At 38.4% G+C, this 57,671-nt stretch carries 57 protein-coding genes and 2 other annotated features (2 of these 59 running past the window's edge); of the genes, 7 read left to right on the forward strand and 50 right to left on the reverse strand.

Annotated features, from left to right (window positions below):
• The 30 genes from fusA to MKY76_RS22865 all read right to left on the reverse strand — a co-directional run.
• Positions 1 to 1,769: the 5' portion of an elongation factor G gene (gene fusA / locus MKY76_RS22720; protein WP_048395562.1), read on the reverse strand. The gene continues 310 nt to the left of window position 1, outside the view; only the first 1,769 of its 2,079 coding nucleotides appear in the window; it begins with the start codon at positions 1,767 to 1,769; its stop codon lies off the left edge, out of view.
• Positions 1,770 to 1,811: 42 nt separating this feature from the next.
• Positions 1,812 to 2,282, reverse strand: a complete 471-nt coding sequence (rpsG, locus tag MKY76_RS22725; protein ID WP_004233610.1) for a 30S ribosomal protein S7 — start codon at positions 2,280 to 2,282, stop codon at positions 1,812 to 1,814.
• 44 nt (positions 2,283 to 2,326) lie between these two features.
• Positions 2,327 to 2,746 (reverse strand): 30S ribosomal protein S12, encoded by a 420-nt coding sequence (gene rpsL, locus MKY76_RS22730; RefSeq protein ID WP_004233609.1) that lies wholly within the window; start codon positions 2,744 to 2,746, stop codon positions 2,327 to 2,329.
• Between the two features lie 99 nt (positions 2,747 to 2,845).
• Positions 2,846 to 3,094 carry a ribosomal L7Ae/L30e/S12e/Gadd45 family protein gene (locus MKY76_RS22735; RefSeq protein ID WP_004233607.1) on the reverse strand — a complete coding sequence of 83 codons (249 nt, stop codon included), beginning with the start codon at positions 3,092 to 3,094 and terminating at the stop codon, positions 2,846 to 2,848.
• Positions 3,095 to 3,232: 138 nt separating this feature from the next.
• Positions 3,233 to 6,916, reverse strand: a complete 3,684-nt coding sequence (gene rpoC / locus MKY76_RS22740) for a DNA-directed RNA polymerase subunit beta' (RefSeq protein WP_048395560.1) — start codon at positions 6,914 to 6,916, stop codon at positions 3,233 to 3,235.
• Between the two features lie 202 nt (positions 6,917 to 7,118).
• Positions 7,119 to 10,694, reverse strand: coding sequence for a DNA-directed RNA polymerase subunit beta (gene rpoB, locus MKY76_RS22745; RefSeq protein ID WP_175400790.1), 3,576 nt, complete (start codon positions 10,692 to 10,694; stop codon positions 7,119 to 7,121).
• A gap of 242 nt (positions 10,695 to 10,936) precedes the next feature.
• Positions 10,937 to 11,539 (reverse strand): class I SAM-dependent methyltransferase, encoded by a 603-nt coding sequence (locus MKY76_RS22750; RefSeq protein ID WP_036077767.1) that lies wholly within the window; start codon positions 11,537 to 11,539, stop codon positions 10,937 to 10,939.
• A gap of 76 nt (positions 11,540 to 11,615) precedes the next feature.
• On the reverse strand, positions 11,616 to 11,975 hold the full coding sequence (gene rplL, locus MKY76_RS22755) for a 50S ribosomal protein L7/L12 (RefSeq protein WP_004233598.1): 360 nt from the start codon (positions 11,973 to 11,975) through the stop codon (positions 11,616 to 11,618).
• A 73-nt stretch (positions 11,976 to 12,048) separates the two neighbouring features.
• Positions 12,049 to 12,549: a 50S ribosomal protein L10 gene (rplJ, locus tag MKY76_RS22760; protein ID WP_004233596.1), complete on the reverse strand. Its 501-nt coding sequence runs from the start codon at positions 12,547 to 12,549 to the stop codon at positions 12,049 to 12,051.
• A 32-nt stretch (positions 12,550 to 12,581) separates the two neighbouring features.
• Positions 12,582 to 12,727: a sequence feature (ribosomal protein L10 leader region), on the reverse strand.
• 53 nt (positions 12,728 to 12,780) lie between these two features.
• A complete protein-coding gene (rplA, locus tag MKY76_RS22765; RefSeq protein WP_004233594.1) occupies positions 12,781 to 13,479 on the reverse strand; it encodes a 50S ribosomal protein L1 in 699 nt (232 codons plus the stop codon).
• Positions 13,480 to 13,595: 116 nt separating this feature from the next.
• The gene (gene rplK, locus MKY76_RS22770; protein ID WP_004233593.1) at positions 13,596 to 14,021 is read right to left on the reverse strand and encodes a 50S ribosomal protein L11; all 426 of its coding nucleotides are present in this window, start codon (positions 14,019 to 14,021) and stop codon (positions 13,596 to 13,598) included.
• Between the two features lie 229 nt (positions 14,022 to 14,250).
• On the reverse strand, positions 14,251 to 14,784 hold the full coding sequence (gene nusG, locus MKY76_RS22775) for a transcription termination/antitermination protein NusG (RefSeq protein ID WP_004233590.1): 534 nt from the start codon (positions 14,782 to 14,784) through the stop codon (positions 14,251 to 14,253).
• 354 nt (positions 14,785 to 15,138) lie between these two features.
• Positions 15,139 to 15,324, reverse strand: a complete 186-nt coding sequence (gene secE / locus MKY76_RS22780) for a preprotein translocase subunit SecE (RefSeq protein ID WP_004233589.1) — start codon at positions 15,322 to 15,324, stop codon at positions 15,139 to 15,141.
• A 48-nt stretch (positions 15,325 to 15,372) separates the two neighbouring features.
• Complete coding sequence (gene rpmG / locus MKY76_RS22785; protein WP_004233588.1) at positions 15,373 to 15,519, reverse strand: 50S ribosomal protein L33; 147 nt, start codon at positions 15,517 to 15,519, stop codon at positions 15,373 to 15,375.
• Positions 15,520 to 15,596: 77 nt separating this feature from the next.
• On the reverse strand, positions 15,597 to 16,244 hold the full coding sequence (gene sigH, locus MKY76_RS22790; RefSeq protein WP_004233587.1) for an RNA polymerase sporulation sigma factor SigH: 648 nt from the start codon (positions 16,242 to 16,244) through the stop codon (positions 15,597 to 15,599).
• 68 nt (positions 16,245 to 16,312) lie between these two features.
• Positions 16,313 to 16,825 carry an NYN domain-containing protein gene (locus MKY76_RS22795; protein ID WP_054548958.1) on the reverse strand — a complete coding sequence of 171 codons (513 nt, stop codon included), beginning with the start codon at positions 16,823 to 16,825 and terminating at the stop codon, positions 16,313 to 16,315.
• A gap of 2 nt (positions 16,826 to 16,827) precedes the next feature.
• Positions 16,828 to 17,580 (reverse strand): 23S rRNA (guanosine(2251)-2'-O)-methyltransferase RlmB, encoded by a 753-nt coding sequence (gene rlmB / locus MKY76_RS22800; protein WP_054548957.1) that lies wholly within the window; start codon positions 17,578 to 17,580, stop codon positions 16,828 to 16,830.
• Positions 17,580 to 17,999 (reverse strand): Mini-ribonuclease 3, encoded by a 420-nt coding sequence (locus MKY76_RS22805; RefSeq protein WP_048395554.1) that lies wholly within the window; start codon positions 17,997 to 17,999, stop codon positions 17,580 to 17,582. The genes rlmB and MKY76_RS22805 overlap by 1 nt, the downstream gene beginning before the upstream one ends.
• Positions 18,000 to 18,004: 5 nt before the next feature.
• Positions 18,005 to 19,405: a cysteine--tRNA ligase gene (gene cysS / locus MKY76_RS22810; RefSeq protein ID WP_048395551.1), complete on the reverse strand. Its 1,401-nt coding sequence runs from the start codon at positions 19,403 to 19,405 to the stop codon at positions 18,005 to 18,007.
• A 61-nt stretch (positions 19,406 to 19,466) separates the two neighbouring features.
• Positions 19,467 to 19,685 (reverse strand) — a binding site (T-box leader).
• Between the two features lie 50 nt (positions 19,686 to 19,735).
• Complete coding sequence (gene gltX / locus MKY76_RS22815; protein ID WP_048395543.1) at positions 19,736 to 21,196, reverse strand: glutamate--tRNA ligase; 1,461 nt, start codon at positions 21,194 to 21,196, stop codon at positions 19,736 to 19,738.
• Positions 21,197 to 21,285: 89 nt separating this feature from the next.
• Positions 21,286 to 21,762, reverse strand: a complete 477-nt coding sequence (gene ispF, locus MKY76_RS22820) for a 2-C-methyl-D-erythritol 2,4-cyclodiphosphate synthase (RefSeq protein ID WP_004233581.1) — start codon at positions 21,760 to 21,762, stop codon at positions 21,286 to 21,288.
• A 141-nt stretch (positions 21,763 to 21,903) separates the two neighbouring features.
• Positions 21,904 to 22,845 (reverse strand): serine O-acetyltransferase EpsC, encoded by a 942-nt coding sequence (epsC, locus tag MKY76_RS22825; RefSeq protein ID WP_004233580.1) that lies wholly within the window; start codon positions 22,843 to 22,845, stop codon positions 21,904 to 21,906.
• A 314-nt stretch (positions 22,846 to 23,159) separates the two neighbouring features.
• Positions 23,160 to 23,855, reverse strand: coding sequence for a 2-C-methyl-D-erythritol 4-phosphate cytidylyltransferase (ispD, locus tag MKY76_RS22830; RefSeq protein WP_048395541.1), 696 nt, complete (start codon positions 23,853 to 23,855; stop codon positions 23,160 to 23,162).
• Positions 23,856 to 23,866: 11 nt separating this feature from the next.
• Positions 23,867 to 24,952 (reverse strand): PIN/TRAM domain-containing protein, encoded by a 1,086-nt coding sequence (locus MKY76_RS22835; RefSeq protein ID WP_004233578.1) that lies wholly within the window; start codon positions 24,950 to 24,952, stop codon positions 23,867 to 23,869.
• 282 nt (positions 24,953 to 25,234) lie between these two features.
• Positions 25,235 to 26,611 (reverse strand): DNA repair protein RadA, encoded by a 1,377-nt coding sequence (gene radA, locus MKY76_RS22840; RefSeq protein ID WP_004233577.1) that lies wholly within the window; start codon positions 26,609 to 26,611, stop codon positions 25,235 to 25,237.
• Between the two features lie 91 nt (positions 26,612 to 26,702).
• Positions 26,703 to 29,147, reverse strand: a complete 2,445-nt coding sequence (locus MKY76_RS22845; protein WP_048395540.1) for an ATP-dependent Clp protease ATP-binding subunit — start codon at positions 29,145 to 29,147, stop codon at positions 26,703 to 26,705.
• Positions 29,137 to 30,246, reverse strand: a complete 1,110-nt coding sequence (locus MKY76_RS22850; protein WP_048395539.1) for a protein arginine kinase — start codon at positions 30,244 to 30,246, stop codon at positions 29,137 to 29,139. The genes MKY76_RS22845 and MKY76_RS22850 overlap by 11 nt, the downstream gene beginning before the upstream one ends.
• Positions 30,243 to 30,785: a UvrB/UvrC motif-containing protein gene (locus MKY76_RS22855; protein WP_004233574.1), complete on the reverse strand. Its 543-nt coding sequence runs from the start codon at positions 30,783 to 30,785 to the stop codon at positions 30,243 to 30,245. The genes MKY76_RS22850 and MKY76_RS22855 overlap by 4 nt, the downstream gene beginning before the upstream one ends.
• A 14-nt stretch (positions 30,786 to 30,799) precedes the next feature.
• On the reverse strand, positions 30,800 to 31,270 hold the full coding sequence (locus tag MKY76_RS22860) for a CtsR family transcriptional regulator (RefSeq protein WP_004233573.1): 471 nt from the start codon (positions 31,268 to 31,270) through the stop codon (positions 30,800 to 30,802).
• A gap of 268 nt (positions 31,271 to 31,538) precedes the next feature.
• Positions 31,539 to 31,844: a DUF4870 domain-containing protein gene (locus tag MKY76_RS22865; RefSeq protein WP_048395538.1), complete on the reverse strand. Its 306-nt coding sequence runs from the start codon at positions 31,842 to 31,844 to the stop codon at positions 31,539 to 31,541.
• 125 nt (positions 31,845 to 31,969) lie between these two features.
• On the opposite strand from MKY76_RS22865, the gene MKY76_RS22870 reads away from it, so the two are divergent.
• Positions 31,970 to 32,653: a class I SAM-dependent methyltransferase gene (locus MKY76_RS22870; RefSeq protein ID WP_054548954.1), complete on the forward strand. Its 684-nt coding sequence runs from the start codon at positions 31,970 to 31,972 to the stop codon at positions 32,651 to 32,653.
• Between the two features lie 33 nt (positions 32,654 to 32,686).
• On the forward strand, positions 32,687 to 33,649 hold the full coding sequence (corA, locus tag MKY76_RS22875) for a magnesium/cobalt transporter CorA (RefSeq protein WP_342557193.1): 963 nt from the start codon (positions 32,687 to 32,689) through the stop codon (positions 33,647 to 33,649).
• Between the two features lie 44 nt (positions 33,650 to 33,693).
• Here corA and MKY76_RS22880 read toward each other — a convergent pair whose 3' ends face one another.
• Positions 33,694 to 33,903, reverse strand: a complete 210-nt coding sequence (locus MKY76_RS22880) for a hypothetical protein (protein ID WP_048395528.1) — start codon at positions 33,901 to 33,903, stop codon at positions 33,694 to 33,696.
• Positions 33,904 to 34,188: 285 nt separating this feature from the next.
• Here MKY76_RS22880 and MKY76_RS22885 point away from each other — a divergent pair, with 285 nt between their 5' ends.
• A complete protein-coding gene (locus tag MKY76_RS22885) occupies positions 34,189 to 35,499 on the forward strand; it encodes a globin-coupled sensor protein (protein WP_054548953.1) in 1,311 nt (436 codons plus the stop codon).
• Between the two features lie 37 nt (positions 35,500 to 35,536).
• On the opposite strand, the gene MKY76_RS22890 is transcribed toward MKY76_RS22885, so the two are convergent.
• From MKY76_RS22890 to adh, 5 genes are all read right to left on the reverse strand, one after another.
• Entirely contained in the window at positions 35,537 to 36,016 is a 480-nt protein-coding gene (locus MKY76_RS22890) for an acyl-CoA thioesterase (RefSeq protein ID WP_004233566.1), read from the reverse strand.
• A 69-nt stretch (positions 36,017 to 36,085) separates the two neighbouring features.
• Positions 36,086 to 37,513: an aldehyde dehydrogenase family protein gene (locus tag MKY76_RS22895; protein WP_342557194.1), complete on the reverse strand. Its 1,428-nt coding sequence runs from the start codon at positions 37,511 to 37,513 to the stop codon at positions 36,086 to 36,088.
• A 43-nt stretch (positions 37,514 to 37,556) separates the two neighbouring features.
• A complete protein-coding gene (locus MKY76_RS22900) occupies positions 37,557 to 38,525 on the reverse strand; it encodes a DUF4003 family protein (protein WP_112116894.1) in 969 nt (322 codons plus the stop codon).
• A gap of 437 nt (positions 38,526 to 38,962) precedes the next feature.
• On the reverse strand, positions 38,963 to 39,322 hold the full coding sequence (locus MKY76_RS22905; RefSeq protein WP_342557195.1) for a DUF779 domain-containing protein: 360 nt from the start codon (positions 39,320 to 39,322) through the stop codon (positions 38,963 to 38,965).
• 21 nt (positions 39,323 to 39,343) lie between these two features.
• Entirely contained in the window at positions 39,344 to 40,864 is a 1,521-nt protein-coding gene (adh, locus tag MKY76_RS22910) for an aldehyde dehydrogenase (protein WP_257962050.1), read from the reverse strand.
• A gap of 241 nt (positions 40,865 to 41,105) precedes the next feature.
• On the opposite strand from adh, the gene rluF reads away from it, so the two are divergent.
• Entirely contained in the window at positions 41,106 to 41,807 is a 702-nt protein-coding gene (gene rluF / locus MKY76_RS22915) for a 23S rRNA pseudouridine(2604) synthase RluF (protein ID WP_342557196.1), read from the forward strand.
• Positions 41,808 to 41,834: 27 nt separating this feature from the next.
• Positions 41,835 to 42,554 (forward strand): hypothetical protein, encoded by a 720-nt coding sequence (locus MKY76_RS22920; RefSeq protein ID WP_342557197.1) that lies wholly within the window; start codon positions 41,835 to 41,837, stop codon positions 42,552 to 42,554.
• 41 nt (positions 42,555 to 42,595) lie between these two features.
• On the opposite strand, the gene MKY76_RS22925 is transcribed toward MKY76_RS22920, so the two are convergent.
• The 12 genes from MKY76_RS22925 to MKY76_RS22980 form a co-directional block, all read right to left on the reverse strand.
• Entirely contained in the window at positions 42,596 to 43,093 is a 498-nt protein-coding gene (locus MKY76_RS22925) for a cupin domain-containing protein (RefSeq protein ID WP_048395517.1), read from the reverse strand.
• 115 nt (positions 43,094 to 43,208) lie between these two features.
• The gene (locus MKY76_RS22930) at positions 43,209 to 43,916 is read right to left on the reverse strand and encodes an ABC transporter ATP-binding protein (protein WP_048395515.1); all 708 of its coding nucleotides are present in this window, start codon (positions 43,914 to 43,916) and stop codon (positions 43,209 to 43,211) included.
• Positions 43,916 to 44,695, reverse strand: coding sequence for an ABC transporter ATP-binding protein (locus MKY76_RS22935; RefSeq protein WP_048395513.1), 780 nt, complete (start codon positions 44,693 to 44,695; stop codon positions 43,916 to 43,918). Before MKY76_RS22935 ends, MKY76_RS22930 begins: the two co-directional genes overlap by 1 nt.
• Complete coding sequence (locus MKY76_RS22940; RefSeq protein ID WP_048395511.1) at positions 44,695 to 45,630, reverse strand: branched-chain amino acid ABC transporter permease; 936 nt, start codon at positions 45,628 to 45,630, stop codon at positions 44,695 to 44,697. Before MKY76_RS22940 ends, MKY76_RS22935 begins: the two co-directional genes overlap by 1 nt.
• A gap of 12 nt (positions 45,631 to 45,642) precedes the next feature.
• Positions 45,643 to 46,518: a branched-chain amino acid ABC transporter permease gene (locus MKY76_RS22945; protein WP_016992164.1), complete on the reverse strand. Its 876-nt coding sequence runs from the start codon at positions 46,516 to 46,518 to the stop codon at positions 45,643 to 45,645.
• Positions 46,519 to 46,664: 146 nt separating this feature from the next.
• Positions 46,665 to 47,885, reverse strand: a complete 1,221-nt coding sequence (locus MKY76_RS22950) for an ABC transporter substrate-binding protein (RefSeq protein ID WP_016992165.1) — start codon at positions 47,883 to 47,885, stop codon at positions 46,665 to 46,667.
• 402 nt (positions 47,886 to 48,287) lie between these two features.
• A complete protein-coding gene (locus MKY76_RS22955; RefSeq protein ID WP_257962052.1) occupies positions 48,288 to 48,890 on the reverse strand; it encodes a class I SAM-dependent methyltransferase in 603 nt (200 codons plus the stop codon).
• Positions 48,891 to 48,977: 87 nt separating this feature from the next.
• Complete coding sequence (locus tag MKY76_RS22960) at positions 48,978 to 50,762, reverse strand: CotH kinase family protein (protein WP_342557198.1); 1,785 nt, start codon at positions 50,760 to 50,762, stop codon at positions 48,978 to 48,980.
• Between the two features lie 42 nt (positions 50,763 to 50,804).
• Entirely contained in the window at positions 50,805 to 51,488 is a 684-nt protein-coding gene (locus MKY76_RS22965; RefSeq protein WP_342557199.1) for a DUF4956 domain-containing protein, read from the reverse strand.
• Positions 51,489 to 51,507: 19 nt separating this feature from the next.
• Positions 51,508 to 52,209, reverse strand: coding sequence for a polyphosphate polymerase domain-containing protein (locus tag MKY76_RS22970; protein WP_342557200.1), 702 nt, complete (start codon positions 52,207 to 52,209; stop codon positions 51,508 to 51,510).
• A 209-nt stretch (positions 52,210 to 52,418) separates the two neighbouring features.
• Positions 52,419 to 53,834: a HAMP domain-containing sensor histidine kinase gene (locus MKY76_RS22975; RefSeq protein WP_259950961.1), complete on the reverse strand. Its 1,416-nt coding sequence runs from the start codon at positions 53,832 to 53,834 to the stop codon at positions 52,419 to 52,421.
• Positions 53,818 to 54,504 carry a response regulator transcription factor gene (locus MKY76_RS22980; RefSeq protein WP_342557201.1) on the reverse strand — a complete coding sequence of 229 codons (687 nt, stop codon included), beginning with the start codon at positions 54,502 to 54,504 and terminating at the stop codon, positions 53,818 to 53,820. The genes MKY76_RS22975 and MKY76_RS22980 overlap by 17 nt, the downstream gene beginning before the upstream one ends.
• A 219-nt stretch (positions 54,505 to 54,723) precedes the next feature.
• Between MKY76_RS22980 and MKY76_RS22985 the strand changes: the two genes are divergently transcribed.
• Entirely contained in the window at positions 54,724 to 55,056 is a 333-nt protein-coding gene (locus MKY76_RS22985; protein ID WP_048395499.1) for a heme oxygenase, read from the forward strand.
• A gap of 111 nt (positions 55,057 to 55,167) precedes the next feature.
• Here MKY76_RS22985 and MKY76_RS22990 read toward each other — a convergent pair whose 3' ends face one another.
• Complete coding sequence (locus MKY76_RS22990; protein ID WP_257962093.1) at positions 55,168 to 56,187, reverse strand: YeiH family protein; 1,020 nt, start codon at positions 56,185 to 56,187, stop codon at positions 55,168 to 55,170.
• Positions 56,188 to 56,300: 113 nt separating this feature from the next.
• Here MKY76_RS22990 and MKY76_RS22995 point away from each other — a divergent pair, with 113 nt between their 5' ends.
• Positions 56,301 to 57,182, forward strand: coding sequence for a LysR family transcriptional regulator (locus MKY76_RS22995; protein WP_054548523.1), 882 nt, complete (start codon positions 56,301 to 56,303; stop codon positions 57,180 to 57,182).
• A 17-nt stretch (positions 57,183 to 57,199) separates the two neighbouring features.
• Here MKY76_RS22995 and MKY76_RS23000 read toward each other — a convergent pair whose 3' ends face one another.
• Positions 57,200 to 57,671, reverse strand: the 3' portion of a protein-coding gene (locus tag MKY76_RS23000) for a LysR family transcriptional regulator (RefSeq protein WP_048395493.1). It continues 446 nt past the right edge of the window; the window shows 472 of its 918 coding nt (coding positions 447-918); its start codon lies beyond the right edge, outside the window; it ends in the stop codon at positions 57,200 to 57,202.

The raw sequence follows: 57,671 nt of genomic DNA on the forward strand, positions 1-57,671 counted from the left end.
GCTTTAAGTGCCATAGATGCAGCGATTTTAAATGCCATTTCGTTTGAGTCAACATCATGGTATGAACCATCGAATAATTTCGCTTTGATGTCGATTAATGGGTAACCAGCGATTACACCGCGGTCAAGCGAGTCACGAAGACCTGCTTCTACAGCTGGAATATATTCACGTGGTACTACACCACCAACGATAGCATTTTCGAATTCAAAGCCTTTACCCTCTTCATTTGGAGAGAACTCGATCCATACGTCACCGTATTGACCACGACCACCTGATTGACGAGTGAATTTACCTTGAACTTGAGCAGAGCCACGGAATGTTTCACGGTAAGATACCATTGGAGCACCTACGTTAGCTTCTACTTTAAATTCACGGCGCATACGATCAACTAAGATATCAAGGTGAAGCTCACCCATACCTGAGATAATTGTTTGACCAGTTTCTTGGTCTGTATGTGCACGGAATGTTGGATCTTCTTCTTGTAGTTTTTGTAAAGCTTGACCCATTTTATCTTGGTCAGCTTTTGATTTTGGTTCTACAGAAAGAGAGATAACTGGTTCTGGGAACTCCATAGACTCAAGGATAACAAGGTTTTTCTCTTCACAAAGAGTGTCACCAGTTGTTGTATCTTTAAGACCTACAGCAGCTGCGATATCACCAGCAAATACTTTTGAAATCTCTTCACGGCTGTTAGCGTGCATTTGTAGGATACGACCTACACGTTCACGTTTACCTTTTGAAGAGTTTTGTACGTATGAACCTGATTCAAGAACACCAGAGTACACACGGAAGAACGTTAATTTACCTACGAATGGGTCAGTCATAACTTTAAATGCTAAAGCTGAGAATGGCGCTTCGTCTGATGATGGACGTTCAGTTTCATCACCATCTGGAGTTGTACCTTTAATAGCTGGTACATCAACTGGTGATGGTAAGTAATCGATAACTGCGTCAAGCATTTTACGAACACCTTTGTGTTTGAATGCTGTACCACAGATTACTGGGTAGAATTCTACAGCGATTGTCGCTTTACGGATAGCCGCTTTAAGCTCTTCTTTTGTAATTTCTTCACCAGCAAAGTATTTTTCCATGATTTCTTCGTTAACTTCAGCGATTGCTTCGATTAACTTCTCACGGTATTCTTCAGCTTGCGCTTGGAATTCTTCAGGAATTGGTTGACCTTCACGTAATGCTGTACCTTCTTCGTTATCGTAGTAAGTTACATCCATTTCAACTAGGTCAATAATTGCTTTGAACTCATCTTCCGCACCAATTGGTAATTGGATTGGATGAGCATTTGCTTGTAAACGCTCGTGTAAAGTACCTACAGAATATAGGAAGTCTGCACCCATTTTATCCATTTTGTTAATGAATACGATACGTGGTACACCGTAAGTTGTAGCTTGACGCCATACAGTTTCTGTTTGAGGTTCAACACCAGATTGAGCATCAAGTACAGTTACTGCGCCGTCAAGTACACGTAAAGAACGTTCTACTTCTACAGTGAAGTCTACGTGTCCAGGAGTATCGATGATGTTTACGCGGTTGCCTTTCCATTGAGCTGTTGTCGCAGCAGAAGTGATTGTGATACCACGTTCTTGCTCTTGCTCCATCCAGTCCATTTGAGAAGCGCCTTCATGAGTTTCACCGATTTTGTGAATCTTACCTGTGTAATAAAGGATACGCTCAGTTGTTGTTGTTTTACCAGCATCAATGTGAGCCATGATCCCAATATTACGAGTATTCTCTAGTGAGAATTCGCGTTTCATTAGGTATTTCTCCTTCCATATTGGGCTTATGCTATGTTTAGATTACCAACGGTAGTGAGCGAATGCTTTGTTCGCTTCTGCCATTTTGTGCATATCTTCACGTTTCTTAACTGATGCACCAGTGTTGTTAGAAGCATCAAGGATTTCGTTAGCTAAACGCTCTTCCATAGTTTTTTCACCACGAAGACGAGAATAGTTAACTAGGTAACGAAGACCTAAAGTTGTACGACGTTCTGGGCGTACTTCAACTGGTACTTGGTAGTTAGAACCACCAACACGGCGAGCACGTACTTCAAGAACTGGCATTACGTTATTTAGAGCAGCTTCGAATACTTCGATTGGATCTTGACCAGAACGTTCTTTAACTAGTTCGAACGCACCGTATAAAATCTTTTGAGAAGTACCTCTTTTACCATCAATCATCATTTTATTGATTAAACGAGTTACTAGTTTTGAATTATAAATTGGATCTGGTAACACGTCACGTTTGGAAACAGGACCTTTACGAGGCATGTGTTTTCCTCCTTTCATTGAGTAAATATATAGTGGGATTTAAATTATTTTTTTTCTTTAGGGCGTTTTGTACCGTATAAAGAACGTGATTGCATACGACCGTTTACACCAGCAGTATCAAGAGCACCACGAACGATATGGTAACGAACACCCGGTAAGTCTTTTACACGACCGCCACGGATAAGAACAACACTGTGCTCTTGTAAGTTGTGGCCTTCACCAGGAATGTACGCTGTAACCTCGATTTGGTTAGTTAAACGTACACGAGCGTATTTACGTAACGCTGAGTTTGGTTTTTTAGGCGTCATTGTACCTACACGAGTACAAACACCACGTTTTTGTGGAGATTTAACATCAGTTAAAGATTTTTTAAATGAGTTATATCCTTTGTTTAACGCTGGTGAATTTGATTTCGTGATTTTAGATTTACGAGGCTTACGTACCAATTGGTTAATTGTAGGCATCGATTTTTCCTCCCTTCATTCCTTCTTTTTTTAATACCACACATCCAGGTGGTTCATTTTTTGGGTAAAAACAAAGTCTTTGTGCATTTTACACAAAAACTACTCTACAGTAATCGCAACTACCGCAGCTCCAACATGGATTCCACAGGCTTTGCCCAGTTCCTTTTTGGACTCAACAAGAATAACTGGTATACCGATTTCTCTCGCGAAAGATATGGCCGAATCGGTTACCCAATTGTCTGCATCAAGTGCCACAAAAAGTTCTTTCACTGAACCAGCTCGCATTGCTTTTACTGCTTGCTTTGTACCTATGATTGTTTGACTAGCCCTTACTTTATCATAAGACATTTACATATCCTCCGAAGTACAGACAGTTAACTATCAACCTTCAATATATTATCATTACTCATTTACACTGTCAACTAATATCTTGAAAAAGTCCGAAGAGATGATGAAAATATGCATCTCTTCGGCCTAATTTAATGTTTATTCAGCAGAAACGACTTCTGTGTCAAGCTCATCTTTTTCGATGCGGATTTGACGATAACGTTGCATACCAGTACCTGCAGGAACAAGTTTACCGATAATTACGTTCTCTTTTAATCCAAGAAGTTCGTCACGTTTACCCTTAATTGCTGCATCTGTTAACACACGTGTTGTTTCTTGGAACGATGCTGCAGATAAGAATGATTCTGTTTCAAGAGAAGCTTTTGTAATACCAAGGATAACAGGGCGACAAGTTGCAGGGTTTTTGCCATTCATAACAGCGTCTACGTTTGCCTCTGAGAATTGGTGGATATCTAGTAATGAGCCAGGTAGTAATTCTGTATCTCCAGCTTCAATTACACGCACTTTACGAAGCATTTGGCGAACCATTACCTCAATGTGTTTATCCCCAATTTCTACCCCTTGCATACGGTATACTTTTTGAACTTCTTTTAATAAATATTCTTGAACAGTTGAAACGTCTTTGACTTTTAGCAATTGTTTTGGATCGATAGAACCTTCTGTTAAAACTTGACCACGTTCTACATTATCACCTTCGATAACTTTCAAACGTGCGTTATAAGGTGCTTGATACTTACGAGTTTCTACGTCACCTTGAATTGTAATTTCTTTTAAGCCTTCACGAATTTCTGTGATATCTGAAACCGTACCAGCAATTTCTGAAATAACAGATTGACCTTTTGGATTACGTGCTTCAAAGATCTCTTGGATACGTGGAAGACCTTGTGTAATATCATCTCCGGCAACCCCACCTGTATGGAATGTACGCATTGTTAACTGTGTACCTGGTTCACCGATTGATTGAGCCGCAATAATACCAACTGCTTCCCCAACTTCAACCTTCTCACCTGTCGCCAAGTTCATGCCGTAACATTTTTTACAAACGCCGTGTTTTGTATTACATGTAAATGCTGAACGGATTGTCACTTCTTCAATACCAGCCTCGATAATTGCACGAGCGATATCTTGGTCGATTAAACCGTCTTTTGCAAGAATTACTTCACCAGTTTCAGGGTGGAAGATTGTTTTCTTCGTATGACGACCAACAATACGTTCATCTAGAGCTTCAATTAACTCTGTGCCTTCCATTAGTGCACCAATCGTTAAGCCACGGTCAGTACCACAGTCATCTTCACGAACGATAACATCTTGTGCAACGTCAACAAGACGACGCGTTAAGTAACCTGAATCGGCAGTTTTTAGGGCTGTATCGGCAAGACCTTTACGAGCACCGTGAGTTGAGATGAAGTACTCTAATACTGTTAAACCTTCACGGAATGAAGATTTGATTGGAAGTTCGATAATACGACCAGCCGGGTTGGCCATCAGACCACGCATACCAGCTAGCTGAGTAAAGTTAGATGCATTACCACGGGCACCTGAATCAGACATCATGAAAATTGGGTTTGTTTTCTCAAGTGACTTCATCAGCTTCGCTTGAATTTCATCTTTTGCAGCACTCCAGCTTGAAATAACGCGATCATAACGCTCATCCTCAGTAATGAAACCACGACGGAATTGCGCTTGAACTTTATCTACTTTCTCTTGAGCTTCTGCTAAAATTTCACCTTTATCAGGTAATACCACGATATCAGATACACCTACAGTAATACCTGCACGTGTTGAATATTTGAAACCTAGGTTTTTCATACGGTCAAGCATTTTAGATGTTTCCGTAATGTGGAAACGTTTAAATACTTCAGCAATGATATTTCCTAAGAATTTCTTACGGAATGGGTTTACAACAGGTACTGATGCAAAGTATTTACGCAATACAGCTGTACGTTGTGCATCAATTTTCCCTTTTTCATCTAAATTATTATAAGCACTATCTGATTCAAGCTCTTTAAGTGTTTCTTCATCAATTGTTAACTTAGCAAAGTATTTTTCTGGTGTTACTTGCTCTAAGTTGAAATCAGTTGGCTCATTAATATAAGGGAATGATTCCGGCAAGATTTCATTAAAGATTACTTTACCGACAGTTGTTAATAAGAACATATTATTTTGTTCTTCAGTGAATGTCGGATTATTTAATGAACTTGCTTTAATTGCGATACGTGTATGCAAGTGTACATGACCTGTATCATAGGCAATTAAAACTTCATTTGGACCATAGAAAACAGTACCTTCACCACGTGCGCCTTCACGTTCAAGTGTTAAGTAGTAGTTTCCTAATACCATATCTTGAGAAGGTGTTACAACAGGTTTACCGTCTTTTGGATTCAGGATGTTTTGTGCAGCAAGCATTAGAAGACGAGCTTCAGCTTGAGCTTCAGCTGATAATGGTACGTGAACCGCCATTTGGTCACCATCGAAGTCAGCATTATAGGCTGTACATACTAATGGGTGAAGACGAATAGCACGACCTTCAACTAGTGTTGGTTCAAATGCTTGAATTCCAAGACGGTGAAGCGTTGGTGCACGGTTTAGTAATACTGGATGCTCACGGATAACATCTTCTAAAACGTCCCATACGTCGTTATTTAAACGTTCGATTTTACGTTTAGCAGATTTAATGTTATGAGCAAGACCACGCTCTACTAATTCTTTCATAACGAATGGCTTGAATAATTCGATAGCCATTTCTTTTGGTAAGCCACATTGGTACATTTTTAAGTTTGGACCTACTACGATAACCGAACGACCAGAGTAGTCAACACGTTTACCAAGTAGATTTTGACGGAAACGACCTTGTTTACCTTTCAACATATGTGAAAGTGATTTTAACGGGCGGTTACCAGGACCTGTTACAGGACGTCCACGACGACCATTATCGATTAATGCATCAACAGCTTCTTGTAACATACGTTTTTCATTTTGTACGATGATGCTCGGAGCACCTAAATCTAATAAACGTTTTAAACGGTTATTACGATTAATTACACGACGGTACAAATCGTTTAAATCTGAAGTCGCGAAACGACCACCATCTAATTGCACCATTGGACGAAGCTCTGGTGGAATAACAGGTAGTACATCTAGAATCATCCATTCAGGTGAGTTTCCTGAGTTACGGAAAGATTCAACAACTTCTAGACGTTTAATGGCACGAGTACGTCTTTGACCTTGAGCAGATTTTAACTCCTCTTTTAAAGATTGTGTTTCATCTTCTAGGTCGATTTTACCTAATAATTTTTTGATTGCTTCTGCACCCATTGATGCTTCGAATGTATTACCGAATTTTTCACGGTATGCACGATACTCTTTTTCAGATAGTAATTGTTTACTTTCTAAATTAGTAGCACCTGCATCGATCACAACGTATGAAGCAAAATAGATAACTTCTTCAAGAGCACGAGGTGACATATCTAAAATTAGACCCATACGGCTAGGAATACCTTTGAAGTACCAGATATGAGAAACTGGTGCTGCTAATTCGATATGTCCCATACGTTCACGACGAACTTTAGCACGTGTTACTTCAACGCCACAACGATCACAAACTACGCCTTTATAGCGTACACGTTTATATTTCCCACAGTGACACTCCCAGTCCTTAGTTGGACCAAAAATACGCTCACAGAATAAACCATCTTTTTCTGGTTTTAGTGTACGGTAGTTAATTGTTTCAGGTTTTTTAACCTCTCCATATGACCAAGAACGAATCTTGTCAGGTGATGCTAAACCAATTTTCATATATTCAAATTCATTAACGTCTATCAAGGAGCCTACCTCCCTCTAGTATAGGTCTTTATAAAGACTCTTTTACGCAGCTCGATAATCGTTTGCAAAGATTGCCTCTTTGGCAAAGGATTAGAAATAGAATGATTTATTAAAAGAAAAAGCCAGGCAGGGCGTTAAATCCTGCCCGGCTAATTTGAAAAATAAGTTTGACCATATTCACATTTGTGAATTTGGTTTTCCATTATTCAAAAGACTCTACTGGCTCTTCTTCTGTATCTGGCTGTGGTGCAATGTTAAGTGCATCAGCTGGCTGAAGATCGTCTTCTTCGTCTAAATCGCGAAGCTCTACTTCTTCATCATTAACTGTTAACATCTTAACATCCATACCAAGAGATTGAAGTTCTTTAATCAATACTTTGAATGACTCAGGAACACCTGGCTCTGGTACACTTTCACCTTTAACGATGGCTTCATATGTTTTCACACGACCAACAACGTCATCAGATTTAACCGTTAAGATTTCTTGAAGTGTATACGCAGCACCATAAGCTTCAAGTGCCCATACCTCCATTTCACCAAAACGTTGTCCACCAAATTGCGCTTTACCACCAAGTGGTTGTTGCGTAACAAGTGAGTAAGGACCAGTTGAACGTGCATGAAGTTTATCATCAACCATGTGAGCAAGTTTGATCATATACATGATACCTACTGATACACGGTTATCGAATGGTTCACCAGAACGTCCATCATACAGGATTGTTTTACCGTCACGGTTCATCCCAGCTTCTTCCATTGTTTCCCAAACGTCTTCTTCATTAGCACCATCAAATACTGGTGTTGCCATGTGAACGCCTAGATAACGAGAAGCCATACCTAAGTGTAACTCTAAAACTTGTCCGATATTCATACGGGAAGGTACACCAAGTGGATTTAACATGATATCAACAGGCGTGCCATCTGGCATGAATGGCATATCTTCTTCTGGTAAGATACGAGAGATAACCCCTTTGTTACCATGACGTCCGGCCATTTTGTCCCCAACACGAATTTTACGTTTTTGAACAATATAAGCACGAACTAATTGGTTAACACCTGGTGGTAATTCATCGCCATCTTCACGGTTAAATACTTTAACATCAAGAATGATACCGCCAGCACCGTGTGGTACACGTAATGAAGTATCACGAACCTCACGAGCCTTTTCACCGAAGATTGCATGTAATAAACGCTCTTCAGCAGTTAATTCTGTAACCCCTTTAGGCGTTACTTTCCCAACAAGAATATCACCGTCACGTACTTCCGCACCAATACGGATAATACCACGTTCGTCTAGGTTACGAAGTGCATCTTCTCCGACGTTTGGAATATCACGAGTGATTTCTTCTGGTCCAAGCTTTGTATCACGAGATTCTGATTCATATTCTTCGATATGAACAGATGTATAGACATCGTCTTTTACAAGGCGCTCACTCATAATAACAGCATCCTCATAGTTAAAGCCGTTCCAAGTCATGAATGCAACCAGTACGTTACGTCCAAGAGCTAGTTCGCCTTTTTCCATTGATGGACCATCTGCTAAAATGTCACGAGGTTTCACACGTTCGCCTACTTTTACAAGTGGGCGTTGGTTATATGAAGTACCTTGGTTAGAACGAATGAACTTCTGTAATTTATATTTTGTTAAATCGCCTTTAACCTCTTTGCCGTCTACAACTTCAATGCGGCGTACATGGATAGAGCGAGCTTCAACGTGCTCAACAATACCATCATACTTCGCTACTACAGCTGCACCTGAATCACGCGCATCAACATGTTCCATACCAGTACCAACGAATGGTGCTTCTGGGTTAAGTAGTGGAACTGCTTGACGTTGCATGTTGGCACCCATAAGTGCACGGTTCGAGTCATCGTTTTCTAAGAACGGTATACATGCAGTCGCTGCAGAGACAACTTGTTTAGGAGATACATCCATGTAGTCCATTTGCGCTTTATTGAATACCGTGTTATCACCACGGAAACGACCTACTACTTCATCATTTACAAAAGTACCATCTGGATTTAACGGCGAATTTGCTTGTGCTACATAGTAGTTATCTTCTTCATCAGCTGTTAAATAATCAATTTGCTCCGTTACTCGACCTGTTTCGTGGTCAATACGACGATAAGGTGTTTCAATGAAGCCAAATTTATTAACTTTGGCAAATGAAGATAATGAGTTGATTAACCCAATGTTTGGACCCTCTGGTGTCTCGATCGGACACATACGACCATAGTGAGAGTAGTGAACGTCACGTACTTCGAAGCCAGCACGCTCACGCGTTAAACCACCAGGACCTAATGCAGATAGACGACGTTTATGCGTTAACTCTGCTAATGGGTTTGTTTGGTCCATGAATTGTGATAATTGAGAGCTTCCGAAGAACTCTTTAATGGACGCAATCACTGGACGGATATTGATTAATTGTTGTGGTACGATCGCAGCTGTGTCATTAATTGACATACGCTCACGTACTACACGTTCCATACGAGACAAACCGATACGGAATTGATTTTGTAGTAACTCACCAACAGAACGTAGGCGACGGTTACCTAAATGGTCAATATCATCTGTTGCACCTACTTGGTAAAGTAAGTTAAAGAAATAGCTTACTGAAGATAAAACATCAGCAGGTGTAATATTCTTCACTTCTTCATCAATGTACGCATTACCAATGATATTAATTTCTTTTTGAGCTTCATCCTTTGGAGCATAAATCTTAATAGATTGGATGGTTACATCATCTTCAAGCACTCCACCGACTTGTGATAAAGTGCGGTAACCAATACCTTTTGATGAATCTTCTAGGTAAGGTAGAATTTTATCTAAAGTACGACGATCTAGTACTGTACCTTTTTCTACTAAAATTTCGCCTGTTTCTGGATCTACAAGCGTTTCAGCAATCGTTTGGTTGAATAAACGATTTTTAATGTGAAGCTTTTTATTCATTTTGTAGCGACCAACATTCGCTAAATCATAACGTTTAGCATCGAAGAAACGAGAGTATAATAAACTCTTCGCACTTTCTACTGTTGGTGGCTCACCTGGACGTAAACGTTCGTAGATTTCTAAAAGCGCTTTTTCTGTACTTTCAGAGTTATCTTTTTCTAACGTATTACGCAAATACTCGTTATCACCGATAATATCGATAATTTCTTGATCTGAACCGAAACCTAATGCACGTAGTAACACTGTTACTGGTAGCTTACGAGTACGATCAATTCGCACATAAACTACGTCTTTCGCATCAGTTTCATACTCTAACCAAGCACCACGGTTTGGAATAACTGTAGCTCCAAAGCCTTTTTTACCGTTTTTATCAGTTTTATCATGGAAATACACACTTGGTGAACGAACTAATTGTGAAACGATAACACGTTCAGCACCGTTGATAATGAACGTACCTGTTTCTGTCATTAACGGGAAATCACCCATGAAGACATCTTGTTCTTTCACTTCGTCTGTTTCTTTGTTGTAAAGACGTACTTTCACACGTAATGGAGCTGCGTAAGTAACATCTCGCTCTTTACACTCATCAACATCATATTTAGGCTCACCTAATGAATAATCGATGAATTCTAATGAAAGATTACCTGTAAAGTCCTCGATCGGCGAAATGTCACGGAACATTTCACGTAAACCTTCTTCAAGGAACCACTCGTAAGACGCCGTTTGAATCTCAATCAGATTTGGAAGCTCAAGCACCTCTTTAATACGCGCAAAGCTTCTACGCTGGCGGTGTTGTCCGTACTGAACTAGTTGACCTGTCAACTCATTCACCCCTCAATAAAGCGATATTAGGTCTTTGCAAAATCATACAAATAGTGTATGATTTCGAAAGACAAAAAGAAAACGAGTCTTCAAAAAGATCTCATTTTCGGTTAACTAAACTTATCTTGGCAAGTATACCCATATTAAAACAATTCTATACAAAAAGGGCATACGACCTCAAAATAATATTTTTGCATTGTATCATATTATCATAGCCGATTTGTCAAGTCAATAAATTATACATATTTCATTTATTTTTTTGCGCGTACTATCCAGTACCCTTTTTTCTTTTCTACTACATCGACTTCTGAAAACTTTTCTTCTAAGTAACTTACTGTCGATGGCGCTCCTTGTTTCTTCTGAATGACTACCCAGAGTTCACCCGAAGACACTAGCCGATCGTAAGCTCCATCGTAAAAGCGGAAAATCGTTTCCTTCCCCGCACGAATTGGTGGATTCGTTAAGATAGCTGCTGCATCTACATCTTTATCAACCATCGATAGGCCGTCACTCACAAATATTCGCACATTTTGAACACCGTTCACTTGCGCATTTTTTTGCGAAAGCGCAACTGCACGTTCATTAATATCCATCATAAAAACGGTACGGTCTGGATTAGTTTTGGCAATCGATAACCCTATCGGCCCGTATCCACAACCTACATCAAAAATCGCACCATCAATATCAGGCATTTGAAAAGCGTCTATTAAAACACGGGATCCAAAATCTACTTCGCTTTTACTAAATACACCTGCATCCGTTTCGAATGAAAACGTATGCCCTAGTAACTTGAATGTCCAGTGACGTGGTTTACTTTCAGTTTGAGGCTTACTTGTATAATAGTGATCTGACATTTTCACGCCTCCTCAGAATGAAGAAAAAAGCTCGCCAAAATGACGAGCTTTCCTTTTGTTAAAAAGTAACGCGAGATTACTTAACTTCTACAGATGCGCCAACTTCTTCAAGTTTAGCTTTGATTTCTTCAGCTTCATCTTTAGAAACGCCTTCTTTAAGAGCTTTAGGAGCGTTATCTACTACTTCTTTAGCTTCTTTAAGACCTAAACCAGTGATTTCACGAACCACTTTGATTACTTTGATTTTTTCTGCACCAGCAGATGCTAATACTACGTCAAATTCTGTTTTTTCTTCAGCTGCAGCAGCACCACCAGCAACTACTGCTACTGGAGCAGCAGCTGTTACACCGAATTCTTCTTCGATAGCTTTTACTAAATCGTTTAATTCAAGAACTGTCATAGCTTTGATAGCTTCTAAGATTTGCTCTTTATTCATTATAATTTCCTCCTAATTGGATAATGTTTTATTTTTTTGCGATCAGGCCGCAGAAGTATTAGTGCGTCTTAAATTACGCGCCTTGTTCTTCTTTTTGTTCTGCAACAGCTTTTGTTGCAAGTGCGAAGTTACGCACTGGAGCTTGAAGTACAGATAAAAGCATAGAAAGTAGACCTTCGCGTGATGGAAGTTCTGCAAGTGCTTTAACATCTTCAACAGAAGAAATAGTACCTTCAATAATACCAGCTTTAATTTCTAAAGCTTCGTTTTTCTTAGCGAACTCGTTGATGATTTTAGCAGGCGCTACAACATCTTCATTTGAGAACGCAATTGCGTTAGGACCAACTAATACGTCGTTGATTCCTTCAAGGCCAGCAGCTTCAGCAGCACGACGAGTTAAAGTGTTTTTGTAAACTTTGAACTCAACGCCAGCTTCACGAAGTTGTTTACGAAGCTCTGTTACTTGTGCAACATTAAGACCACGGTAATCCACAACTACTACAGAAGCAGCGCCTTGGAATTTTTCAGTAATCTCTTGAACTTGTACTTGTTTGTTTTCGATTGCTTTGCTCATGATGACACCTCCTATTAGAATGGGTCATTTATACCGACAAAAGAAAAGCCTCCGAGTCAAATAGACACAGAGGCTGAAAGTCATCATCTTTAAATAAGAATCTGAATTCCGATGTCCTCGGTAGGAACATTAAGTGACAAGTCACTCCTACTGTCTACGGTACAAATGGATAATTCACAACAGCAACTATAGTATCACGTATAGCCACTATCGTCAATACATATATATAAATTATTTTACTACTACGTTAGAAGCGTCAATTTTAACCGCTGGACCCATTGTAGTTGTAACATTTACAGATTTCATGTAAGTACCTTTAGCTGCAGCAGGTTTTGCTTTTTGAACTACATCAAAAACAGCTAAGAAGTTTTCTACTAATTTTTCTGCTGAGAAAGAAACTTTACCGATAGGAGCGTGGATAATACCAGCTTTATCAGCACGGTATTCTACTTTACCAGCTTTGATTTCTTCGATAGCTTTTGTTACATCAAAAGTAACTGTACCAGTTTTAGGGTTTGGCATTAAACCTTTAGGCCCTAATACACGACCAAGTTTACCAACTTCACCCATCATGTCAGGAGTTGCTACGATTACATCGAAGTCAAACCAACCTTGTTGGATTTTTTGGATGTATTCTGCATCGCCTACATAGTCAGCACCAGCTGCTTCAGCTTCTTTAAGCTTTTCACCTTTTGCAAATACTAATACGCGTTGAGTTTTACCAGTACCGTTTGGTAGTACTACTGCACCACGGATTTGTTGGTCGTTCTTACGAGTATCAATACCTAAGCGGAAAGCAACTTCTACAGTAGCGTCGAAGTTTACTGTGCTAGTTTTTTGAGCAAGTTCGATTGCTTCTTGTGCAGTGTAAAGTGCGTTACGATCAATTAATTTTGCTGCATCTTGCAGTTTTTTACCTTTTTTAGCCATTATATATTTCCTCCTTGATTGTGGTTATAGCGGATTTTACCTCCCACGAATAAAGGTTGCGTGTTCACAAAGAAACTTCGCAACCTTCCAAAAAACAAAACATCAAGTAAATGGGATTAGTCTTCGATAACAATACCCATGCTTCGTGCAGTACCTTCAACCATTAACATAGCAGCTTCTACTGAAGCAGCGTTAAGGTCTGGCATTTTAGTTTCAGCGATTTCGCGAACTTTATCACGTTTAACCGTTGCCACTTTTTTACGGTTTGGTTCACCAGATCCAGATTGGATACCAGCTGCTACTTTAAGTAGAACTGCTGCAGGTGGAGTTTTTGTAATGAAAGTGAAAGAACGATCCTCGAATACTGAAATTTCAACTGGGATAATAAGACCAGCTTGATCAGCAGTACGCGCATTAAATTCTTTACAGAATCCCATGATGTTCACACCCGCTTGACCTAATGCAGGACCAACCGGTGGAGCTGGGTTAGCTTTACCAGCAGGGATTTGAAGTTTAACAACTTTAATAACTTTTTTAGCCACGAGACACACCTCCTTAAGTCCGTGATGTGGTAATTGGGTTGCCCCTCCCACTCAATATCTGTCTGTCAGCTAAGTGCCGATAACATTAAAATTATCATTACAGACGTCAAACAAAAGTATGACAGTCTGACCTATGAAATGATACCACTTTTAATTTTTTTAAGCAAGTAGTAATTAACAAAATCTGCGAAACATCTACCAATTAGCATGTAATGTTCTATTGTTAGAACTATAATTTTTGAACTTGTTCGAAATCTAGCTCCATAATCGTTTCGCGACCAAACATATCAACCGTCACTTTAATTTTACCTTTTTCTGTGTCAATTTCTTCAACACGTCCTTGGAAATGAGCAAACGGCCCTTCTAATACTTCTACTGCTTCACCAACAGTAATGTCCACTTCTACAACTTTATCAGTCATACCCATTTGTTGTAGTAAACGATCTGCTTCTTCAGGTAATAACGGTGTTGGTTTTGCTCCTCCACCAGATGAACCGATAAAGCCCGTAACACCAGGCGTATTTCGAACTACATACCAAGAATCATCTGTCATGATTAACTCTACTAACACATAACCAGGGAAAACTTTACGCATCATTGTACGTTTTTTTCCATCTTTCATTTCTGTTTCTTCATGCTCAGGAACAATCACACGGAAGATTTTATCTTGCATTCCCATTGTTTCTACACGTTTCTCTAGGTTTGCTTTTACACGGTTTTCATACCCTGAATACGTATGAACAACATACCAATTTTTCTCCATAACTACTAGGACTCCTCGTCCGTCCCTCCCTTACAAATAAAAGTGAAAATGAATCGCGATACGCTCAATGCATTTTTACTCTTTTCACAAACATCTCATTAGAAAAATATAGCTTTCGCTAATTACTTGCGAAAGCTCGATGATATATACCGAAACTAGCATAGTCATCAATCGCTACTATCATACTCTCCTAGTAGTATTTATCATAATGAGGAGATTTTACTGCTTTGCGCTTCACTTCACCCATCCCATCGATCCCATTAGATGGAGTTTTCTACTGAATGAAGATAAAACAAACGAAAAAACCCGTTATTGCAATGGACGGGCTATTTCAAAAATATGCTATTTACTAAATTATAAATCTAAGTACCAGCGGAATAATGATGAAATACCTAAGTCAACTAACACAAAAAATAAAGCCATAATGACAACAGTTGAAATTACAACGACTGTATATTTCGTCAGTTCTTTACTTTTCGGCCAGCTTGTTTTGCGCATTTCTGACATTACATCGCTGAAAAAGCTTTTGATCTTGCCCATTCTAGCTTAACCTCCGAATCAATCAAATCTGTCTATTTACATATCATTTTATAGCGTTTGTTTATGCATTGTATGTTCATTGCAATGCGAGCAAAATTTCTTTAATTCGAGACGTACAGTTGAACCTTCTTTAGCTGGGAACGTGTAATTTCTCGAACCACATTTCTCACAATTAAGCACGACTTTTTTTGCCATATAATCACCTTTTTCGGCACTTTGTCTTTTTAAGACTAACACCTATATTTGTCAATGTCAATAAAGGCCTAAATGGGCTAAGACATTTCCTCAAGGACTAAATGACGTTCTAATTTACGTTTTACCCGCTGCAATGCATTATCGATAGATTTCACATGACGATTTAATTTGGCGGAAATTTCATGATAAGACTGGCCGTCTAGATATAAGGCTAAAACTTGTAGCTCTAATTCACTTAAAATCTCACTCATCTTTTCTTCTAAATATCCAAACTCTTCTCTATGAATCATCAATTCTTCTGGATCATCCATAATAGCACCCGTTAGTACATCCATAAGCGTTCGGTCTGACTCTTCGTCGAATATAGGCTTGTCCAAAGAGATATAGGAATTTAGAGGTATATGCTTTTGCCTAGTTGCTGTTTTAATAGCTGTGATAATCTGTCTTGTAATACATAACTCTGCAAAAGCTCTGAATGATGCAAGCTTATCTCCTTTAAAATCACGAATCGCTTTATATAAGCCTATCATGCCCTCTTGTACAATGTCTTCCTTATCTGCTCCGATTAAAAAATAGGATCTTGCCTTCGCTCTTACTAACAAACGGTATTTTGTAATTAAATAATCCAACGCATCTGTATTACCTTGATGCACCATTTCAATAAGCTCTTCATCATTGAATCGTTCAAAATCTTGTGTCACTTGTACAATGCTATTTTTAAACATGGTATCACCTCAGCCACAACAGATAATTAGAAACAGTATAACGGAATTGGAAAATATGCGTCAATCAATCATTTCAACCCTCGTCGCCATTTTTCAAAGGCGAGCGCAACATCTGGCTTTAATTCTATACGAGAAGGCGGCTTACTTTCTTGCTTCCGCTTCACATCATGAGTAATTTTATGTTGGATAATACTTGTATCAATTTCTAGCTCTCTAGCCGACTTCCTTAAGGCACCATTCCCAAATATAACACTTTGCTCTGCCATATCAGAAGTAGCTACATGAATTTGTACATTTCTAGCCTTTAATTCATGTGTCATTTTTTCAATACGTTCATCTGCTGTTTCATTTTTTCGTGTATAAATGACTTCTACATCATTTTCTATATAAGATTGCTCTACTCCTGGTACAAGATGGGCGTCAAAAACAATAATTACGCGCCAACCCATTGCTGCTTTATATTCAGCCATGAGTTCTATCAACCTTCTTCGCGCATCCTCAAAATTTGTATCACGCAATGGCCGCAGCTCTTTCCAAGATCCAATCATATTATAGCCATCAACAAGCAAAATGTTTTTCATTGTTATTCAATCGCTTCTTGACGTTTACGATACACTTCGTACATTAATAAAGCCGCTGCTACTGATGCGTTCAGTGATGTGACATGCCCAACCATCGGTAAGTGATATAAAAAATCGCATTTTTCTTTTAATAAACGCCCCATCCCTTTGCCCTCACTACCGATAATGATGGCTAATGGTAATGTTGCATCCATTTTTCGATAATCTGCAGATCCCTTTGCATCTGTCCCTGCAATCCATACACCGCGTTCTTTTAATTCATCTATAGTTTGAGCAAGATTGTTTACACGTACAACTGGAACGTGTTCAATCGCTCCTGTAGATGCCTTTGCCACTACTGCTGTTAGACTCACTGATCGGCGCTTAGGAATAATAATACCATGTGCTCCTATAGCATCAGCCGTTCTCATAATAGACCCTAGATTATGAGGATCCTCTAACTCATCTAAGATTAAGAAAAAAGGATCTTCCTGTTTATTAGCTGCGGCTGCAAATAAATCCTCTAGTTCAGCATACTTATAAGCGGCAACAGAAGCAACGATACCTTGATGATTAGCACTTGATAATTGATCAACTTTCTTTTTTGGGACAAATTGAACTATGACACCACGTTCACGGGCTAAATCTAGCAGTTCATTGACGCCAGATTTCTTTACTCCTTCTGCAATCCATACTTTATTCATATCGCGGCCTGAACGAAGTGCTTCTAACACTGGGTTTTTACCGGCAATAATTTCACCATTCTGTTCTGCCATTATTTAGACACTCCTTTTGATTCCTCGATTATTTGAATAGCATATGCAATGATTTCGTAGACGCGTTCTAGTTCATTCAATAAATATAAACTACCAAGCACCGCCTCAAAGCCTGAGCTATTACGATAGGTTTGGACATCCGTATTTTTTGGTACAGAGCCGGATTTGGCATTGCGTCCACGGCGGAACACAGCCAATTCCTCCTCTGTTAAATAATTTTCATCCATCATGCGATGAACGATCATCGATTGCGCTTTTGCTGAGACGTAGCGAGTTGCCTCTCGATGTAGTGTGTTTGGTTTAACACGACCAGAGCGTAGCAAATATTCTCGGACCTTTTGTTCCAATACGGCATCACCCATATAGGCTAACGCCAGCGCTTTTAATTGTTTAACATCTTCATTGCGAAGTTTATCCAACTTAATTACCCTCGTTTCCATCTAGTTCCTTGTCGTGTATCTTCTAAAATGATACCTTGGGCTTGCAAATGGTCACGGATCTCATCAGAGCGAGCAAAATCACGATTTTTACGTGCCTCGACGCGCTCTTGTAGTAATGCTTCAATTTCTTCGTCTAATAGTTCTTCTTCTTTTGCAAATTCAATACCTAAGACGTCACCTAGTACTTCAAAGGTTTCAATAAAGGTTTCTAATACCTTCTTGCAAGTATTGGCTTCATTTAAGTAAATATTAGCAATACGAGCTACTTCAAATAATACAGAAATAGCGTTGGCTGTATTAAAATCATCATCCATTGCCTCTTCAAAATGCGCTTTTTGTTCCGCAATTTTGTTCAGCCATTCTTCTGAATGATCACCTAAGCTTACAGTAGTCGTAAGGCGATGCTTCACATTGTTGTATGCTGTACGAATGCGCTCTAAACCTGACGCAGCAGCTTCTACTAGGTCCTTCGCAAAGTTAATTGGATGACGATAATGGACAGATAGCATGAAGAAACGTAATATCTGCGGGTCAATTTGTTTACGGATATCATTCACAAGAATGAAATTCCCAAGAGATTTGGACATCTTTTCATTATCAATATTAATATACCCGTTATGCATCCAATAACGCGCAAATGTTTTATCATTGTGTGCCTCTGATTGAGCAATTTCATTTTCGTGGTGAGGGAAAGTTAAATCCTGCCCACCAGCATGAATATCAATAGTATCTCCTAAATGTTCACGAGCCATTACAGAACACTCAATATGCCACCCTGGACGACCATCTCCCCATGGGCTTTCCCAGAATATCTCACCTGGCTTAGCAGCTTTCCATAAAGCAAAATCTAGCGCATCATCTTTTTTCTCGCCCGCTTCAATACGAGCACCGATTTTTAAATCGTCAACTGATTGGTGTGATAATTTACCGTAGCCATCAAATTTACGAGTACGGTAATACACATCTCCAGCAGACTCATAAGCGTAGCCCTTTTCAATTAGCACTTGAATAAATTGAATGATATCGTCCATATGCTCTGTCACACGTGGATGAACATCTGCCTTTTTGCATCCCAGTGCTGTAACATCTTCAAAATAGGCTGCAATAAAACGCTCAGTTAATTCATGTACTTCTTCACCAAGCTCATTTGCTGCTTTAATAATTTTATCGTCTACATCCGTAAAATTGGAAACAAACTTTACATCATAGCCTTTATACTGAAAATAACGACGTACTGTATCATAAACAATTACAGGACGTGAATTCCCAATATGGATATAGTTATAAACCGTAGGACCGCAGACATACATTTTTACCTTGCCCTCTTCTAGCGGTACAAAGGTTTCCTTTTGTCGTGTTAATGAGTTAAAAATTTGAATACCCATTGTATTTCACTCTCCTTTTCTGTTGAATAAAAAAAGCGCCTCTATCACTCCTAAAAGGAATGACAGAGACGCTCGATTTGCGTGGTTCCACTCTGATTGAAGACAAAAAGCCTTCCACTTTGGACATCCATTAACGGGGATGACTCGATAAAGCCTACTCTCGTTCAGCTTTATGCTCAAAGGTGCATTTCAGTTTTGCCTAGGCTCAGACCACTTTCAGCCGATGATGGTCCTCTCTTAAGAGCATGCGCCACTTACTTCTCCTTATCAACGCTTTTTCAATGTAAATACATTTTACAACGAAAGAATGAATTGTCAATAAATTTATCTTTATTGTGCAAATTTTTCTACACGGTCAATTGCTTTCTCTTTACCAATTAAACAAATGGCGTTCGGCAACTCTGGTCCATGTGTTTCACCTGTTGTCACAACACGGATTGGCATGAACAGATTTTTACCTTTATGACCAGTTGTCTTTTGTACAGCTTTAATCGCAGCTTTTACCGCATCTGGTGTAAACTCTTCTAGCTCTTCCAATTGTGCTTTAAATGCCGCCATTACTTCAGGTACTTGCTCTCCTGCTAAAACCTCTTTTGCTTCTTCATCATATTCAATATGGTCGTTAAAGAATAGGCTAGATAATTCGACAATTTCTGCACCAAAGCTCATTTGGTCATGATAAAGCGCGATTAAATCCGTCGCCCAAGCATGTTGCTCTGCAGTAAGTTCTTCAGGTAATAAGCCTGCTTTTTGTAGATGTGGTAAAGATAAAGCTACAACTTCTTCCAAAGACAACTTTTTAATATATTGATTATTCATCCATGTTAGCTTTTGTTTATCGAACATAGATGGTGATTTTGAAAGACGTTTTTCATCAAACATTTTGATAAATTCTTCTTTTGAGAAAATCTCTTCTTCTCCCTCTGGAGACCAACCAAGTAGCGCAAAGAAGTTAAACATCGCTTCAGGAAGATAACCTAAATCTTTATATTGCGTAACAAATTGAATAATCGATTCATCACGCTTAGATAGTTTTTTACGGTTTTCGTTAATAATTAATGTCATATGTCCAAAGCGTGGATATTCCCAACCAAATGCATCAAAAATCATCATTTGCTTTGGTGTATTCGATAAATGCTCCTCACCGCGGAAAACGTGAGAGATTTCCATAAAGTGATCATCTAAAACAACTGCATAGTTATATGTTGGAATACCATTTGCTTTTACAAGTACCCAATCACCAATATCTTTAGACTCAAAGGTAACTTGTCCACGAACTAAATCTTCAAATTCGTATGTTACATTTTCAGGTACACGCATACGGATTGTGTATGGCTCACCTGCCGCTTCTTTAGCAGCGATTTCATCTGCTGATAAGTGGCGACATGTACCATCATAAGTAGGAGCAGCTACACCTCTTGCTTTTTGTTCTTCACGAGATGCTTCAAGCTTTTCAGAAGAACAGAAACACTTGTAGGCTACACCTTGCTCTAATAGTTTTTCAGCGTGCTCTTTATAAATATCAAGACGTTCCATTTGACGATAAGGCGCATAAGGTCCACCAATATCAATGGACTCATCATATTCAATACCTAACCATTTTAGGTTATCTAGCTGAGATGCTTCTCCGCCCTCTACATTACGTTCAATATCCGTATCTTCAATACGTACAATGAATTTACCGTTATGATGTTTTGCATATAAATAATTGAATAATGCTGTACGCGCTCCACCGATATGTAAATAACCTGTTGGAGATGGCGCGTAACGAACGCGAACTTCTTTCGTCATATTAAAAGCCTCCTAAATTTTCGATCAAAAATTGACTTTGTTCATTTTACCACTCTGTTACAGGAAATAAAAGCGGGGTTCATCCACATTTATTTCTTGATCAATAGAATTGTTGCCATTGCCGCAATACCTTCCTCGCGACCTGTAAAACCTAATCGTTCAGTTGTAGTTGCTTTAACATTTACCTGTGAAGGCTCTGCGTGTAATAATTCAGCGATACGTTGTTGCATCTGTCCAATATAGGGGGCCATTTTAGGACGCTGTGCCATAATGGTACAATCGACATTACCTAGAGAATAACCCTTATCCTCAACGATCTTCCAAATGTACTCTAATAATTTTGCTGAGTCCGCGTCCTTAAATGCAGGGTCTGTATCTGGAAAATGACGGCCAATATCCCCTTCTCCAATTGCTCCTAGAGCCGCATCTGTGACAGTGTGTAAGAGAACATCCGCATCTGAATGTCCTACTAGTCCTTTTTCATGCGGAATGGTAATGCCACCAATAATTAATGGACGACCTTCTTCAAATGCATGTACGTCAAAACCTTGTCCAATTCGAAACATATTCATCTTCCTTTAATTAATATTTATCATTATCATATCAAAATTTGCCCTAGGTTGTTTGAAAAGCGCTTTAATAATTATCCTCCTATAGCAGTAATGGGCAGTTTAGAAAGCTACACTCTCTAGACTGCCCCACATTCTTTAAATATGATACTCTATATTTTTCATTTGACTGTTGCTAATATTCGGAGATGGCTGTGAATTATAGACACGTGAATAAGGGGGAACAGAGTGTGTTAGCCAAATATTACTCCCTAAAACGGAATCGTGCCCAATCGTCGTCTCGCCCCCTAAGATAGTAGCACCAGCATAAATGACAACATTGTCGGCAATATTCGGATGACGCTTAATGCCCTTAATTGGATTACCATTTTCATCTAATGGGAAGCTTAGTGCACCTAATGTTACACCTTGATAAATTTTTACATTCTTACCGATAGTACAAGTTTCACCGATAACGACACCTGTTCCGTGGTCAATAAAGAATGATTCTCCTATTGTAGCCCCTGGATGAATATCGATACCCGTTAATCGGTGCGCATATTCTGACATAATTCGAGGCACAATTTGTACACCCATTTCGTATAACTCATGCGCGATGCGGTGAATATAAACAGCCACAATAGATGGATAGCTTAACAAAATTTCCTCTGTAGAAAGAGCTGCTGGGTCACCATTATATGCCGCTTGAATATCTGTTTGTAGCACTTGGCGAATGGCAGGAAATCGATTAATCAAATTCATAACAATTTTGTCTGCTTGTTCACGGCAATACTTCTCGCAATTGGCAGGATCACTATCCTCCATATTATAAAATAATACTTTTTCGATAATATCCCGCAAATCTAATGCTGTTTCACGCAGCTTATTACTGCAAACTACGTTCACCCTTGTTTCATCAATAGGTCTTGTCATATAAATGCCAGGAAACAGCACCTCATGGAAATTATCTATTATTTTTATAACCCGATCCCGTCCATCAAAGCCTATTGAGTTGTCAACGTCGATGTACTGTTTATTTATACTAGTTAATGAACCTGTAATTTCTGGAACCTTTTGATTTAACCAATCATTTAATGACACAATAAACACCCCTCACATCTTTTCATCTATTCTATTACCTTATTAATCATATATCCACTATTTCATTTTACACATAAAACAATCACACATGGATAAAATCCACTTTATTGGAGCATTCCAACTTTTTATTCTCTTCTACGCCTTCGTTTCTAATTCGACTAGCAGTTATGTCATTATTATCATACATATATGGATGAACAGATTACGAAGCAATAAGGCATTCTGACCATATAATTTTTCCCAAACAAAACAAATAAAAAAGACTATCCATCCTTAACAAACTACGAATGAATAGCCTCTATAAATAATATTTCTTAATGATTGAATGATCCACGCTTACGCAAAATTGCCTCACCAAATACTAAGTCTTCTTGTGTTGTCATTTTTACATTTTCATAACTACTTTCTACGATGTGTACCTGATGTCCGAGACGCTCCATTAGCATTGCCTCATCTGTCCCAAGAAAACCTACTTTTTCAGCTACGTCCTCCGCTTCCATAATTAATTCAAAACGGAATGCTTGTGGTGTTTGTACCATCCAAAGGCTTTCTCGATCAACCGTTTCCTCTATAATGCCATTCATTGATACTTTTTTCATCGTATCTTTCGCACGAACCCCTGCAATTGCTGCACCGTGATGATGCGCGTTCTGTACAAGCTTTGCAATGATATCATGCGTAATAAACGGGCGTGCTGCATCGTGGACAAGCACAATATCTACCTGTTGCATCTCTTTCATGCACGAATGAACCGAATGCTGTCGCTCAGCACCCCCATCAGGTAAACCCTTCACTTTGGTAATCCTATAGTCCTCTAGCATTTTTTGAATAAATCCACGCTCTTCTGGTTTTACAGCGAGCCAAATACCTGTGCAAGCGGGATCTTGTTGAAACACTTCTAGCGTGTGTACCAGAATAGGTTTCTCTAAAAGCTTTAAAAATAATTTATTTTGCCCTGCACCCATACGCTTCCCACTTCCGGCAGCAGGTAGAACCACTTCATATTGCATTTCCCCACATCCTAATCGTCCTTCGGCTTAGCAAATATCATACGACCTGCCGATGTTTGCAGCACACTAGTAACTGTAACTGTAATTGCCTGTCCGATGTAACTACGACCACCTTCAACCACAATCATCGTACCATCATCTAAATAGGCAACTCCTTGGTTATGCTCTTTGCCATCCTTTATAACCACAACCTGCATATCTTCACCTGGTATAACTACAGGTTTCACTGCATTCGCTAAATCATTGATATTTAACACTTTTACATGATGGAGCTCACAGACTTTATTCAGGTTAAAATCATTGGTAACGATGCATGTATCATTGCCCATTTTTTTTGCAAGACGGACAAGCTTTAAATCTACCTCTTGTACATCTTCAAAATCCTCGTCCGTAATTTCAACTTTTGTCTTACGCTCATCTTGTAATTTTTTTAAAATATCTAAACCACGCCGACCTCTTGTGCGCTTTAAGGTATCAGATGAATCAGCTATATGCTGAAGCTCTGTGAGCACAAATTGAGGTACAACTAATATACCCTCAATGAAGCCTGTTTCAGAAATATCAGCAATACGACCATCAATAATTACACTTGTATCTAGCAGTTTGTAGCTTCCACGAACCTCTTGAGCTTCAGCACCTTCAGCAGCTTTTTTCTTCGTATTGGTACTACGTAATGTAAAAAGCTGTATGAGCTCATCTCTTTTTCTAAAACCTAGACGGAACCCTAAATACCCTAATACAAATGACAGGATAATTGGAAGTACTTCCGAAATAACAGGGAATGGTACACTATCAATGGCAAAGCCTAAAAAGTAAGCGACAATCAACCCAATTATTAAACCAAACGTACCAAATAATAAATCTCCGATAGGAACCTTAAACAGAACTTCTTCCATCCAGCTAATGAGCCTTACAAAGTAATCGGAAAATGCAAAAGATAGTGTAAACAGTAAAAGTGCGCCTAGAGCTACTGATACATAAGGATTATCTAGCCAAGGATTAGATGATAAATGAAGCAATTCGTATAATGGCGGTAAGAAAACAAGGCCCAATGCTCCTCCAATCAGTAAAAACGCAATTTGAACAAATTTTTTCACAAGCTGTCACCTCCTAATTGTTAGTTAAGATTATACATAGTTTACGGTAGAAAATCTTTCATGAGCTCAGTCAAAATCTCATTATTTTTGATGTTGTGAAACAAGGATAAGATAGTTAGACAAAATTTTACAAACTTCTATTTTGTTCGTACTAGATGAAATCCTTTATTCATTCATCAGCTATTATTTAGGACGTTTATTCTTTTATATGAGTTTCCGATATTAGCATTAAAAATGAAGGAAAATGCATGTCAGAATAATATCCAACATGCACAACCTCCTTTATAACTCTCTAAAGCATGCATTTAGTGCATCTTTTATCGTTTCTACACCAACAATTTCAATTCCCTGCGGAAATTCCCAACCACCAATATTCGAAGAAGGAATGAAAGCTCTTTTAAATCCAAGCTTCGCCGCTTCAATGACTCGCTGTTCTATACGTGATACCCGACGGACCTCACCTGTCAGTCCGACCTCACCAATAAAGCAATCCGTTGCACGCACTGCCTGATCCTTAAAACTAGATACAATGCTTGTCAACACCGCTAAATCTATTGCTGGCTCATCCAGCTTGACACCACCAGCAACTTTAATATATGCATCCTGAGCTTGTAGCATGAGACCCATACGCTTTTCTAGTACAGCCATTAGCAATTGTACTCGGTTTTGATCTACACCTGTGGCCATACGTTTAGGATAGTTAAAGCTCGTAGGCGTAACTAAGGATTGAATTTCAACAAGGATTGGCCTTGTCCCCTCCATTGAGGCTACAATAGTTGACCCCGCCGCACCTTGTGAACGCTCCTGTAAAAATAACTCAGAAGGGTTTAGAACTTCCTTTAACCCACCTTGAAGCATTTCAAATATAGCAATTTCATTTGTAGATCCGAAGCGGTTTTTTTGGCTTCGTAAAATACGATGATTATGATGTCTCTCCCCTTCAAAGTACAGTACAGTATCCACCATATGCTCTAAAATACGTGGCCCTGCAATTTGTCCCTCTTTTGTGACATGCCCTACTAGAAAAATAGCAATGCCTTTTGTTTTAGCGATTCGCATCAGCTCAGCTGTACATTCACGAACCTGTGAGACACTACCTGGGGCGCTTGTTACTTCTGGATGAAAAACCGTTTGTATGGAATCGACAATGACAAATTTAGGTTGTACTTCATCAATGGTTTGGTTTAAAAACTCTAGGTTTGTTTCAGAGTATATGTAAAGCTCTTGAGAAATCACTCCTAAACGCTCTGCTCGTAATTTCGTTTGACGAATAGATTCCTCTCCAGAAATATAAAGTACGCGATGCCCTTTATTCGAGAGTAATGCGGAAACCTGTAATAGTAATGTTGATTTCCCTATTCCAGGATCACCCCCAATTAATACTAGAGAACCAGGTACAATGCCACCGCCTAATACACGATTGAGTTCGCCCATTTCTGTTGCTACGCGCGATTCTTCAGTAGCTTCCACTTGGATAATCGGGATTGCCTTTTGAGTAACTGTAGCAGAATGTTGAAATGCTCCACGTGGGCCTTTTGCAACCATTTCTACTTCTTCCACCATTTTATTCCATTCACCACACCCAGGGCATCTTCCCATCCATTTAGCAGATTCATAGCCACAGCCTGAACATACAAATTTCGTTTTTTTCTTTGCCAAATTGCTTTCACCTCGAATATTTGTTCTTATCCTTAATTGTACAGAAAAAAAGACAGCTTGGCACTTAAAGCCTTACTGTCTTTCCTTGAAATTATTTAGAGATGGAAACTCCCTCTTTTTTCTTTACAACAAACTCATCGTTTACGTAATCAATGACAACCTGATTACCCTTTTCTACATTACCCTTTAGTAATTCTTCTGATAATCGATCCTCTACTTGTTTTTGTAATGCACGACGTAGTGGACGAGCACCATATTGAGGGTCATAGCCTTCTTCAGCAATTTTTTCAAGTGCTGCATCAGTCAGCTCTAACGAAATGTCTTGCTCTTGCAAGCGTTTTGTTAAAGCATTGCCCATCATCGCAATGATTTCTTTTAAGTGCTCTTTTTCTAATGCGTGGAAGACAATCATTTCATCGATACGGTTTAAGAATTCTGGACGGAATGCTTTTTTCAATTCTTCTAACATCGTACCCTTCATGTCTTTATGCTTAGACTCTGCACCACCTACATTGAAACCAAGGTTCTTTTGGTATTTTAATGCATCCGCACCAACGTTTGAAGTCATAATGACCACTGTATTTCGGAAGTCTACTACACGTCCCTTAGAGTCTGTTAAACGACCATCTTCAAGCACTTGCAATAGAATATTGAATACATCAGGGTGTGCCTTTTCAATTTCATCTAATAAAACGACTGAATATGGCTTACGACGAACTTTCTCTGTCAGTTGGCCACCATCATCGAAGCCTACATAGCCCGGAGGTGAACCTACTAAACGAGAAGTCGAATGTTTCTCCATGTACTCGGACATGTCAACACGAATCATCGCATCCTCATCGCCAAACATTACCTCAGCAAGTGCTCTTGCAAGCTCTGTTTTACCAACGCCTGTAGGTCCTAAGAAGATAAATGAGCCAATTGGTCGTTTTGGATCTTTTAAGCCTGCTCTTGCACGACGTATTGCACGAGAAATCGCTTCTACTGCTTCTCCTTGCCCTACTACACGTTTGTGTAACTCTTCTTCAAGCTGTAATAACTTCGAAGATTCTTCAGAAGCAATTTTAGCTACTGGGATTCCTGTCCACATTGATACAACTGCTGCTACATCATCCACAGTCACTTTAGATTCGGCTTTACCTTGCTCTTCTTTCCAATTTTTTCGAGTAGCTTCAATTTCATCCTTCAGCTTTTGCTCTGTATCTCTTAGCGCTGCTGCCTTTTCAAATTCTTGACCTGATACGGCTGCATTTTTTTCAGAACGAACATTTTCAAGCTTATCCTCAAGCGCCTTTAAGTTTGGTGGTACTGCGAATGAGCGTAAGCGTACTTTAGAACCTGCTTCATCGATTAAGTCAATCGCTTTATCTGGTAAGAATCGGTCAGAAATATATCTATCACTCATTTTTGCCGCTGCTTCAATCGCTTCATCTGTAATTTTCACACGGTGATGCGCTTCATAACGATCGCGTAAGCCTTGAATAATTAGAATAGCCTCTTCCACTGTCGGCTCATCCACTTGGATTGGTTGGAAACGACGCTCTAAGGCCGCATCCTTTTCAATGTACTTGCGGTACTCATCAAGTGTTGTGGCACCAATACATTGAAGCTCTCCACGTGCTAAAGATGGTTTTAAGATATTTGATGCATCAATCGCACCTTCAGCACCACCCGCACCAATTAATGTATGCAATTCGTCAATAAATAAAATGATGTTGCCTGCTTGGCGAATTTCATCCATCACTTTTTTCAAACGATCTTCAAATTCTCCACGATATTTTGTACCTGCAACAACTGTCCCCATATCTAGTGTCATTACACGTTTGTCACGAAGGATTTCTGGCACTTCGTTATTAATAATTTGCTGTGCCAATCCTTCAGCAATCGCTGTTTTACCAACACCTGGCTCACCAATCAATACAGGGTTATTTTTCGTACGACGCGATAAAACTTCAATAACTCGTGTAATTTCCTTGCTTCGGCCAATAACAGGGTCTAAAGTACCTTCACGTGCAATTTGTGTTAAATCACGTGCTAGACTATCTAATGTTGGTGTATTGGCAGCTTGAGCTGCTTGTTGACCAGATTGTGCATTATCATTATTACCTAATAGCAATAAAACTTGCTGGCGAGCTTTATTTAAACCGACTCCCGCATTGTTTAAAACGCGAGCCGCCACGCCCTCACCCTCACGTATAAGCGCCAATAATAGATGCTCTGTACCGATATAGGAGTGACCTAGTTTACGTGACTCATCAACAGATAATTCAATTACTTTTTTAGCTCTTGGTGTATAATGAACGATTGGACCGACATCTTCTTTGCCCTTACCAACTAATTCTTCAATGCCAGCTTCAATCATTTGAGGACTAATATCAATGGCTTCTAACGCTTTCGCAGCAATACCGCCGCCTTCACGTATAAGCCCTAATAGAATATGCTCTGTACCGATAGATTCGTGCTTCCAACGAATAGCCTCTTCCTGAGCAAGCTGTAATACTTTTTGCGCGCGTTGTGTAAAACGATTAAACATCATATAAATCCTCTCCTTTTTCCCCATTTATAGGCTTATTCGCATGTTCTTGAGATAATGTCTCACGAAGCATCTCCGCTCGTACACGATCCCGCTCAGCAGGTGGTAATGCCTCACCTGCATAGTGCTGTAAAAAACCTGGTTGCATACTAACAACACATTCATTTAAGGTCGTTGTTTGTATACCATCAATCAATTGTAAATCTACTCCTAAACGAACATTAGATAGGCAAGTAGCAGCTTCCTCACTTGTTAAAATTCTTGCATGTGTAAGGGTACCTAAAGCTCGATATACGCGATCTTCTAGCGCAAGCTCTGCCTTTTCCATTAATTTACCTCTTGCATGCCGCTCTTTTTGAATAATCTTTTCAGCGACACTTTGTATATCTGCTAAAATATCTTCCTCTGTCTTCCCAAGTGTAATTTGGTTAGACACTTGATAAACATTCCCTAAATTTTCGCTTCCTTCACCATATATACCTCTTACAGTCATTCCTAAGCGTGTCATGGCATTTATAATTTGATTCATTTGCCCAGTTAATGTAAGAGCGGGTAAATGCATCATGACGGATGCTCGTAGACCCGTACCAATATTCGTTGGACAGCTTGTTAAATAACCAAAAGTATCTCGAAAAGCATACGGTAATACTTTCTCTAGGATACGATCAATCTTATTTGCTTGTTCATAAGCACTTTGAAGTTGAAAACTTGCTGTCATACATTGAATGCGTAAATGATCCTCTTCATTCACCATAATGCTAACGGATTCGTCTTCAGAGAGTAGTATAGAGCCCACTTGCTCTTTTTTAGCCAGTTGTGGGCTAATCAAATGCTTTTCTACAAGAATTTGACGCTGTAAAGGGGTTAAATCCTTTATAGCAAAATAAGCATAATCATTTTGAAGAGTTGGGCTATCGCTGACAGCATGTGTAACGGCCTGTTCCACTTGCAGTGCCTCATTTTCTGAAAACGCTAATGGAAAACGATAGCCATCTAAATTTCGTGCGAGGCGGATCCGTGTACTAATGACGATATCTGAGTAATCATCTTTGATATGCATCCAAGTTGGTGTCGCACGCTCTAAAAATGATTCAATCATCATGTCACATCACCACCTTCAAATTGTAGATGCTTCTCTAGCTCTTTAACTTCATCACGTAGCTTCGCCGCTTCTTCAAACTGTTCCTCATCTACGGCGGATTTCATACGCTTGCGGATATCTTCTATTTGCTTTTTAATAACATACACATTACTGCGAGCACCAGGCATTTTTCCAATGTGTTGTGGACCTGCCTGAATACGATTAAAAAGCTTTGGCAAATGATCTCCAAATGTGTCATAACAGCTTGGGCACCCGAATTTTCCTTCTTTTAAAAATTGCTTATACGAAAATCCACATTGTGGGCATGTTTGCTGTTGTGGTTGTACCTGTTGTTTTTCCCCCACCTTTTGCCATGTAGGAGAGCCAAACCAGTTAGACAATAACTGTTGAATAGATACTGGCTCTTGTTTAAACTCAGCATGAAATGGATGGAATTGTGAGGCGCAGACGTCACAATAATGATGCTCTACTTTTTGCCCACTTTGAACTTGTGTTACTGTAACTGTCGCATTACGTTGTTTACAATGTTCGCATATCATTTTCCATCACCTCACTATTTTTGTTGTTCATATTTTATTGTTGTCAGCATTGCTCGCAATATTTTTGATCGAATGACATCTCTTAAGGGGAGATGCAAGTCGATCGTGGAGCGATCAATTGCTGCTAACATTAATTTCGCTTCTCGCTTGGAAATTACCTGCTCATCAATGAGTCGATAAACCAAATCTTCTGCCATTGTTTGTGATGCCCCACCTTCAATTTGCCTGAGAACATCGTCGATTAAATCAATCTGTGAATTCGCGCGGACACGTAAAATTCGAATGTATCCACCACCACCACGTTTGCTCTCAACAAGGTAACCCCGCTCGGCAGTAAATCTTGTATTAATAACATAATTTATTTGTGATGGTACACATTGAAATTTATCAGCGATTTCACTACGTTTAATTTCAATATGCCCTTCCCCACCTAATTCAAGTACTTGCTTTAAGTAACCCTCTATGATGTCTGATATATTACGCATTTTAGGAATACACCTCGCTTGCTTCACTGACTTTGACTATCTTTGACTTTCTTTGAGTATATTATACAAAACGCTTGAAAAAAATTGCAATGATTTCGCCCATAGAAAAGTGGAAAGTCTTGAAAAAGGCTTTTTAAGAGCCGAAAAAGAGCCCTTTTTCGATCATTTGTTTACGGTTTAATAATTTCCTTATACACCTAATGTACCCTTATTCGTCATAGAAAAAACGCAAGCATATGCAACTAGCATATACTTGCGTCTATGAAAATTATACCCAGCGACCAACAATTGGATAACGCCAAGGTTCATCAGACAATGCTTTTACGATACCGATGATCGGTACCACAAATACCATAATGCCGAAAATGATTAAAAATGGTAAGCCAATAAGGACAAAGCTTAAACCAACAGAGATAGCAATTAAAACACCCATGACAATTTGGAATAGCAGTGCTTGAATAGAAATTGCCTTTACTTCCTCATCCGAACTAATTAAAAAGAAAATAATGGGCACTAACCATGGCGCAAAAAATGCACTTGCGTGTATGATTACTTTAGACCATTTAGTCTCCATATATATCAACCCTTTCTTTGAACTTTATTCTATGTTTTATGTACTACTATTTACGGAACTATACCCGCAATAGTTTCACATTAAGAAAGATTTTTTAAAATTTTTTTGAAAGGCTGTGAGGAGCGTTGGAATTTAACAACACATTAGCAAATGAATATGAAAAGGGTATTCGCCGTACATTGCCTAGTTATGATGCCATGCTACGTTTAATACAAACTTTTTATCATTCTAGGCTATCAGAAAATGCTAACATGCTAGTCGTGGGAGCAGGAAGTGGCAATGAAATTATACAGCTTGCAGAAGGAAGACCTCACTGGTCATTCACTGGCATTGATCCATCAGAATCCATGCTTACTATAGCTAAAGAGCGTTTACTCACTCTTCCTAATGATATGTCATTCCATCAGGCTACAATACTTGATGCTTCGCTGCCCTCTACTCAGTATGATGCGGCAAGTTGTGTTCTTGTCTTGCATTTTATTCATGATTATAAAGAAAAGCTCGAAACAATAACAGAAATAGCAAGACATTTGAAACCTGGAGCACCATTTGTCCTTGTTTCAAAATATGGTCAGCTAGGCTCTTTAGAAACAGAACTACAATTTGATTTATGGCGTTCTTATTGGCTACAGCATACTAGACTTTCTTTATCCGATGTAGCAGAGATGGAAAAATCCATTCGTTCCCTTTCTTTTATGAGTGAAGAAGAAATTTTAATACTTTTACAAAGTGCGGGTTTTACTAAACCTTCTAGATTTTTTGCCACTACTTTGTTCGGTGGTTGGGTATGCTTTAAAGAGGAGCGCTAACTATTTTGTAGTAAATAATTTGAGGTGAAAACCGTGATAAGCACCATTGGCATTACAAAGCAACAACAATTGTTAAAGGATTTTCCATTAGAAGAGATACATCAGCAAGAATTTGAATGGTATTGGATTGATTTTAATTGTCCTACAGCCGAGGAGGAATCATTGTTGGATACATTTTTCCACTTTCACCCTCTCGCTATTGAAGATTGCTTAATGAGGTTGCAGCGTCCTAAGCTCGATTTTTATGATGATTTTCATTTCTTTGTCATTCATCGGGTAAACGAAGAGACGTTAGCTGCGGAGGAGGTTAATATTTTTGCCTCCAATAAATTCATCATAACCTTCCATAAAAATCCTGTCCCTGAGATAGAGAAGGTGCAAAAGATGCTGGAAAACCAACCGAAGAATTGGGAGCGAGGTACTGTATACCTAACGTATCAAACTATCGATAAAATTGTTGACAGTTATTTTCCACTCGTTTACAAAATTGAAGATCATCTAAATGCTTTAGAAGGTGAACTTACATACCAAAGTAATGTAAATGCCATGAAAATTGTCTTCGAGTTCCGTAGTGACTTGCTTGACTTAAGACGTACTATTTTACCAATGCGTGATCTTTTATATCGCATTCTCAATTCTTACCGTTTCTCACTAAAAAAATCGGAGAGAGCTTATTTTGGAGATATCTACGACCATCTACTTAAGCTAACAGAGATGGTTGAATCTAATCGAGAGCTTACAGCAGACATGCGGGATAGTTATATGGCTATGAGTTCTAGCCGAATGAATGGCATTATGATGACTTTAACAATTGTATCAACTATCTTTATACCACTTACCTTCATTGCTGGTGTGTATGGGATGAATTTCGATAACATGCCTGAGCTACATGGGCAATACAGCTATTTTATTGTACTTGGGATTATGATAATTATCGTTATCTTTATGTTGGCTGTCTTTAAACATAAAGGCTGGTTTAAACTGTTTAAACCATAAAAAGACTGCTCGTTTTAATGAAAACGAGCAGTTTTTTTAATCTATTAATACGGTCCTCTGTCATCAATCTTATTATCACCCTGCTGTGGAAATAAAAAGTAGGCTAATACCCCTGATCCCAAAGCTGCACATATGGTAATTAATAATTGCTCAACATCTGGTACCTCAGCATGATAGTTTCGTAGCATATAAACAGAACCAATGGCAACAATCACCATGACAGGAATAACAAATTTAAAACGTTTTTTCTCCATACCACCCCTCCTTCCATTTTTTATTTTCGTACGATTTTTAGATTGCTAAACAGTTCGTATTTTACAGGTTTCCTATTTTAAATTCAAATTTACATCGCTTCACCATTTGGACTAACAATAAAGTAAAAAAATAAAGAAATATCCAATTTTTTAACCAAATATTCAGCAAATAATAGTAAAATAGATTTAATCCCATTTATTTATTAAATATACAAACCTAACAAATTTCAAAAGTGCTTATTTACTTACAATTTATTATGGATATTAAGAATGGAGCAAATAATAATGAGTTGGTTTTCAAAAAATAGTAGTTCTAGCTACGCAATTACATTAACACCTGAAAATTTTAAGAGCGGTGTACAGTTAGATGTATTGAACCACCCCAATCTTCAAAAACAATTACAACTTTTAAATTTAACACTTGAGGATTTAGCTATCATTAAGCAGCTACAGCCTTTAGCTAAAGACTTAATTCCTGAAATGGTGGAGAAATTTTATGCAGCCATTAGTTTGAGCCAAGATTTACTTGATATTATTAATAGAACATCACATATTGATCGTTTGAAAATCACGTTACATAAACATTTAAGTGACATTTTTGAAAGTCATATTAATGATGCCTACATTGCTGAACGAAAAGCCATTGCTGAGGCTCACGTTCGAATTGGCTTGCAGTCAAAGTGGTATATTGCCTCATTCCAGTCACTCACTACTACTTTTGCAAACTTTGTGAACGAGGTGGATATTTCTAAAACAGATGCTATTCGTGCTATAAACGCTTTTTGTAAAATCATTAATTTTGAGCAACAACTCGTGATTGAGGCATATGAAAAAGAGGAAGAACGTATTCGCTCAGCAGCAGATGCAACAAAAAATTCCCTTGTAACGACGATCCAAAGTACTGCAGAAGAGCTTAATGCCATTAGTGAAGAAACAGCCGCATCATTATTAGTGATTTCCTCACAAACAGATGATATTGCTGTAGCAACCAAGCAAGGATTGAACTTCGTAGCAGATACACAGGAAAAATCAAGACGAGGCCAACAGCAATTGAAAGAACAAAATGATTTAATCCAAGTTATTTTGCAAAGTGTCAATGGTCTTGAGGTAACGATGAACCAACTACGTACCTCTTCTCAAAAAATTTCTGAAATCGTTGGGCTAGTTACAGGCATTGCTGATCAAACCAATTTATTAGCATTAAATGCTTCTATTGAGGCTGCACGAGCTGGAGAACATGGGAAAGGTTTTGCAGTAGTGGCTGAGGAAGTTCGTAAACTTGCGGAGGAAACAAAAAATGCCGTCCAAAATGTTTCTCACCTTATTAAGGAAACAGAAAGTAATATTACGACTATGGCTAATTCAGTTACTAATGTTGATCAAAAAATTCAACATAGTGTCAATACACAAGAAAGTTTATCCAAGTCATTTAATGATATTGCTGATGCAGTTTCTGGCATTCAGCAGCAATACGTAAATACATCGAGAGATATTTCAGCTATATCTAATTTAATCACTGAATTATCGCAAGGTGCTACACTAGTCTCTTCTTCTTCCGACTCGCTCATTAATGTTGTCAATGAACTAAATATGTAAAATAAAAAAGGGAACTCATTTGGAGTTCCCTTTTTCCTTAATGCGGCAATGCACGTTTTTGTTTACGGTGCTCTCGTCTTGCTGGCCCAGTTTCAAATAAACGCTTCTCTTCATCTGTTTCAGGATAGATTGAGGGAACTGGTACGGGTTTCCCTTCCTCATTTACTGCAACCATCGTGACAAATGATTCTGTCGTTAATTTTTCCTCGCCAGTCTCAATATTGCGAGAAACAACGCGAACATAAACCTCCATTGAAGAACGTCCTGTAGACGAAACAATACTCTCGATTTCAAGAATATCTCCTACATGTGCAGCGGATAAAAAATCAACCGAGTCAATAGAAGCTGTCACTACAAGGCCTTTCGCATGTTTCATTGCTGTAATAGCAGCAATTTCATCAATATAAGCTAACACTCTTCCACCGAAAATAGAATTGTGATTATTTGTGTCTGGGGGTAATACGAGACGCGATTGAACCGTACGTGATTGGCTCATGGGTACAGCGTTGTTTGGCATAATTCTTGCAACTTCCCTTCTCATGTTGTTCTTTCGTCATCGTATCGCAGAAAAAGAGCTGATGCAAATTTAGAACGATTTTTTAATCGAAATAAATTTCATATCAGTCATTTCTTCTATAGCCCACTTAATTCCTTCACGTCCATAACCACTCATCTTTACTCCACCATATGGCATGTTATCTACTCGGAATGTCGGAATATCATTAATAATGACAGCACCAGCCTGTAATTCATCTGCTGCATATAAAGCATCTGACAATATATTCGTGTAAATACCTGCATTTAGGCCAAGGTCCGACTCATTTACAAGTCGAATTGCGTCGTCTAATGTTTCATATGAAACAATTGAGACGATTGGTGCGAATGTTTCCTGACAAACAATTTTCATATCAGCTGACACATTCGTCATAACTGTTGGCGTTAAAGTACGTTCAGTAAATACGCCTCCAGTTGCAATCATAGCCCCCTGTTCTTGTGCCTCCTCAATCCATTCCCTAATACGTTCCACTTCATTTGGATTTATCATTGCACTAACATCTGTTGTCTTCTCTAATGGATCTCCTACTATAAGCTTTTCTGTTTCTGCAACAAATGCTTTAGTAAATTCATCAATAATGGAGGAATGCACATATATACGTTGTAACGAAATGCATACTTGTCCAGCAAAGTTAAAAGCACCGCTTACACAACGACTGATAATTTTATTTATTGGCGTAGATGGTTCGACAATTACTGCAGCATTAGAACCCAGCTCTAAAGTTACTTTACGTAAGCCTACTTTTTCTTTAATCTTCAAACCAACCTTACCACTACCTGTAAAGGTTACTTTTTTGACATATGGATGTGTGACAAGCGTATCACTAAGCTCACCCCCACTTCCTGTCACAATTTGTAATGCCCCATCGGGTAATCCTGCATCTCGGAAAATTTCAGCCATAACGATAGCACTTAGTGGCGTTTGTGTAGCTGGCTTTAATACAACTGTATTGCCTACTGCAAACGCTGGACCTAACTTGTGTGCCACTAAATTGAACGGAAAATTAAATGGCGTAATGGCTGATATTACACCTAAAGGTTCTCTTTTTGTCCAGCCTATTCGATCTCCTGCTCCAGGGGCTGCATCCATTGGAACCGTCTCACCTTTTGCCTGTTTAGCTCCTTCAGCTGCAAATTGATAGGTTGCGATTGTACGGTCAATTTCAGCTAAACCTGCAACAATAGGTTTTCCAGCCTCTAAGGCTAAAATCTCTGCAAGTTCTTCTTTTCTTTGTCGCATTATATCAACGACTTTATATAATATTTCGGCACGTTCGTAGGCTGTTGTCTTTTTAAACGATTGGAATGCCTGCTGCGCACCTTCGATAGCTTTCTGTACATCTTGAATAGATGCTTTAGCTACATGAGCAATAACCTCACCGCTATATGGAGAAGCTAGCTCATAGCTTTCCTCTGCATCATGCCACTGACCATTAATCCAAAGTTTTGTATCCTTCATCCTTCAAATGCACCTCCAAATAATCATGTTCTTCTTTATTCTATCACGAAGAACTTGAACTAGACGCAATGGCAGCTGCACTAACCGCTGCAATCATTGCTGCTTGCTGTGCTTGGATTAATAGCTCAATAGAAGACATAATGGTCATGGACAAAGACTTTTGTACCTTTGCCATATCATAAATAGCAAATTGTACAGCCATAAAGAGCACAAATTCACGATGCCACTTTAATAACTTCATGTCTTTTAATTCATGGTATAAATCAATCAACCCTTGAAGTTGTGCTTTATCCAGATTAAGTATGGCTAAAAAGCCAAGTAAAGGATAATGCATAGCCTTGACTTTAACGTTTTGCTTTTTGAGCCCATCACGAAGGGTTACAACATCGGGTACTAGCTGACCATCAAATTTGGGTGATAAAAATGTTAATACCTGTGAAAGCCATTGGAGTTCATTGCCAGCATTAAAATTAGATGTTCTTAGTTCTTTATAGTATTGATTCATGGTATCCGCGCGCAATTCAACATCATCAGATGGACTGCTTAATAATATGGCATAAGGAATGTCCTCATATGAGGTTAAAAATGGATGATGTTTACGAATAGCATCAAATAAGGCTCTTGCCGCCTGTGCATGCGTCTTTTTATCCTGTTCATCTTCCGTCAAGAATTGTGCTCCAATATAGCTAAAATTGCCGCTTCTGAATTTCGCTTCCTTTAAGATGCTCACATTTGTAAGTAAATTCTTCACTGCCTTTTCTGCATCATCTTGCTCCATGAGGTTGGCAGCAATACTATATCCAACGGTTGTCCGTAAAGGAGACAGCCATGAAGATTGCTTCTTCATCTCTAGTAAAACATTTTTATACTTCGTTGCATCAAAAGTTTTTCCTGAGGCTACAAATGTACTAGCAATAGCTAATACAATTTTACGGTCCACCGTCCAGCCTGCAGCCTTTGATACCTCCTCTACTGTATTGGCAAATTCATTTTCAATCATCACATAATCCATATTTATCACACTCCTTTACCCGTTTTACGTAACATAATGTGAGAAAGATTCACCCTCTTTGTAACAATTAACATAAAAAGTAAACATAATTTAATGTATGTTACTTACTTTATTTGATTTAATAGAAAATATTAACAACCTATGAAGGAGGTATGGCCGATGTTAGCAAAAACCACAAAGAAACTATTATTTACCATGACCTTAAAGGATCGATTAAATCTATTCCTTTTCCTAAAAAATTCATCCAATAATATCGCTTTACATACTCTTTTCCATAAAAATTAATATCAAAACACTTGAACACCCAAAATCAATATTCATCATTCCTATAAGAAAAGAGTCATGTGTCCTAAAGCCTCCCTTTCCATACAATAACTTTTCTACTTCCAGATAAAAAAACAGCGGCAGAAAAACTTTGCCGCTGTACAGATAACTTGTTAAATTAACCCTAGCTCTTGCAGTTCTTCAGAGTTGAAGGCTCTTGACCTTGTTAGGAAACGTTTTCCTTCTACGCCCTCGAGTGAAAACATGCCGCCTCTGCCGTCCACCACATCCAATATGATTTGTGTATGCTTCCAGTAATCATATTGATTTTTGTGCATATAGAAAGGGGCACCACCCACTACACCAAGGCACACATCCTGATCTCCTATTAGCAAATCCCCTTCTGGATAACACATTGGTGAGGAGCCATCACAGCATCCGCCTGATTGATGAAACATAACGGGCCCATGTTTCCCTTTTAATAGATCGATTAGTGCTAGCGCTTCTTCCGTAGCTAATACACGTTCAACCACGCTCATGCACCTCCCTACGAATTAGAAGAAACCAAGTTTGTTTTCGCTATAGCTAACTAATAAGTTTTTCGTTTGTTGGTAATGCGCTAACATCATTTTATGATTTTCACGACCAACACCCGACATTTTGTAGCCACCGAATGCAGCATGTGCAGGATATGCGTGGTAACAGTTTGTCCAAACACGACCAGCTTGAATTTCACGACCGAAGCGATATGCCGTATTTATATCTCTCGTCCAAACACCTGATCCTAAACCATATAATGTATCATTCGCAATTTCCAATGCTTCCTCTTTCGTTTTAAATGTCGTGACAGCAACTACTGGTCCAAAAATTTCTTCTTGGAATATACGCATTTTATTATGTCCTTTGAAAACAGTTGGTTTAATGTAGTAGCCATTTTCGAAGCCTTCACCTACATTATTTTTGTCTCCTCCAATTAGACATTCTGCACCTTCTTGCTTACCAATATCTAAATAAGAAAGAATTTTTTCCATTTGTTCACTAGATGCCTGTGCACCCATCATTGTGTTTGGATCAAGTGGGTTGCCAACTTTAATGGCTTCTACTCGCTGTAATACGCGCTCCATAAATTTATCGTAAATAGATTCCTGAATCAGTGCACGTGAAGGACAAGTACATACTTCCCCTTGATTTAGAGCGAATAGCACAAAGCCTTCAACAGCTTTATCTAAAAAGGCATCATCTTTATCCATAATATCTTCAAAGAAAATGTTTGGCGACTTACCACCCAGTTCTAATGTTACTGGAATAAGATTTTGAGAAGCGTATTGCATAATTAAACGCCCTGTTGTTGTCTCACCTGTAAAGGCAATCTTACCAATGCGTGGATTTGATGCAAGCGGTTTCCCTGCTTCTAAGCCGAATCCATTCACAACATTAATGACACCTGGTGGTAGTAAATCTTCTATTAATTCTAAAAGCACCATAATAGATGCTGGTGTTTGTTCTGCAGGTTTTAATACGACACAGTTTCCAGCTGCAAGTGCTGGCGCAAGCTTCCATACAGCCATTAATAACGGGAAGTTCCAAGGTATAATTTGGCCAACTACGCCAATTGGCTCGTGGAAATGATAAGCAACTGTATCGTTATCTATTTGGCTTACTGAGCCCTCTTGAGCACGTAATACCCCAGCAAAATAACGAAAATGATCAATTGCAAGAGGGATGTCTGCATTTAATGTTTCGCGTACCGCTTTACCGTTATCCCATGTTTCAGCAACGGCTAGCTTTTCTAAATTTTGCTCGATACGGTCCGCAATTTTAAGTAAAATGTTTGCACGTTCTGTTGGTGATGTTTTACCCCATGCTTCCTTAGCAGCATGTGCCGCATCTAATGCATGTTCAATATCCTCAGCTGTGGAACGTGCTATTTGTGTAAAAACTTGTCCAGTAACAGGAGTAACGTTATCAAAGTACTGACCCTTCACTGGGGGTGTCCATTCGCCACCGATATAATTATCATATTTCTCTTTGAATTGAACTACCGATCCTTCAGTGTTTGGAAATGCATAAACCATTTTACTTCTCCCCTTTACACAATTTAATGAGAACTATCTACAAAAAACGTTATTTTATATCGGAATAACAATATTTTCATAGAAACCCTCTCACCTAATATATTGTCAGAAACACAAAATAATTTCAACTTTTTCAAAAACTTTTCCAACTAATTTATTTTTGCTAGAAAAGCTTCTAGCATTCACTGTATGTGCGACGTTAAGGTATACTTAAAAATAATATAAAATATAGGAGAACAATATGCGTATTAATAAATATTTAAGTGAAACAGGCATCATATCTCGTCGTGGTGCTGATAAATGGATAGCAGAAGGAAAGGTAACAATTAACGGAGAACTGGCAACGGTTGGTAGTCAAGTTGAAACAGGAGACATTGTTTGCGTGGATGGAAAAGAGGTAAAGAAAGAACAACAGCTTGTTTACATTGCTCTAAATAAACCTGTCGGCATTACAAGTACAACAGAGCGTCATATAAAAGGCAATGTTGTTGATTTTGTCAATCATCCTCTACGTATTTTTCATATCGGGCGTCTTGATAAGGAATCAGAGGGGCTATTATTATTAACGAATGATGGTGATATCGTCAATAAAATTCTACGGGCTGAAAATCATCATGAAAAAGAATACATTGTTCAAGTTGATAAGCCTATAACTGCGCAATTCATCCAAAAAATGGGTGAAGGTGTCGATATTTTAGATACAACAACCTTACCATGCCATGTGGAAAAGATTTCAGATAAAGTATTTAAAATCATTTTAGAGCAAGGCTTAAACCGCCAAATTCGTCGAATGTGCTCAGCACTAGGGTATTCAGTTAAGCGTCTACAACGCATTCGTATTATGAATATTAAGCTTGGTAATTTAAAGGTAGGGCAATGGCGTGATTTAACGGAGAAGGAACGAACAGAACTATTCAAACTACTCAATTACACACCAAAATAGATACATCCAAAGGGAGGGACGAGGACTATGATATCCATTCAAAGCACAGAACAACTAACAGGGGTACGAATTAGCGCGGATTATTGGGATTTAGATGAACTAATTAATGCTATTTATAAAGTAACTGGTGACGAAAATAAATACTATGATTATCAGGGTCCTCGACTACGTATTTTAAGCGTTTGCTATAAACTAAGACATGCTATGCTTGGTGAGCATCACCTAGAGTTTGTTAGTAATGGACTTAATAAGAGCGTTCTAACACAACATGAACTCATCTTTCCAAATAAGAATGTCTATTTTTCAACAGAAATTCTTTGGCCAGAAATTATCTTTAGTGCAATCGCATTAAATGATTTTATTGAACTGCACCAAAAATTAAACAATGCTTCTATATGGAATCATGAGATAGCTATTATACGTAAATTTCAAGCGGCTATTGCTGAATGTTTAGAGCAGGAGGTAAGTGACGAAGATTATGTTGTGTTTTTAAGAATGTTACATGCTAAAAACCCCTTAACTTTCCGTTTTGCAACTCAGTACGTGGATATTCTAAATCTAGAGTATATTGAATTAAGTAAAGAGGAACGTCAGGCACATTTAGCTGCATTTGCTGTGCGATTAATGGTAGAGGACCATGAATATGTAGCATTAAAATCCCACCTGATGGAAGCAGCTATGGCAACGAAACAAGCATTACATGATATTCAAATTCAACTTAATTATCCTGAAGAAATACTGTGGTGAACGAATCATGCCGTCTCAAAATAATTGAGACGGCTGTTTTTCTATTCAATTATTTTGTAGGCCATTTTATAAATAACTTCCTTGTGCTGAGGATATTCTGCTAAAAGCTCTTCCTGTGTGAACAATTCAAAGTCCTCAAAGTCAAAGCCTGGCGCCACCATACATCCGACTAAACTAAACGTCTCAGATTCCTCCACCGACGAGCCGAAAATTGTATGCTTTGGTACTGCAAGCTGAGGGACTTCCCCCGCTTCTATATTCAAGCCAAGCTTCTTCGCTTCATATGTCCCATCTGGGAAAATCATATGAACTGTTAGTGGGCTTCCTGCGTGATAATACCATAGCTCGTCCGATTGTAGACGATGTAAATGTGAAATATCCTGTGAGCGCAGAAGGAAATATATACTAGTATAAATCGGTCTCTGTACATCTCTCACTGCTATATCGTCCGATGCACGAAACGATGAAATGTAATAGCCTCCTTCAGGATGTTCGGCTAACTTTAAATGTTCAATAAAATATTGTGCTGAATACTTCAAAAAGCATCACTCCTTTTTTCAACCTTACCAAAAAGTAAAGTGGAAATGCTACCTCTGATTTTCTTTCAACATACAAGCCAAAAAGGACATCTCAACATGAGATGTCCTACCATTTTTATAACCCGCCTAAATAAGCTGCCTTTACTTGCTCGCTCTCTTGTAGCTCTTTTGCTGAACCAGATAAAACAATACGCCCTGTTTCAAGTACATATGCACGGTTAGCGACAGATAATGCCATATTAGCATTTTGCTCTACAAGTAATACGGTTGTTCCTTCTTTATTAACCTGCTCAATAATATTGAAGATATTTTTCACCATCAACGGTGCAAGACCCATCGAAGGTTCATCCATTAATAACAGTTTTGGTTTTGCCATTAAGGCGCGCCCCATCGCCAGCATCTGCTGTTCCCCACCAGACAATGTACCTGACTGCTGTTTTCGGCGCTCTAATAATCGTGGAAATAACTCGAAGACATGATCCATATCTTTCTTAATACCTGCTTTATCATTACGCAGATACGCACCAAGCTCTAAGTTTTCCTCAACTGACATATTGGCAAAAACACGGCGTCCTTCTGGAACGTGAGAAATCCCTGATTTAACAATAGTCTGTGCCGCTTTCCCAGCTATCGAAAAGCCTTCGTATTCAATAATGCCACCTTTTGGCTTTAATAAACCTGACAATGTCTTTAAGAGCGTACTTTTTCCAGCACCATTTGCACCGATTAACGTTACAATTTCACCCTCGTTTACTTCTAAAGAGAGGCCCTTTAATGCTTGGATGTTGCCATAAAAAACATCGATATTTTGTACTTTTAGCATTAGCCGATAACCTCCTCTCCAAGGTACGCTTCTATTACCTTTGGATTGTTGCGAATTTCTTCTGGTGTCCCGTCAGCGATTAATTGTCCGTGATCAAGTACGTAAATGCGCTCACAAATACCCATAACTAAGCTCATATCATGCTCAATCAGCAATATTGTTAAACCGAACTCTTTACGAATAAATGCAATTAGCTCCATTAAATCGTGAGTTTCTTGTGGGTTCATCCCTGCTGCTGGTTCATCCAATAGAAGCAGTTTGGGATTTGCTGCTAACGCACGAGCAATCTCTAAACGACGTTGCATCCCGTATGGCAAATTCTTAGCTAGCTCATCTTTATAGACATCTAAGCCAAAGATTTTTAAGAACTCAATGGACTGTTGCTCCATTTCGGCCTCACCTTTGAAATGCGTAGGTAAACGGAAAATAGAAGCCCACATAGAATGCTTTGCAAGTGAATGATTGGCTACCTTTACATTGTCAAGAACAGATAGCTCTTTAAATAATCGAATATTTTGGAACGTACGGCTGATCCCTTTCTGTGTAACCTGATAGGGTGCAAGTCCATTCAATTTCAGACCATTAAAAGTAATTGTACCTTCCGTAGGTGTATATACCCCTGTTAACATATTAAAGCTAGTTGTTTTTCCAGCTCCGTTTGGCCCAATAAGTCCTACCAACTCGCCTTGGTTAAGGTACATATTAACACCCTGTACTGCCTTTAAACCACCGAATTGAATACCCATATTTTCAACATTGATAAGAAGGTTTCCAGTCATTATTTCGTACCTCCCTTTTTACCAAACTTAAATAATTGTGTTATCTCTTTCGTTCCCATTAAGCCTGTTGGACGATAAAGCATCACGATAATTAATACTAAACTGTAAATAATCATACGCGTTTCTGGGAAGTTTGCTAGATAAGTAGACACGACTGTTAGGAAAATCGCAGCAATCACTGAACCAGAAAGACTTCCTAAACCACCAAGTACAACGTAAATTAAAATATCAAATGATTTTAAGAAACCGAATGTTGTCGGTTGAATAATGTAAAAGTTATGTGCAAAAATGGCTCCTGCTAGACCTGCGAAGAAAGACCCAATCGCAAATGCAACAACTTTATAGTAAGTTGTGTTAATACCCATCGCATCTGCTGCTATTTCATCTTCTCGAATGGAAATACACGCACGCCCATGACGAGAATTTGTAAAGTTTGAGATAACTAGAATCGTTAACACTACGCCAAAGAATGCGTATGTCCAGTTCGATAAATATTTAACCTGCATCCCTGCTGCGCCACCAACATAATCCGTATTTAAAAAGATAATACGAATAATCTCTGCAAATCCAAGTGTAGCAATCGCTAAGTAATCCCCTTTTAAACGAAGCGTTGGGATCCCTACGATTAAACCAGCAACTGCTGCTGCAGCAGCCCCTAATAGGATGGCCAATGGGAATGGTAACATTAACTTTGTTGTAATAATAGCGGATACATATGCTCCAACTGCAAGGAACCCAGCATGCCCAATTGAAAACTGTCCAGTAACACCAATAACAATATGCAAGCTGACAGCCAGCATGATGTTAATACACATTGTGATCAACATATTTTTATAGTACAAATCAATTACTTCTGTTGTAATCAACAATTGTACAACTGCATAGATGACTAGCGCTATTACGGCATAGCCCCAGAAAACTTTAGACTTTTTCATAAAACCGCTCACCTACACTTTCTCACGGGCGTTTTTACCAAAGATACCCGATGGTCTGAAGATTAAGATTAAAATTAAAATAACGAATGCCGCTGCATCACGCCATAACGAGAAGCCAAGTGCACTTACTAAGGACTCTACAACACCTAGTAACATACCACCAACCATAGCGCCTGGGATGATACCAATACCACCAAGAACAGCTGCGATAAATGCTTTAACCCCAGGAATAACACCCATTAACGGGTCAATTTTTGTATAATAAACCCCAAAGATAACACCTGCTGCACCAGCTAAAGCTGAACCAATCGCAAACGTTGCAGAGATTGTATTGTCAACGTTAATACCCATTAAGCGAGCTGCATCTGCATCGTGGGAAACAGCACGCATCGCTTTACCGATTTTTGTTTTATGTACGATGAATTGTAAAAGAATCATCAGTACAACTGCGACTGATAAAATTAAGATGGAAGTACTGCTGATTTGAACGCCAAAAATATCTAGTGATTTATTTTTGAAAACTTCAGGATATGCTGCCGGTTGAGCACCTCTGAAGAAAATTGTTGTATATTCAATTAATAGCGATACACCTATCGCTGTAATTAAAGCTGCGATACGTGTCGCATTTCGTAAACGTTTATAGGCAATACGTTCAATTAATACACCAAAAATTGCACAAACTAACATCGCCAATAATAATGCTGGGAAGAAACCAAGCTCCCATTTAGCAATAGCGTAAAAGCCAATAAATGACCCAATCATGAAGACATCACCATGAGCAAAGTTAATCAGCTTGATAATACCGTATACCATCGTATACCCTAACGCTATTAACGCGTAGATACTTCCAAGTGAAATACCGTTCACAAGTTGCTGTATCCATTCCATGCGCATTCACTCCTTTAAATTTTCTGAAAATTGAAAAATAAGTACATAGGTCGATACTAAAAGTTATGTTTTGCTCTACGATTCTAGTTATCTAACACACAAAAAAGGAAGGCGTGTTTACCCGCCTCCCCCTTGCTTACAAAACATTAAGGATTAACTTTAGAGTTGAACACTTGTTTACCGTCTTTAAATTCAAGAACTGTTGCTGTTTTAATTGGGTTATGATTTTCGTCAACTGAGAAAGTACCTGTTACTAAAGAAAGATCTTTTGTTGCAGCTAATTCATTTTTAATTGCTTCCCCATCTGTAGAGCCTGCACGTTTAATTGCATCAGCAATGTAGTAAATTGTGTCATAACCAAGTGCGTTGAATGCGTCAGGCGCTTTGTCACCATTTGCCGCTTTAAATGCCTTTACGAAATCTTGAATTTTTTGATCTGGGTCTTCAGCAGAATAGTGGTTTGTGATGAATGTGTTATTCAATGCATCCGCGCCAGCTAATTCAATTAAAGTTGGAGAATCCCAACCATCAGCACCCATCAGAGGTACATCAATGCCCATTTCACGTGCTTGTTTAACAATCAAACCAACTTCTTCATAATATCCAGGGATAAAAATAAAGTCTGGATTTGCGGCTTTAATATTTGTTAATTGTGTACGGAAATCTGTATCCTTCGCTACATAAGCTTCTTCTTTTACAACTTTTCCGCCACTCTTCGTAATCGTTTCTTTAAAGGATTTTGCTAAACCTTTTGCATAGTCTGATGCATTATCTGCAAAAATAGCTACATTTTTCGCATCTAGCTCACCTGAAGCAAAATTAGCTGCTACAATCCCCTGGAATGGGTCAATAAAGCATGTACGGAAAGCATATTCATTAACACTGCCATCCTCATTTACCGTGATATTCGGTGCTGTACCAGAACCCGTAACAATAGGAATTTTATTATCATTTGCAATTTGAACAGTAGCTACTGTATTACCTGAAGTTGCAGGTGCTAGCATTGCTACTACTTTATCCTGCGTTGCTAGTTTAATAGCAGCTGAAGTTGCTTCAGAGTTCTCTGATTTATTATCTACTTTAATCAGTTCAATTTTCTTACCATCAATACCGCCAGCATCATTAATTTCTTTTACAGCCAGTTCTGCACCTAGCCCAATAGAGGAACCATAAGATGCTACATTCCCTGAAAGCTCTAAGTTGGCACCGATTTTAATTGTATCGCCATCAGATGAACCTCCGCCTGATGATGAGCCTCCGCCAGAACTTGAATCGTCTCCGTTACCGCAACCAGCAAGAACACCAGCAAGTAATGAAGATGCTACTAAAAGTGAACCGAACTTCTTAAGCTTTTTGCTCTCTCTCATAATTAAATTCCCCCTGAAAATTTCTCAAATATTAGATATTTCTGATAATTATAAACAATTAAATTCATTTACTCAATAGCCAAAATAATTATTTATAACTATCTAAAAACAAAAGAAAATATTATTCATATAAGCCTTTTTCATTGTAAAACATTCTTTATATTTAGTCTAGAGTGATTTTTCAGTATAATTAGTTATTTATGAATTATCTTTTAATTCAAACTATAGACTAGTACAAAACTATCAGATGAAATTGTTTTTTCACAATAAAGTCTAGTTACTTTAGAGAAACCTCCATCTATTAGAATTATTTCCCTGAAAATAATCATAAGACTACAAGTAGCTAACTGCTTATACCTGTACTCTAAATAGTTAAAAGCTTAGAGTGGGTTTCCCCATACTCTAAGCTTTTTTTAATTCAAAGACACAAAGGCGCTCATTAATATTTGTTTCATTTTCTAAATGCACTTCATGAAGCAACTCAAATGGTGTTCCATGATGTAAAAATTGTAAATAATCGTAAGGCGGATAATATAAAATTATATGAATATCTCGCATTCGGTGCTCATAGGATTTCCAAATATTGTGAATGACTGTACGAAAAATATGGATTGAAAAAGGATTAAAAAAGAAAAACACATTATCACGTGACTTTATTTCATATGATTCGGCTATTGTATGAATAAACTTAATAGGGGCATGTGCTCTCATTTTTTGAAGATAACTACGTTTATTTTCTTCAGCCTCCGTATAAAACCCTGCATCCATTTCTATCCCAATAGTTGGTATATGGAACTTATGGTGCACATAAATAGGAACTCGCCCTTTCCCGCACCCCATATCAATAAATACTGGATTGTCAGGCATCTGATACGCAGCGAATAATTGCTCCAATCCTCTGTAGGGTGTTGGCTCATAACGATGATAGTGTGCAAGCTTAGGAAAGCCATATTGCTCTCCCACCGTGTTTATATGCAAATGTTTATCAAATTGCTGTTCATTCATATGAAAGGACTCCTCAGAAAAGAATGCTTTATTTTAACACGATAAAAAGCAAAAACCATACCCAAAGATATTGGATATGGTTATTTTCTAACGACCTCTACGTTTAAATTTAACAACAAAGAGAAGTGCGAGAAGGAGTAGCACTAAGCATGTAATGGCTGTAAACATTGTATTTTTATCAATAACAGGCTCGTGATTCGCAGCTTCACTATTCGCACCAGGCATTCCCATTGGGGCTCCATTTCCATCAGGAGGTTGCATTTGTTCTCCATTTTGTCCATTTCTCGGACCCTCGCCCTCTCTATTAAAAGGTGGGCTCTTTGATGGATCAAAGTCCTCTGGTAGCTGACTTGGATCAAAATCATCTGGCATCCAATCCATTTCACCATTTTCACTTGGTATTGGCATACCCATATTGCCCTGAGAAGACGTAGATGCTTCCACAACAAGCTCCCCAGACAGTTGCCTTAATATAGATTCTGAGCGCTGTTTGGCAAATTCCGGCAAGCTATTTTCACCTTCAACTGCTTCTAAAAACTGCTCCGTAGTAGAGAATTTGGTTGGATCCGCCTCCACATAAGTAGTTAATAAGACAGCTAACTTTTTAGTAATGGATTGCACATACTCTTCTGTTAAATAAGTTGTCGCTAGTTCTTCTAAATAACCTTCATATTTGTCACGATATTCATCATTCGAAAGCAATGCCTTCAAGAGTGGCCGCTCCTCTAATGTTGTGCCAGAAACAGGTGTTGTCACACTAAAATTAATAGCACTATCATTTATTAGATTGCCCGACATGCCCATGCCCATGTCAACGCCGCCACCTCGTTGTTGCTGCATACCCCCATCGCCAGTTTGATCGGGTTGTCCATTGTTTTGTGCCACTGGTTTTTCCATATTAGTAGTAACGTCAGCTTGATTTTCACCGTTTCCTCCTGCTATTCTACCGCCTCCAGCCCCAAAGCCACCAAAGGACATGTTGTAATCCCAAGGAATAATAGAAAACACACCGTTCTGTTCATATAAATAATAGTTATGTTTCATATTCCCTTGATAACTATCTAAATTCACAAGTGCTGTGTTGACGGCAAAATAACGTAACATTTCATCCACATCGATATACTTTTCTATGTCTCCACCATTATTAATTGCGTCTAGCATTTCAACTAATTTGGATTGATTAATATTACCTTCATTTGTTTTTAATCCGATACCTGTATAGTCTTCGATATCGTCGCTAATATATTTTAAATCGCTGCCTGTCCCATCTGGCTTAAATAGAAAACCATCATTAGAGCCGTAATTATTAGCCAGGAATGTCTCATCCACAGCTTCTACCCCTAAGAACAAACCCCGCTCCTCACCATTCACTGTGACATACATATAGGAGTGTGCTGGTGTTGATAAACCCATTTGCTCCATCAGTTCATAGGAGATATACTCTCTCATTAATGTAGAGTCACTATAATTATTGTTTAAATTTAATTTTTTTAAGCCATACAAGCTTTGTGTATCATCATAATAATCAAAATCGATTTTTAAGCTATAGCGATCTGAGTCACTATTGACAACCGATCGTAATGATAGATTGCCCTTTGTACGAATAGCAACATTCTCAACTTTCTTGCCGTTTACTGTAATATCTGCTTGTTTTAATTCTTCAGCAGAAGCATTTTCGAGCATGTCAGCCCAATCTTCCTCAGCAATTTCAATATCAACTGTTGTTACTTTATTGCTATTAAATACTATATTCTCATAGGAGAACTCAGAATTTTTCGTTTCAATGCCTACATTTGGAAGTACAGCATATATCACGACAAAAAGAAGGAGTAAAATCACCATGCATAGATAGACAATTCGTGTTTTAATCATAGCCGTCACCTCTCATCGTAGTTCTATTTGTTAATGAGGTCATTACGCTGTGAAATTCCCATCATAGCTCAGCATAATGGCTGATTTTACACCAGCTACCTTTGTTAGTTCATCCATCAATTTTGCATCATTTTGTTTTACACGAATTTCATAAGTTGTTTCGATTTCATTCAGTTGCATAATGGATTTCGATTTGAGAGCGAATTTTTTTGTTTGCGCAGCAATAATTCGCTCAATTTCAGCATTAGCCAATTCCTCTTCAAACTTTACAATTAGTAAATACGGATTTTCTACCGTTATTTTATTAACGAATATTAGCAATACAAGTCCGATTAATATAGCACCAATAATCACTAATGGAATAAAGCCAGCACCACATAAAATACCTGAAACAATTGCCCAGAAAATATAGACTAAATCCATGGGATCCTTAATAGGTGTACGGAAACGTACAATAGATAAAGCACCAACCATACCAAGTGACAGCAGAACATTTGAACTGATTCCCATAATCACTAGTGCTGTTGCCATTGTCATTATAAGTAGTGAGATATTGAAGGAATGTGAGTAAATGACTCCATTAAAGGTCTTCTTATAAACAGCATAAATGAAAAGCCCAATAAAAAACGCTACTACTAAACCAATAATTGAATCGATTAATGAAAATGAGGTTGTTTTTTCTAAAAAGTTGGATTTAAAAATATCACTAAATTTAATTGTATCCATTGTTCATTCTCCTTTATTATTAGCCGTACATACGACTAAGTTGATATTTTGAATAGGCCTCAGCACGAGTATCCACTGACTGTAGTAAATATTTGATGATGTCTGGTAGATATTCATCGTACTTTACCTCTAAAATTACAAGATTCGGCTCCAGCACATCGACCATAGGCAAGTTTTGATTAAACATATCCGTGTTGCGTAGACTCGATTGCACCTTACTATCAAATGTCACACGCACATTGCCAAACGGATAGATATAGGCTTCTCTCTCGTAATCAACTACCGTAGTAGGTCGCAACTGGTTGTAATTCATCTCATGATATAAATCTCGAATTAGCGCTCGGTCATCATTCTCCATCCAGGCTATCTCGCCAATACGTAGTTTTTCATACTCAGCTTGAGATATTGAACATTTTGTTTTAAAGGTCACATTGTTACGCTTACTCTTCCGCTCAATATTAATAACATTATTAGACTTGCCGTATATGCGTACTCGATATTTATCTCGATTAATAAAGCCTTCTTTTTTCTCATTTAACACTTTATTGGCAAAATTATCGAAGTACGTACTACGAATTAAATATTTACCGTCTAAGCCAGCATGATGATCACGCTGCATAACATGCTGAAGCTTGGCTTTTAATAATGCATAATCTGGATAAGAGATCGCTTGCTTTATTTCTTGGCGACCATTTGGATTAAATGAAGTAACTATTGGCATTTCATCACTCTCCCTACTTGTATTAGTGTCAGACTGACTAACCTTTAATGCTGCTCGTCCCTTTGTTCATTTCCCGTCTACATCGTTTACTATAAAGGGCTTTTGTGTCAGGCAGATGTCAGCTTTACAAATTCTTCAACTCTCTTTTACAAAACAAAGCAGATTTCTGGGAGACGGATTAAACCAACACTAAGAAGGCTACTACGCTCTTATAGCGTAGTAGCCTTTTGCAATACTAATTCAAAATGTGTTCCAGAGGGATTGCTTTCAATTAATCGCAAATCGCCCCCAACAGATTGGGCCATCATTTTACTAAGTGGTAATCCTAAACCCAAGCCGCGAACAGTATATTTTTTATTTTCCCCTCTATAAAAGCGCTCAAAAATAAATGACTGATCCTCTAGAGGGATTCCATGTCCTGTGTCCTTCACCATCACTGACAGAGCCTCGCCATGATCTATCAACCTCAAGGTTATTGTTCCTTTGTCCATCGCCTGTTTAGCATTGGTTAATAGGTTTGTAATGATCTGTTGGATACGAACAATATCTATCTGTACAAGCACAGGTTTTTCCAACAAATGTAAATGAACTTTTACATGTTCATCTTCCTGCATGACCTCCCACTGTGCCACCGCCTCTCGCAGTAGCTGATTAACATCTACTGACTCTATCTGCACAGGAATAGCATCGACAGCAAAATGGTTAAAGGCAAGTAAGTCACCAACCATTGTTTTCATTTTTGTCGTTTCGACCATAGCCATTTCAATGAATTCCATAGCATCCTGTCCCGTTACAACACCATCTCTTACAGCCTGTAATAAACCACTTATAGAGGTGACAGGTGTTTTCAATTCATGGGTGACACCTGCTAGTAATTCTGTTCGAGTTTTCTCCAGCTGTTCTAATTTATTTGCCATATTTTTAAAGGAGGAAACAAGCTCATAAATTTCCTTTTCCTTACTATATTGAGGCAAATCAATTGCATAATTGCCTTCCTGTACATGCTTGGCAGCCTCAGCTACTTGTTTAATGGGATGGGCCAAACGCTTTGACAGAAAGTAAATAGCGATCCAGCCTAATAATGCTAATGCTCCAATTAATATGGCAAGCTGTCCATATGCTTGGTTAACTCTTGTTAAATTCTCCTTCTTCTCCATCACCAGGGCCCAGCCCAATAACTCATGATTATTTTCTATCTTTCTTTTCACTACATATTCAGGTTCAAGTCCATCCTTTATTTCCTTAGTACCTTCTTTTCCATCTAACAAGCCAGCTACATTTTTAGCACTACCAGGTGGTACAGGACGGTTGCTAGTCAGTATATTTCCCTCTGTATCTACAACATACAAAATCGGATCGATCTCTTTCATATTAAAACGCTGACGATCCCCTATGAAACCTGGAATACCATTTATAGGTCCATTATTAGGATTTGTTGTATCCGTTAAACGATAGACCGTTTCGTCTGCTAAAAACTCCATTAATTCTAATCGATTTTCAAATGTTGTATGTCGAATCCACGCTGCTGAGATTAAAGATATAATAGCTAAGCCTATAAAAAGTGTCAGTAAATATCGGCTCGTCCAATATTGAAGTAAGGATATTCGCTTATTTTTTTTGAACACTTAGCTGATACCCCAATCCACGTAGTGTCTTTATTTCTCCTTCCGCTTCATCCCATTCTTTTAAAGCCTTCCTAAGCCTCTTTATAGCTAAATCTACAGCACGATCACTACCCTCATACTCCCATCCCCAAACTTGATCTATAAGCTGATCCCGGGTAAATGTTTGATTAGGGTGGTCAGCTAAAAACATGAGCACTGATAAATCTCTTGGCGTTAATACAATCTCTTCTCCACCCAAAAGCACTTTATGCGCTTTACAATCAATCACTAGAGACCCATACTGCTTACTAGTAGCTGAATCAGAACTACCTACAGCACGTCTTAAAACAGCCCTCACTCTTGCAACAACTTCATCTGCGATAAAAGGCTTGGTAATATAATCATCTGCCCCATGATCAAACCCCTCTAGACGGTAATTAACCTCACCTAATGCTGTTAACATGATAACTGGGCAAGTACTTCGTTCTCTTATTTCTTTTAAAATGGACCAACCATTTTTTTCTGGTAACATAATATCTAGCAACACTAGATCTGGCTGTGTTTCACGAAACATGACCAAGGCTTGACCACCATTGAAACATTGTGTCACACTATAACCCACTTTTTGTAAATACACCTTTAAAACCTGGCTTATTGGATATTCGTCCTCTATTACTAGAATGTTTGCCAAAGTCAATCACCTCGCTACTAGTTCACTCTTATATTCATTATAGCACTGGATTATGTCAGTTAAATGTCAGCCTATCCATTACCCATAAACTACTAGCACAGATTATATAGAGGACATCTATTGACAATGTCTTCCTCAGCCACTTATCATTGAGTGCGAATGATAATCAATGATAATTCATTCAAAAACCTAGTAAATGAAATTAAGGGGGGTAAAAGCATGATTATTGTAACTAATCGTATTCAAGTAAAACCCGGTTTTGCTGCGAGAATGGCACCAAATTTTACAAAGCCAGGTCCTCTGCAACAGTTTGAAGGCTTTCATAAAGTAGAGGTATTAATTTCAACTGATGATCCTACTTATGATGAAATGAGTGTTAATATGTATTGGGAATCTAAGGAGCATTTCCAAGCATGGCGTAATAGCGATGCATTTGCTGCAGCCCATCAACGCCCAAATTCGGGCTCTGAGGGAGAAAAGGCTGACAGTCCAATTATCGGCAGCAAAATAGTGGTGGCGGAATTAGCTTCTTCTATTGAAGCCTTAAATTAATAAACGACGATTAAATTACTTATACATTATCTTCTGATTCTATCTAAAAAGCCCTGCATGTTGAACGATCATGCAGGGTCTTTTTTCTTGGTATAAGAAACATTGATTAAATCAATATAAAAGAATGACTAGTATATAGCCCAGCACGGATAGAAAGACCGAGCCAATTAAACCTGCAATAAATGCCTTTACACCTAGCTCCTTAAATGTTTTCATTTCAACATTTAGCCCTAGACCTGCCATTGCCATCGCAATTAAGATATAAGCAGTATCTACTAATGCTTGCGATACATTCGCCGGTATAATCCCTAAAGAGTTGATAGCACTCATCGCTAAAAATCCTAAAATAAACCACGGTATGATGGATAAAGAAAAGGCTTTTTTCTCTTCACTTTTGTCCATTCTTCGATAGAAAATACCAATAACAATTGCTACAGGTACGAGTAGGGCCACTCGTGTTAATTTCACGATGACGGCTATATCAATTGCTTCATTTCCACCAGCAGATGCAGCTGCAATTACATGCGCAATTTCATGTAATGTCCCCCCTGCGAAAATCCCATACGCAGTAGGTGTTAAATCGATGATGGAATAAAGTACCGTATAAATAAGTGTGAAAATAGTCCCCAATAACGCAACAATCGCTGCCCCTACCGCCGTTTCCTTTTCATTTGCTTTAATTTGAGGTGCAATTGCCACTACTGCAGCAGCTCCGCAAATGGCAGTCCCGCAAGCAGTTAATATCCCTAGCTTTTGATCGACTTTAAATATTTTTGTTAGGCCGTACACAACAATTAAGGCAAATAGCAAATTAATGACTGCAATTAAAAAAACGTTAGCACCCGCATGATAAATATCTGCTAAATTTAAGCGCATACCCAATAAAATAATACCAAAGCGTAATAGCTTCTTGCTGGAAAATGAAATCCCTACTTGCCAAGAATCTTGTACTTTAAATGTTGCTCGCCAGGTCATCCCTAATATAATGGCAATAACCAACTGTCCCAATATTGAAAGGAAAGGAAATGTGGCAATATATTTCGCTACTAAAGCAATAAGAAGCGTTAACAATATCCCCTTCAAGAAATTTGGATTAAGAGTAGATTTTAATTTATGCTGTCTATTAACCATGATGTTCACTTCTTTCTCCCTTGTTGATTATTACTTTAATAAAGAGTGCACTATTAGTAAAATACATATATATAATTATTATTATTAATATTTCTAATAACAGGGGTGAAGATATGCAATTGGATGCTTTAAAAACATTTATCACACTGGTTGAGGTCAATAATTTTACAAAGACCTCTGAAATACTTCATATTTCACAACCAAGTGTTAGCTTACACATTAAGAATCTAGAGCAAGAATTACAAACAACCTTATTTATTCGCTCCCCAAAATCGGTGCAAATTACACCAACTGGTGAAATTCTTTATAAACGAGCAAAGCAAATCATGGCGATAGCTGAAGCTGCAAAAGAAGATATCGCGGCCTATCATCAAGAGGTACAAGGTACGTTAGTCATTGGGGCAAGCTTTACAATTGGCGAATATATTTTACCTCCAATTATTGCAAGCTTACAGCAACAATTCCCACAACTTGAACTTCAAATTATTATTGGCAATACAAAAGAAATCATTCAATATACAAAATTACTGCAAGTCGATATAGGTCTAATTGAAGGACAGGCTCATGATAATGAACTAGTCATTAAGCCATTTATGCAAGATGAGTTATTTATTGTTAGCGACAGTAAACATCCTCTTACAAAGCAACAACCTCTGACTGCTGATAAACTCCAGCAGCAAAGCTGGGTTGCGCGTGAAGAAGGCTCTGGAACACGTTATTATCTGGATCATTTATTCAGAGCAAATGGTTTACAGATTCATTCGCTTTTGACTATTAGTAGTAATCAGGGCGTGAAGGAGAGTGTAATGCAGGGACTTGGTCTTTCTTTATTGTCTGCCTGTGTGATAGAACGTGAATTAAAAAATGGAGATATGACTATTCTGCGCCTTGAAGGACAGCACTTTATGCGAACTTTTTCTTATCTTTGCTCACCTACCATGAAAAATAAGCGCAATGTCGACATACTGATTGATATCTTAATAAAAAAAGCATAGCGATTTTTTTCTCGTCGCTAAGCTCTTTTTATGGTTCTTCTCGTATTAAAATGTTTACTTTCAATGATTTCAACAAATTTCATTGCTGCTCTAGAAAGAGGTACTGACTTCAAATAACACATACCAATACTTCTCGTAGGAATACTTTCCCTTAAAGTTAATTCATAAAGAAGTCCACGTTGAAGATAGTCCTTTGAAAATTCCTTTGTTACACATGCAATGCCAAGGTTACTACGCGCAAATTCGAGTACCAAATCATGTGAGCCTAGCTCAAACTCTGGCTCTATGTGAACGCCTCTTGCAAAAAGATAATCTTCCACATACTTCCTTGAATTTGATTTTTTCTCTAGAAAGATAAGTGGAAATTTTAAAAGGTCCTCATAGCTTAAACTTTTAGATGAAAGTGTTTTATATTTTTCCCCACAGACAAAAATATCCTGAATATCTGTACATACCGTTAACTGTAATGTTGAATCTTCAATTGGAAAA

It is taken from the genome of Lysinibacillus sp. FSL P4-0201 (assembly GCF_038593425.1).
GTDB classification, from domain to species: Bacteria; Bacillota; Bacilli; order Bacillales_A; family Planococcaceae; genus Lysinibacillus; species Lysinibacillus capsici.

Coding starts and splice junctions, on each gene's coding strand:
- rpsG (WP_004233610.1), bottom strand. CDS start 2,282: ATGCCTCGTAAAGGTCCTGTTTCCAAACGTGACGTGTTACCAGATCCA.
- rpsL (WP_004233609.1), bottom strand. CDS start 2,746: ATGCCTACAATTAACCAATTGGTACGTAAGCCTCGTAAATCTAAAATC.
- MKY76_RS22735 (WP_004233607.1), bottom strand. CDS start 3,094: ATGTCTTATGATAAAGTAAGGGCTAGTCAAACAATCATAGGTACAAAG.
- MKY76_RS22750 (WP_036077767.1), bottom strand. CDS start 11,539: ATGTCAGATCACTATTATACAAGTAAGCCTCAAACTGAAAGTAAACCA.
- rplL (WP_004233598.1), bottom strand. CDS start 11,975: ATGAATAAAGAGCAAATCTTAGAAGCTATCAAAGCTATGACAGTTCTT.
- rplJ (WP_004233596.1), bottom strand. CDS start 12,549: ATGAGCAAAGCAATCGAAAACAAACAAGTACAAGTTCAAGAGATTACT.
- rplA (WP_004233594.1), bottom strand. CDS start 13,479: ATGGCTAAAAAAGGTAAAAAACTGCAAGATGCAGCAAAATTAATTGAT.
- nusG (WP_004233590.1), bottom strand. CDS start 14,784: ATGGAGAAAAATTGGTATGTTGTTCATACGTATTCAGGGTATGAAAAC.
- secE (WP_004233589.1), bottom strand. CDS start 15,324: ATGGGCAAGATCAAAAGCTTTTTCAGCGATGTAATGTCAGAAATGCGC.
- rpmG (WP_004233588.1), bottom strand. CDS start 15,519: ATGGCAAAAAAAGTCGTGCTTAATTGTGAGAAATGTGGTTCGAGAAAT.
- sigH (WP_004233587.1), bottom strand. CDS start 16,244: ATGTTTAAAAATAGCATTGTACAAGTGACACAAGATTTTGAACGATTC.
- MKY76_RS22795 (WP_054548958.1), bottom strand. CDS start 16,825: ATGAAAAACATTTTGCTTGTTGATGGCTATAATATGATTGGATCTTGG.
- rlmB (WP_054548957.1), bottom strand. CDS start 17,580: ATGGCAGAACAGAATGGTGAAATTATTGCCGGTAAAAACCCAGTGTTA.
- cysS (WP_048395551.1), bottom strand. CDS start 19,405: ATGGGTATTCAAATTTTTAACTCATTAACACGACAAAAGGAAACCTTT.
- gltX (WP_048395543.1), bottom strand. CDS start 21,196: ATGACGAAAGAAGTTCGCGTTCGTTACGCGCCATCTCCAACAGGTTAT.
- ispF (WP_004233581.1), bottom strand. CDS start 21,762: ATGTTTCGAATTGGACAAGGTTTTGACGTACATGCATTTGAAGAAGGT.
- ispD (WP_048395541.1), bottom strand. CDS start 23,855: ATGCAATATGAAGTGGTTCTACCTGCTGCCGGAAGTGGGAAGCGTATG.
- MKY76_RS22845 (WP_048395540.1), bottom strand. CDS start 29,147: ATGATGTTTAATCGTTTTACACAACGCGCGCAAAAAGTATTACAGCTT.
- MKY76_RS22850 (WP_048395539.1), bottom strand. CDS start 30,246: ATGATGATTGAATCATTTTTAGAGCGTGCGACACCAACTTGGATGCAT.
- MKY76_RS22855 (WP_004233574.1), bottom strand. CDS start 30,785: ATGATATGCGAACATTGTAAACAACGTAATGCGACAGTTACAGTAACA.
- MKY76_RS22860 (WP_004233573.1), bottom strand. CDS start 31,270: ATGCGTAATATATCAGACATCATAGAGGGTTACTTAAAGCAAGTACTT.
- MKY76_RS22865 (WP_048395538.1), bottom strand. CDS start 31,844: ATGGAGACTAAATGGTCTAAAGTAATCATACACGCAAGTGCATTTTTT.
- MKY76_RS22880 (WP_048395528.1), bottom strand. CDS start 33,903: ATGGAGAAAAAACGTTTTAAATTTGTTATTCCTGTCATGGTGATTGTT.
- MKY76_RS22885 (WP_054548953.1), top strand. CDS start 34,189: ATGAGTTGGTTTTCAAAAAATAGTAGTTCTAGCTACGCAATTACATTA.
- MKY76_RS22890 (WP_004233566.1), bottom strand. CDS start 36,016: ATGCCAAACAACGCTGTACCCATGAGCCAATCACGTACGGTTCAATCG.
- MKY76_RS22895 (WP_342557194.1), bottom strand. CDS start 37,513: ATGAAGGATACAAAACTTTGGATTAATGGTCAGTGGCATGATGCAGAG.
- MKY76_RS22900 (WP_112116894.1), bottom strand. CDS start 38,525: ATGGATTATGTGATGATTGAAAATGAATTTGCCAATACAGTAGAGGAG.
- adh (WP_257962050.1), bottom strand. CDS start 40,864: ATGGTTTATGCATTTCCAAACACTGAAGGATCGGTAGTTCAATTCAAA.
- rluF (WP_342557196.1), top strand. CDS start 41,106: ATGCGTATTAATAAATATTTAAGTGAAACAGGCATCATATCTCGTCGT.
- MKY76_RS22920 (WP_342557197.1), top strand. CDS start 41,835: ATGATATCCATTCAAAGCACAGAACAACTAACAGGGGTACGAATTAGC.
- MKY76_RS22930 (WP_048395515.1), bottom strand. CDS start 43,916: ATGCTAAAAGTACAAAATATCGATGTTTTTTATGGCAACATCCAAGCA.
- MKY76_RS22935 (WP_048395513.1), bottom strand. CDS start 44,695: ATGACTGGAAACCTTCTTATCAATGTTGAAAATATGGGTATTCAATTC.
- MKY76_RS22940 (WP_048395511.1), bottom strand. CDS start 45,630: ATGAAAAAGTCTAAAGTTTTCTGGGGCTATGCCGTAATAGCGCTAGTC.
- MKY76_RS22945 (WP_016992164.1), bottom strand. CDS start 46,518: ATGGAATGGATACAGCAACTTGTGAACGGTATTTCACTTGGAAGTATC.
- MKY76_RS22950 (WP_016992165.1), bottom strand. CDS start 47,885: ATGAGAGAGAGCAAAAAGCTTAAGAAGTTCGGTTCACTTTTAGTAGCA.
- MKY76_RS22955 (WP_257962052.1), bottom strand. CDS start 48,890: ATGAATGAACAGCAATTTGATAAACATTTGCATATAAACACGGTGGGA.
- MKY76_RS22960 (WP_342557198.1), bottom strand. CDS start 50,762: ATGATTAAAACACGAATTGTCTATCTATGCATGGTGATTTTACTCCTT.
- MKY76_RS22965 (WP_342557199.1), bottom strand. CDS start 51,488: ATGGATACAATTAAATTTAGTGATATTTTTAAATCCAACTTTTTAGAA.
- MKY76_RS22970 (WP_342557200.1), bottom strand. CDS start 52,209: ATGCCAATAGTTACTTCATTTAATCCAAATGGTCGCCAAGAAATAAAG.
- MKY76_RS22985 (WP_048395499.1), top strand. CDS start 54,724: ATGATTATTGTAACTAATCGTATTCAAGTAAAACCCGGTTTTGCTGCG.
- MKY76_RS22990 (WP_257962093.1), bottom strand. CDS start 56,187: ATGGTTAATAGACAGCATAAATTAAAATCTACTCTTAATCCAAATTTC.
- MKY76_RS22995 (WP_054548523.1), top strand. CDS start 56,301: ATGCAATTGGATGCTTTAAAAACATTTATCACACTGGTTGAGGTCAAT.